Below are 57,365 nucleotides of genomic sequence, written 5' to 3'. Positions count from 1 at the left end.
ACATCGGCGGTCGCTTGGTTTTTGGGCGTGTCTCCAACAGGATAGAGGCGTCGCCGTCGTCATCCGACTTGTTCGACATCATCAATGGATGTAGCAGCATCGCAGGTAGGTTCCGGTTATCACGGCTGGGTTGGTCTGCTGTATATATAACTTTCCAACTCGGATAGGAAAGGTGCCACGGGCAGGGAAATTATGGCCAGCAAAATCTCAACAATTGGTTTCGATGCCGATGACACCCTTTGGCACAACGAACGGTTCTTTAGATTGACGCAGGACCGCTTTGCCGAATTGCTGTCTGATTACACCAATTCCGACCATCTGGCCGACCGTCTGCTGGCCGCAGAAAAGCGCAATATCGGGCGGTATGGGTACGGCATCAAAGGGTTCACCCTGTCGATGATCGAAACCGCCATCGAGGTGACGGAAGAACGGGTTCCGGCGCGGGTCATTCAGGAGCTGATCGCGGCGGGGCAGGATATGCTGGCGCATCCGATCGAACTGTTGCCCCATGCGCAGGCCACCGTCGAGGCGGTGGCCGATACGCACCGGGTTGTGCTGATCACCAAAGGCGATCTGCTGGATCAGGAACGCAAGCTGGCCCAATCGGGACTGGGGGATTTGTTTGACGGGGTCGAAATCGTCTCTGAAAAAACGCCCGAGGTTTATGTCGACATCTTTGCGCGACATGGCGACGGGGCGACGCAGGGCATGATGATCGGAAATTCCATGCGCTCGGACGTGGTGCCGATGATCGAGGCGGGCGGATGGGGCATTTATGTGCCACATGGGCTGGTCTGGGAAATCGAACACGCTGCGGAACCTACCGGCGCGCGGCGATATCGCGAGATCGCCGATCTTGGCGGGGTGGCCGAGCTTTTGGAGCAGATCGAACACGCTTAACGTGTGTGACTGCCAATTTGAGTCGTTTCGGGCCGTGCCATTTTTCTGCCACAATCGCCTGTGTTGGGGGTTGGGGCCGACCTACCGCTAGATGTTGAAATTACGTCAGCGGAAAACCGTTCTGCACCTGTAATCACCGGGTTTATTTCGAGAATCCCCTGTGCTAGCGTGAAGTCAAATAAAAATGGCCAGCTGAAAAATCGGCGGCGTGAGGCAGACAGAGGCATATATCGTGAAGGTTCGGCGCAACAGCGGCCCGTCCCGTTTCGGGCTATTTATATTCACCGCTTTGTGGTTAGGCGTTTTCGCCCCATTGGGAGCTATGGCAGCCCCCTATGCAGCGTTGGTCATCGATGCGCGCACTGGAGAAGTTCTCCATTCGCGCAACGCAGACACCCAGCTTCACCCGGCATCCCTGACAAAAATGATGACGCTTTATATCGCCTTCGAGGCGATCAAGAATGGCGAAATCTCGCTTGATACGAAGGTGCGCATTTCGAAAAATGCCGCCGCCGAGCCGCCATCGGAGCTGGGTCTTCAGACCGGTCATCGCATCGCGTTTCGGTACCTGATCCGGGCCGCCGCCGTGAAATCGGCCAATGATGCGGCCACAGCCATTGGTGAAGCGATCAGCGGCAGCGAAGCCGCCTTTGCCCGCCGCATGACCCGGACAGCGCGGGCGTTGGGCATGACGCGGACGACGTTCAAGAACGCGCATGGCCTGACCGAAACCGGCCATATGTCGACCGCGCGGGACATGACCACCTTGGGGCGGCATCTGATTTACGACTATCCGCAGTATTATAATCTGTTCTCGCGGACATCGACACATGCGGGTCTGAAGACAGTGAGCAACACCAACCGGCGCCTTCTGGCGTCTTATGAAGGTGCCGATGGGATCAAGACCGGATACACCCGCGCGGCAGGGTCCAACCTGGTCGCATCCGCGAAACGCGGCAACGAGCGGATCATCGCGACGGTTTTTGGCGGCAAATCTTCGACTGCGCGCAATGCCAAGGTCGCCGAATTGCTGGATCTTGGGTTCCGACGTGCGCCATCGCGCGCATCGGTCAAGAAGCCATCGATCCCGGCCTATGTCGGAAACATCGACACGCAGCCCGGCCAGGCTGGGAAAACCATTCGCCTGGTGGGCGCGGTAAAGAAAAGCCTGCGCCCCAAGGCACGTCCTGGGGCAAGCCAGGTTGTTCTGGCCAACGCCGTTGCGCAGAATGCAGAAGACGATCAGGCCAAGCTTCAGGCCGGTATAACGGCCGCCTTCGCGCAGATCGACGACACGCAGTCGCCTGACGCCACCTTGCGCCCGGCCCCGCGTCCCGTAGGGGAAGTTGCGGAACAGACGCTCAGCGCAGCCGCCGAAGTCGTCAAACCGGAACCCGAGCAGGAAATCGTGACCCGGCTGTCTACATCCGGCGAACGGCACTGGGGTATCAATGTCGGGCGCTATACGAACCGGTTTCAGGCCGAGAAAGTCCTGCTGAGGACCGCGCTGGCCGAAATGGCGACGCTGGATGGCACTTTGCGGAAAGTGGTTCAGACGTCACGCGGGTTTGATGCCAATTTCATGGGGCTGACCGAAGAAAGCGCAGAACTGGCTTGTCGTCGGCTGAATGCCCGCAACGTGACCTGCAACCCGATCAACCCGTCCTAAGCATTTGGGGCGGGTCGCAGGTGCGCAAGGATGTCTGTGACCACGTCTTGGACCGGGCGATCTGAGCGGATCACGGTCCAGCTGATCGGGCCTGCATCGCGGTGCAGCTGACGTTCCAAAACCTCAACCGTCGCATCTGAAGGCCCGCCAACGCGGGCCTTTACGCGTTTGCGCAGGGTGTCCGGGCTGGCCTGCAGCAAGATACCGTAGACTTGGTGGCCAGCCTGTTGCAGGGTCTGGTCTATCGCGGCGCGGCGATCTGCTTTGTCAAAGACAGCATCGACAATCACAGGCGCGCCGGATGTCAGGATGGCAACCGCCCTGTCCGCCATCCGTTGGTAAACCTGATCGGACACATGCGGCGCATAAGCCGTGTCCGGCAGGCGCGTTTCGCTTGAGACGTTGAACAACGCTTTGCGGGTGCGGTCGCTTTCGACAATGCGCGCGCCGGGGGGCGGTGCGATGCGCGGGGCCAATGCTTCGGAAATCGTGGTCTTGCCGGTGCCGCTGAGCCCGCCGATCACCACGGATGTCGGGTGTTGCCGGGTCAGCAAGGATAGGGCCAGATCGTAATAGGCGCGCGCCTCGGCAATCTGGTCTTGGGAGTTGGTATCTTCAGACAGTGTGGCAGTGACATGGGACCGGACAGCGGCGCGCAGGGCCATCAGGAACGGCAGTAGGACAAAACCGTCATCGGTGCCGATGGCGTCGAAATAGCGGTTCGCTGTCAGGTTCGCGAGGTCGTGCAGGTCGCGGTGCCAGAGGTCCATCAGCAGGAACGCGAGATCATAGAGTACATCAATCGTGGCGATCTGGTCGTTGAATTCGATACAGTCGAACAGGGTCGGCTGGCCGTTGAACAGACAGATATTGCGCAGGTGCAGATCGCCGTGGCAACGGCGGATCGTGCCCTGGCTGGCGCGCTGGTTCAGCAGCATTTCGTGCCGGTCGAGCGCAGTTCGGAAGGCCGTGTCGAGGGTATCGATCTGGGTCTCGGAAAACACGCTGCTGGTGTGAAACCCGGCGCGGTTGATGTCGAGCACGCCTGCGAGGTTGTCGGCGCCGGTTCCGTCCTGCACCACGGGGGCGGCGGTGTGGAAGCGGGCGATTTCCCGGGCGACTGCGGTCATCAGATCGGGGGTCAGCTTGCCATGGGTTGCCAGATCATCAAACAGGCTGTCCTGATCGAAGCGCTGCATCTCGACCACGGCGTCGACCAGCCCCCCTGCCCCGTCGAATTCCAACCCTGATGCTGTGCGGGTGATGCGGCGCACGGCAAGGTACAGGCCCGGCGCGTGGGGGCCGTTCAGCACCAGTTCTTTTTCGCAGGCGGCCAGACGAATTTCAGGGGTCGAGAAATCGGCATAGGGCAGTTTGACGGCGCGTTTCAGTTTGTATACGCGCGTGCCGGCAAGGAATATCCGCGAGATGTGGGTGTCGATTTCTTCGACCGGGGCGTTGAACGTGGTCGGATCCGTCAGGAAGGCCGACACCTCGGTCTGGTCATCGCAGATCATGGGGAAGGCTCCTTTTTATCTGCGCGGTCCGGTCAGGGTTTGGGGTGATCGTCCCATTCGCTGCTGAGGATGCGGCGGGCGTCGCCTTCGGGGTCGTCATACTGATTGCTTTTCACCGTGTAGAGAAACGCCACAAGCCCGATGCCGCCAAGGATCAGTGAGATCGGGATCAGGTATGTCAGGACTTCCATGGGGTCACCTTAGTCGCAATGCGTTCAGAGATACGGTAATCGACGAGCTGGACATGGCCAATGCGGCAATCAGCGGCGTCGCTAAGCCCATGACCGCCAGCGGTACGGCAATGACGTTGTAAACGGTGGCGATGCGGAAGTTTTCGCGGATACGTTTGGTGGCGCGGATGGCGGTATCGCAGGCATCGGCGATGGGCGACAGATCCTGTCCCAGCAACACGATATCCGAGGCGACACGGGCGGCATCCAGCGCCGAGGCCGGAGAGATCGAGACATGGGCGGCGGCCAGCGCGGCGGTGTCGTTCAGGCCATCGCCGACCATCAGCACCTTGTGGCCCTTGTCGGCCAACTGCTGGATGCGGGTGGCTTTGTCTTGCGGCAGGGCCTCGGCGACCCATTTGGTGATTCCGAGGCGATTTGCGAGGGCTTCGACGGCGCCGGTGGTGTCGCCCGAGATCAGCAGGACGTCTTTGCCCGCCTGTTGCAGGTTGCGAACGGCTTCTTCAGCGCCGGGGCGCAGGGCATCGGTATAGAGGAACGCTTGTGGCACCTGGCCTGCGACGACAAGCCACGCGGCGGTTTGCGCGCCCTGATCGGCCCCGACCCATGCGGCGCGCCCCAGCCGGACGCGCAGACCGTTGACGTTTCCTTCGGTGCCGTATCCCGGGACTTCGATGATGTCCTGCACGGCGGCGGGTGTGATCCCGGCGTCGCGGGCGGCTTTTGTGAGGGCTTGCGAGAGCGGGTGCGAAGAGGCTTCGGCAAGCGCCAGCGCGATCTCAAGATCGGCGCGACTGAAATCGCCGAGATTGGTCAGGTCTGGCGTACCGGCGGTGAGCGTGCCGGTTTTGTCGAAGACGACGGTATCGACCTGCGCCAGACGTTCGAGCGCGGTCGCGTGCTTGATCAGCATGCCCTTTTTGAACAGGCGGCCCGAAGCGGCGGTGGTGACGGCGGGCACGGCAAGGCCCAGCGCGCAGGGGCATGTGATGATCAGGACAGCGGCGGCAATGTTAAGCGCGGTGCGCAGGTCGCCGGAATAGATGTACCAGCCAACAAAGCTGAGCGCGGAGAGGATATGCACGCCGGGGGCGTAAAGTTTCGCGGCGGAATCGGCGAGCGAGGTATAGCGCGAGCGCCCGCTTTCAGCGATGGCGACAAGGTCAGCCATGCGGTGCAGCGAGGTGTCTTCGCCCACGGCGGTGGCGCGGATGGTCAGGGGGCCGGTCAGATTGACCTCGCCCGCGCTGACGGTGATGCCGGGTTCGGCGAACACGGGCAGGGTTTCCCCGGTAAGCAAAGACCGGTCGAGTTCGGACTGGCCGGTGACGATTTCACCGTCCACGGGCATGCGGCCACCGGGGCGGACAAGGACCAGATCGCCGACTTGCAGAGTGGCGACGGCGACCTCTTGTTCGCCCGCATCGGTCAACAGGATCGCACGGGGGACTTCCAATGCGGCAAGTTCTTCGGCCGCCGAGCGCGCGACGGCGCGGGTGCGGTAATCAAGGTAACGGCCCGCCAGCAGGAAGAACGTAAGGGCCAGTGCCGCGTCGAAATAGGCGTGTTCGCCGGACAGCGTGGTTTCCCACAGCGAGGTGACCAGTGCCAGCACGATGGCCAGCACGATGGGCACGTCCATGTTCAATCGCCCGACCGACAGGGCCGACCATGCGCTTTTGAAGAAGGGCTGCGCTGAGAACGCGATGGCAGGAAGCGTGATCGCGGCGGAGATCCAGTGGAACATGTCGCGCGTGGCGTCGGTGGCCCCGGACCAGACCGAGACGGACAGCAGCATGACGTTCATCGAGGCAAAGCCCGCGACGGCAAGGCGCATCAGCAGGTCGCGGCCTGCCTTGTCGGTCTGGGTCGCCGAAAGGCTGCCCGCGTCGAGTTCATGCGCCTCGTACCCGGCGCCTTCAAGCACCGGAACAAGATCAGCCGCCGTCACGTCGGGGTCGGCTTCGATCATGGCGCGTTTCAGGGTCAGGTTGACCCGTGCACTGTGCACGCCGGGATGGGCGCTGAGTTCACGCTCGACCGTTGAGATACAGCCCTGACAGTGGATTGTCGGCAATGAGATCGCGATCTTTGCCTCGGTCGGGGTGTCTTCGACCGGGGTGGCCGGGGCAGCGATACAGCCGGGACAGGCCGCAGTCGGGGGGCGCATCTGGGCTGTCAAAGCCGGTTACCTTTTTACGTGCAGCACCACGCGCTGCACAAATTCGGTTCCGTCAAAGGCCTTGGCTTTCATCCGGATATTCCAGTTGCCTTCGCCCAGTTCGGCGGGGGCAACATAGGCGCGCCCGTCGAATTTGAAATCAGGGATGATGTCATCTTTCACATGCGTGGCCCGCCCGACGATGGCGTCAAGTTCGGCAACTTCGACCGGATTGCCGAATTCGCTGGTAATCGCAAGGATCACCAGACCACCGACCGCATCGGCCTGAACCGTCCAGCCCAAGGCCTGCTGAGCCGAGCGGCGTTCGTCGAATTCCTGACTGGCGACATAGCTGTTCTTTGCCTCCAGCCCCGGAAAGGTTTTGACGGCATTATAGGCCAGCGCCAGGTTGACCGTGATGATGATCCCGAAGGCGCCGACAAACAGCATCAGGGCGTGGCGGCCGGTAAATTCGCGTTCAGCCATGGATCAGTTCCCTTTTCCGTTAAAGGTCGAGTCCTTGTGGGCCCGTTCGCCATTGCCCAGATCTTCGACCCAGAACCGGAATGGCGTGGCTTCGGAGTTGGACGGGACCGAGCCCTTGGGTGACACCACGTATACACGCTGAAGTTTGGCCGTGTCAGCAGGGACCGGAACGGATTCGTAAGGTGTGCCTTCCAACTGGACCCGCAGGCTGGGGTCACCGGCAACCGACAGTTTGAACTGTCGCTCTTCACCGTGCTTGTTGCGCAGGCGAATGTCATAGGCGTTGCGGATCGACCCGTCAGACATGGTCACATAGGTCGGGTTGCGGATCGGGGCGACGGTCATGTCGATGTCCGAGCGGATGAACAGCGCAAACACGAGGCCAAAGCCGACAAGTGCCCAGAGCGTGGTATACATGATCGTGCGCGGGCGCAGGATGTGTTTCCAGATGTTCTTGGGCGGCTTACCGGCACGTTCATTCGCCTCGTCCGAGAGCGCCATATAGTCGATCAGACCGCGCGGCTTGCCGACCTTGGCCATCATGTCGTCACAGGCGTCGATACACAGCGCGCAGGTTATGCATTCAAGCTGCTGACCGTCGCGGATGTCGATACCAACCGGGCAGACGTTGACGCAGGCCATGCAGTCGATGCAATCGCCCAGTTCGGTGTCTTTGGTGCGTTTGCCTTTGCCGCGCGGCTCGCCCCGCCAGTCACGATAGCCAACAACCAGCGTGTCTTCGTCCATCATGGCAGCCTGAATACGCGGCCATGGGCAGGCGTAGATACAGATCTGTTCGCGGGCGAACCCGCCGAAAAACACGGTGAAAAACGCCAGAAGACCCATGGTTGTATAGGCAATGGGATGCGCCTGACCGGTGATCAGATCCATGAACAGCGTTGGCGCGTCGGCGAAATAGAACACCCACGCCCCGCCGGTTGCCAGACCGATCAGGAACCATACGACCCATTTGGTGACGCGCAGGCGCGCCTTGCGGAAATCGAGCTTTTTCTGGCGGTGCAGACGCAGGCGGGCGTTGCGGTCGCCTTCGATCCAGCGCTCAACCAGGATAAACAGATCGGTCCAGACGGTTTGCGGGCAGGCATAGCCGCACCAGACCCGACCCAGCGCCGAGGTGAACAGGAACAGGCCAAGACCCGCCATGATCAGAAGACCGGCAACGAAATAGAATTCGTGGGGCCAGATTTCGATCCAGAAGAAATAGAACCGGCGGTTGGCCAGATCCAGAAGCACCGCCTGATCCGGCAGGCTGGGGCCGCGATCCCAGCGAATCCAGGGCACCAGATAATAGATACCCAGCATGATCCCCATCAGGACCCATTTCATGTTGCGGAACTTGCCTGTCACCCGTTTCGGAAAGATAGGTTCCCTGGCGGCGTAGAGGCTGGGGGCGGGGTCGGATTCTGACACGGAATCACTCCGGTTGTTCATGATGCTTTCCGGCGTTGTCACAGATGCAGCCCTGACCCACTTTGATATGGGTCAAAAAGCGTATCGGAAAAGCATGTTTTCGCCGCGACGCGGGACTTTGTTGGAGTCCGCTGCTGTGCTAAAGTTCCGGCATAGTTTCATTTCATAGATTCTCATGCCGCGTGTTTTTTGCGGCACTAAAAGGCATAAAACCATGGAAAATAAAAACCTTGTGTCCGGTCTGGGCGGCCTGTCGGGCTATGGTGAATTCAGTCTTGAGAAGGAAACCCGCTACAATCAGCAATTTGCTCAAATTGACGTATCGTCAATTTTTCCCGACGGCTTCGTGATTGACGGCGAACTATATGATCCGCAGGATTTTTTCGTTTCAACGCATGGCTTTGTGCAGTTCGGCGACGACAACTTTGATTACGAGTACATCTATAGCAACATACTGTTTTTCGGCTTTGCCTATGAGGAAGAAGTGTTCTCGATGCGGCCTGGCGATATGCCCTGGATCGCGCCGTATAACTTCAACACGGAACATTTCGCGTCACGAGACATCCAAAACGCCGGCACAGTTCATGTCGATCTGGATACGGCAAGCGACACGGTGACCGTGACCTGGGACCGGCTTCGCTACGAAGACCGGACGTATTGGCCGACGTTCAGTTTTCAGCTTCAGATGACCGCTGTGAGCGACAGCGAGATGAAAATCACGTTCCGGTATGGCGATATGGAATATGACGATCTGATGACGTGGGCTTTGATCGGTGCAGATTTGGGATCGCAGTCGTTTGATGATCAACTTGAACAATACACGACCCCCGAGGCGCTTGACGAAGAGGTCGGCAACAGCGGGTTGTCAGGCGTGTGGGAATATACGGTTTCGATCCTTCCGGTGCTGGGCACGGGCGCAGATGACGATCTTGTCGGGACAGAGACGGCTGACACGATCTTTGCGTACCAGGGGGATGACACCGTTTTTGGCCTGAGCGGGAACGATACGATTTTCGGCGGGCTTGGTGTCGATTTTCTGGACGGTGATGACGGCAACGACTGGATCTCGGGCGGCGGTGGGGCTGACACGATGATTGGCGGCGATGGCAAGGATGAGATGTTCGGAGACGCTGGCAACGACACCATGCACGGACGCATCGGCGACGACATGATGTATGGAGGTGCCGGGAACGACGTGATGACGGGTGGCGGTGGCTATGACATGATGCAAGGCGGCGATGGCTTTGACACCATTTCAGGCAAAGATGGCAATGACGATATCGAAGGCAATGACGGGGCCGATACGTTGTACGGCGACGCCGGGAACGACACGATTAACGGTGGCCTGAACAACGATATGCTCTTTGGCGGCGATAATGACGACCTGCTGATCGGAAATGCTGGCGATGACAGCCTGTCTGGCGGGGCCCACCGCGATAAACTGTATGGTGGTGATGGAAATGACACCTTGCGAGGCGATGCCGGGGCCGACCTGCTGAATGGCGGATCGGGGGCCGACGTGTTCCTGTTTGACAGCGGCAAAGACCTGATCGTCGATTTTGAGGTTGGGATCGACAGCGTCCAGATCAATCTGGATCTGGTTGGCGGCGCGCCAGTGGGTCTTGGTGCGCTTTGGTTAACGGCTGAGGTTGTCGGAGCTGACACCGTTTTCGACTTCGGCGATGGCAACACATTGACGTTCCAGGGGATTGCAGCACCCGCGCTGCTGGCCGGGCTGATCGAATTCTTCTGATCAGGGGTCGACCAGCCCAGTGTCACGCATTCCGGTGGCGGCCTGTTTGACGACATCGGCCACCTGCATCAGCTGATCGGCCAGCGGGCTGGTGCGGCGCCAGATCATGCCGACGGTGCGCTTTGGTGCGGGGTTGGGAAACCGGGCGACGGACACTTCGGCGGATCGGGTTTCGACCCGGACGGCCATATCCGGGATCAGCGTCACGCCGATCCCGGCACCGACCATCTGCACGAGGGTCGAGAGTGAGCTGGCATCCAAACCGTCGCGCTGCAGCGCGGATTGGAAATTGCAGAACGACAGCGCCTGATCGCGAAAACAGTGCCCCTCTTCCAGCAGCAAGAGACGCATTTCCTGCAGGGCATCCGGGTCGGGTGTGGGGCGGTTCTGATCGGCCTGAGGCCGGACGAGTACAAATTCTTCGTCAAACAGGGCGACTTCGGCAAAGGCCGGTTCCGAAATCGGAAGGGCAACGATTGCCGTGTCCAGACGGCCCTCGGTCAGTTCCTGCAACAGGCGCGAGGTCAGGGTTTCGCGAACGTGGATATCCAGACCCGCATTCATATGGGTCAGGTTGGCGATCACGGTGGGCAATAGATAAGGCGCGATTGTGGGGATCACGCCGATGCGCAACCGTCCGACCAGCCCGCCCTGTGCTGCGCGGGCCAGATCGCCCAGTTCATCCACCGACCGCAGGATGTCGCGCACGCGGGTCAAGAACTGTTCGCCCAGTGCCGTCAGACGGACCTGCCGCGCGCCGCGTTCGAACAGCTTGGCGCCCAGGTCGGCCTCCATCTCTTTGATCTGCACGGACAGGGCCGGTTGCGAGATCGAACAGGCCGAGGCCGCCTGACCAAAGTGGCCGTGCCGGGCCAGTGCTTCGAAATAACGTAGCTGTTTGAATGTGACATTCTTCATAACCTCAAGTTATCGAAGCAATCAGAAAATACAACTTATCTATATCGATTTTGTTTGTTAGAATGATTCCAGAGGAGGAGTCGGGAGTCGCCCCGCGATGCGCCGATTTCAGAATAAAAGGCATGAAAACAGATCATTGGCGCGCATCGACCGAGTCTTTGCCAAGCGCGGGTCTGAAGCAGACGACGATTTTAACACATCCACCCATGACGACATCAGGGAGACTGAAAATGGACGGTAACGATATGGACGGATCGGGCAAGTGCCCGGTCATGCACGGCGCGGTGAACTTTGGCATCCGCTCGAACCGCGATTGGTGGCCTAATCAGCTGAACCTGAAGATTTTGGCCCAGAATTCGACCAAGAGCGATCCGATGGGCGCGGATTTTGACTATGCCGAAGCGTTCAAGTCGCTGGACCTTGAGGCGATCAAGGCAGACCTTTTTGCTCTGATGACCGAAAGCCAGGACTGGTGGCCTGCGGATTATGGTCACTATGGCGGGCTGTTCATCCGGATGGCGTGGCACAGCGCGGGCACCTATCGCATGGGCGACGGGCGTGGTGGCGCGGGCACCGGTCAGCAGCGCTTTGCGCCGCTGAATTCCTGGCCCGACAATGGTAACCTTGATAAAGCGCGCCGCCTGTTGTGGCCGATCAAGCAGAAATACGGCAACAAGATCTCGTGGGCCGACCTGATGATTTTGGCGGGCAATTGCGCCATTGAATCGATGGGTGGTCCGGTCTTTGGCTTTGGCGGCGGTCGTGCCGACGTCTGGGAACCCGAAGAAGACGTGTACTGGGGCGCCGAGGCCGAATGGCTGGCGACCAGCGACAAGGACAACAGCCGCTATTCCGGTGATCGCGATCTGGAAAACCCGCTGGCCGCTGTGCAGATGGGTCTGATCTATGTGAACCCCGAAGGCCCGGATGGCGAACCCGATGCGCTGGCGTCTGGTCGTGACATCCGCGAAACCTTTGCCCGGATGGCGATGAACGACGAAGAAACCGTCGCACTGGTCGCCGGTGGTCACACGTTCGGAAAGGCGCATGGCGCGGGCGATCCGGCGCTGGTCGGGCCTGAGCCGGAAGCGGCCCCTCTGGAAGCGATGGGTCTGGGCTGGATCAACGGTCATGGCACCGGTAAGGGCGATGATACAACCACCAGTGGCATCGAAGGCGCGTGGACGGCCCACCCGACAACATGGGACAACGGCTATTTCGATCTGCTGCTGGGCTATGACTGGAACCTGACCAAGAGCCCCGCTGGCGCGTGGATCTGGGAGCCGGTGAATGTCACCGAAGAGGATATGGCCCCGCAGGCGCATGACCCGTCGAAAAAGGTCAAGACCATGATGACCACCGCCGATATGGCGATGCGCATGGATCCGATTTATGGCCCGATTTCAAAGCGGTTCCATGAAAACCCTGCCGAGTTCGCCGACGCCTTTGCCCGCGCGTGGTTCAAGCTGACGCACCGCGATATGGGACCAAAGCCGCGCTATCTGGGGGCCGACGTTCCGGCCGAAGACCTGATCTGGCAGGATCCGATCCCCGCCGTGAACCATCCGCTGGTCGATGCGGCGGGTGTTGCGGACCTGAAAGCGAAACTGCTGGCCTCGGGTCTGTCGGTTTCGGAACTGGTGCAGACGGCCTGGGCCTCGGCGTCGACCTATCGTGGGTCGGACATGCGGGGCGGTGCCAATGGCGCACGTATCCGTCTGGCGCCTCAGAACGGATGGGAAGCGAACCAGCCCGAGCAACTGGCAAAAGTGCTGGGTGTTCTGGAGGGGATCCAAAGTGCGGCTGCCGACAGTGGGACAACCGTGTCGCTCGCCGACCTGATCGTTCTGGGTGGCTGTGCTGCCATCGAGAAAGCGGCCAAGGACGCCGGTCACGACATCACCGTGCCGTTCACGCCGGGCCGCATGGATGCGTCAGCGGAAGAGACCGATGCCGAGTCGTTCGATGTGCTTGAGCCGATGGCCGACGGGTTCCGCAACTATCAGAAAGCGGAATACACGATCTCGTCCGAGGAACTGCTGATCGACAAGGCGCAGCTTTTGGGTCTGACGGCCCCTGAGATGACCGTTCTTGTTGGCGGCATGCGGGTGTTGGGCGGCAACCATGGCGGATCGACGCATGGTGTGTTCACCGATGCGCCGGGCACGCTGAGCAACGACTTCTTCGCCAACATTCTGGATATGGGCACATCGTGGACCGCATCCGACAGCGAAGCAGGCGTGTACGAAGGCCGTGCCGGTGGCGCCGTCAAGTGGACCGGCACCCGGGTTGATCTGTTGTTCGGATCGAATTCTCAGCTGCGCGCGATTGCCGAGGTCTATGGACAGGAAGATGGCAAGGACAAGTTCGTGTCCGACTTTGTCGCCGCCTGGACCAAGGTCATGGACGCCGACCGGTTCGACGTCGCCTGATGACAACATGGCGCCCGCAGCGATGCGGGCGCCGTTTTTTCACGCAATCAGCCGCTTTCAGGGCTATGATTGCGTGAATTCCTGCGCATAGTGCGGGAATGAAACTTGATAACCCACACCGACAGTCAGGCCCGGTTGATGCCGGATTTCGTATCACCGCAGATCGCCCGATGGCGCTGCTTGCGGCCTGTCCGGCCTATGCAGCGACCCCGTTGGTCGACGCAAGCGCGTTGGCAGAGCGTCTGGGATTGGCCAGACTTTGGATCAAGGACGAAACCAGCCGCATGCGGTTGGGGAGCTTCAAGGCCCTGGGCGGAGCCTTTGCGGTGGCCCAGATCCTGATAGACCGTTCTGGCGAAACGGACCCGACTTCGGCAAAGGCGCAGGCGGTGGCCGGGGATCTGACCATCATCACGGCCAGTGCCGGAAATCATGGGCTGTCTGTTGCTGCCGGGGCCAAGGTATTTGGAACGCAGGCAAAGATTGTTCTGTCTTCGACCGTGCCCGAAAGCTTTGCCGACCGGATCCGCGCGACCGGTGCGGGCGTAGTCAGGGTGGACGGGACCTATGAGGACAGCGTGGCCGAGGCTGCGCGTCTGGCCGACGTCAATGGCTGGATCCATCTGGCTGACGGATCTTGGGAGGGGTACACCGAAGCCCCCGCTTTGGTGATGGAAGGGTATACCGTTCTGGCGGAAGAATGCCGTCAGGCCTTTGCAGCAGACGGTGTCTGGCCGACGCATGTGTATTTGCAGGCTGGTGTTGGCGGTCTGGCTGCCGGGGTGGCGGCGCATATTCGCGCCTTCTGGGATGAGCAACCGCAGATCATCGTGGTTGAACCCGATGCCGCGCCGTGTCTGCTGACCAGCGTTGAGGCCGGTAAACTGACCAACGCGCCGGGACCGGATTCGAACATGGGGCGGTTGGACTGCAAGGATGCGTCTTTGCTGGCTTATGACGTCCTCAGATCTGCGGCTGACCGGTTCGTGACGATTTCGGATGCGCAGGCAACTGCGGCCACGGACAGCATGGCAGACGCCGGGGTTGCGTCGACGCCCAGCGGAACGGCCGGGTTGGCTGCGCTGATTGATGAACCTCCTGCAGAAGGTCGTGTGTTGCTGATTGCATCGGAAATCGCAGAAACCGGATAGCGGGCTATTTCGCGATCTCGGCGGCGGCGCGCATGAGGGATTGCAGGACCGGCGTATAGGGTTCCTGATGCACGGCGATCAGGCCGACGGTTGGCACCAACCCACCTTCGGCAATTGGCACAACGGAAAGATCGTGGCCCACTGACAGGAACCGGGCCAGATCGGTCGGCAGCACGGTGACAAACCCGCCTTCGATAACATTTGAGACCAGAACGATGGTCGAATTGGATTCAATCAGCGTTTTGGGTTCAAGCCCGGCTTCCATCAGGTTTCGGTTGATGATCCGCCGGTTCTGCATGTCCGGGGTCAGCAGGCACAGGCGCAGGCCGCCAAGGTCCTGCCACTGCACGTTTTTGCGTTTTGCGTAAGCGTGATCGGGCGGGCAGAGCAGCGCGTAGTGTTCGGAGTACAGCCCGACGCTGGCCATGCGGCCCAGGGGTTCGTTATCGAGATAGGTGATCCCGGCATCCGCATCGAGGTTTTCCAGCATCGCCAGAAGGTCAACAGACGACCGCGATAGGATCGAAAAGCTGACATTGGGGTGCTTGGCACTGAACCGCGAGGTCAGCCGCGCGGCCCAGGTGAGCGCCGTCGGGATCACTGCAAGACGGACATGGCCGGCAAGACCTTCCTGTGAATACCGCATTTCTTCGCGCAGTTTTCGGGTGTCGCCAACGATCTGTCGCGCCCAGACCAGGGCGCGCTGCCCTTCGGGCGTCAACCCGCCATAGCGCGACCCGCGTTGCACCAGTTTCACGCCCAGTTGCCCCTCAAGCTGGCGGATACCGGTCGACAGGGTTGGTTGGGTGATCCCCATGCTTTCAGCGGCACGGCCAAAATGCTGCTCTTTGGCGAGCGCGAGCAGCATTTCAAGTTTGGCGATCATGGTTTTCTCTGGCTTTGAGTGGTTTCAATAGGCAATCCCTATCAAACCTCGCCCCATTCGCCAACTCAGGCTTTTATCCGTGGAATTTACGCCCGCCGCCCCGCGATGCGCGGCGTTCGCCCAGAACGGTTTCCAGTGGCACAACCTCGCGCCCGTTCAGGCGGCAAGCCAAACCAAAGGCACGCTCCAAAGCATGCGCAATGGTGCCGTCCACCTGCCCGCTTTCGTCTTCGAAATCGTCACGGTTTAGCCCCAGTTTGAGGATCGGCAGCAGGGTCGAAAAGCGGGCAAAGAACATCGTCCCGGCCACGAACTGATCGCGGGCCAACGCGTCTTCGAAATCAACACCAAGCCGCTTGGTCAGCGCCGACAGGTGGGTCTGGTTTTCGACAAGGTGGTCCGTCAGCGGCAGAATGTGGGATTCCGGCCCGGTCATGCCAAAACTCGGCGAGCTGTCAAACGCCGTTACAATCCGGTCAAGGTTCTGACGGTTCAGGAACGGCCCAAACAGTTCCTTGCGCCACATATCTCCGTCGGAGCGGTGCAGGCTTTTCTTGGTGTGCAGCTTGAGCAGGTACTTGTGACCGTCCAGCTGGATCTGCTGAACGTTGTTCAAAAACGGCAGAACATCGCGGCCATGGTTTTCGCTGGGCAGGATCGTCGCATCCAGACCGGCGGCTTCGGTGATCTTGCGCACCCCGTCGACATTTGTCTCGGGGCAGGTGACATACAAAGGATATGACAGGCTTTCATTCACCATCATCTCGATCATCTCTTCGAAGACGTCGAGATAATAGGCGTGGATCAGAATGGCCGCCGATCCGCTGTGCCCGCCCGCCCGGGCGCGCCGTGTTTCGGGTGCCCCTGTAACGGGTGCAAGGCCACGATGTCTGGCGTTTTCAATCGCTTGCAGCCATGATCGCCCGAACGCGTTGTCAGGTTCAAGATGCGCGCCGCAGGACCAGTTGTTCCATGCGTTGACAAAAATCAGCCGTTCATCGCCGATCATACCCAGATCAAGTTCGTCGATCGCGGTTTGCAGCCAGGCTTGAAAGGTTGCCGGGTTTTGTTCCAGCAGAACCCGGTGTGACAGGCGGCGGCGCGGCGTGTCATCCCAACCGGTGCAGACACCGGGGAACTGAACATAGGGCGGGATCGCGGCCCTGAACGCGCCAACGGCGACGTCGCGATAGTCTTCCATCTTGATGTTTGTCGCCCGGAACGCTTTCGTGCCGCGCTTTGAGGCCTGCACGTCAAGCCCTTGTGGGGCATCCTGAATGACGCTGTCGAACCCAAAGTCATTCGGGTCTTTGCCAAAGGCATCAGAGGTGGTGTCCGGGCTGAGCATCGCAAGATGAACGTCGACAAAACCCGCGTCGCGAAAGGCCTGACGCGCGTGTGCCGCAAACGCCGTGGCATCGGGAAGGTGATCAATGCCCGACACGGCAAACAGCGGCAGGCCGCCAACCGTGATGCAGCCGTCAACCGAAGCTGCGGCAATGGCATCCTGCAGAACTGCATCGACGGTTTTTGTGTCAAAGCTTTGCTGGGGCGGCGAAAAGCCTTTTTCGATCGGGTCGACGACCCCGTCAAGGCCCTGTGTATCCCAGCACAAAGCGTGCTGGACGCCCTGAAATTTTCCGGCAATCAGTTGTTCAAAGGTCTGTCCCAGAATCCGCTGGCCATCGATGTTGTAATACCGAAGCAGAAAGCCATCGACACCATACCGCCGGGCCATGGCGGTCTGTTTTTGCAGAACCTCGTCCATGCGGCTGTCATAAAAGCCCAGATCACGCGGGACATGTGGTTGATAGTGCCCGACAAAATCCGGATGCGTCTTGGAGACAAAGAACCAGTCGGTGGTCCCCTGCCCGTTGAACTTCTGAACCACGTCGTCGGGGCTGAAATGCGGGAAGAAATGCGCGATGACGCGCAGGTGCAGATCTTTTTCGATGGTGTCTGAGAAGTCTTCCAGAATACGGTGCGACACTTTGTAATCCCGGAACGGGGCCACCATGCCTGAGCGGTTCTTGACCTGCGCTGCGCCGACAAGCCGGATTTGGCCTCCGCCCTGACGCAAGCGCATCGACAGGTCGACCGGGTGGCCGTCCTGAAGGTCGGTCCAGAGACTTTCGCCGGTCTGATCCAACGCGTCCCGCGCGATCAGAAGCGCCGTCGACGGAGCCCATGGAACCGCCCTGTCGCGCGCCCACGGACAGGCGTCAGGCGACATGCCCTGCCCGACCAGTTTCGCCGTCCCGTTGGCCTGAACCATCCCACCCGCAGTCACAAGCGTGCCTTGCGACGTCACGATCAGCGGTGCTGTGGCAACAGTATCGGGCCGGGCGGTCAGATCAGTGACCAGTGCGGCAATCGCATCGGATGTGATCTCGGCCCCTGCCGATACCAGCAAAACAGCAGGTGCGCCTGTTTTGAGCGGCGTTGAGTCGTTCTGAAACGCCAGTCCGATCCCGCCGACCTTGTCGGCAAGCTTGCGGGCGGTTTCGGCCTCTTCATCGCTTTGGTCGAACAGGACGGTCACGGACACGCCCTTGTGCCCGTTCGTTTCAAGCCCGCTCAGGTCGGGGGCTGCTTTGACCAGCGCGCCCACGGTGCGCATCAGGGGCAAGAGTTTGCCGGTGCCATGCACCAGAATTTCGACAGCCGGGTTTGGATTTACGGTAAAGCCGCCCGACAGAACCCGCCTGTCACGGCTGCCGCGTTCGCCAGCACCCCGACCAATTGCGGGTCCATCCGGGGTTTCGAAGTCGCGCAGGCTTTGTACCCGGCGGGTCAGCGCGACAGACGACATTGTTCGCGCACGTCGATAGGCTTCGCTGTATTTTTCCGGCTCGGGCTCGAAGACGAAATTGACCTTGGCCTGTTCGACCCGCCGGTTGCGGATGCCTTCCGGCGTGTCGACCACCCCATCGAGACGGGGGGCATGTCGTGCGAAACGCCCCCAGCGCAGGAAGTGGTACAACGGGTGATCGATCTGATGTGCGCCGGTTGAATAGTTTTCCTGATACCAGCCTGGATCGAAATCCGGGGTTGGACTGCGCAAATCTGCATCGCCAACCTGAATGAAGTGGATCAGGGCCCCCATCGCATCGCGCGGGACGTCGGGATAGGTTTCGCGATAGTGATCAAGGTCGATCCAGCGCGACGGCGACAGATCTAGAGCAGCGCCACGCAAAACGTAGTCGAAGAATGCAGATTTCAGACGCGACGCGCCGGTCGCGGCCCTGCGGTAGAACGCGAGATCCAGAAAGGGCGTGGTGCTGATCAGATTGCTTTCGAAGATCGAAAAAAAGATCTGCGGCGTCAGAGGGCGTTCGAAGATATCCGGTCGGCTGAAACGCATCCATTCGAAAGACAGCAACGGATGGGGATCGATCTCGAGGTGAATGCCATGCTGAAGAAAATGTTCGAGCAGGTTTTCATCAGGATCGGCCAGATTGGCGCTTGAGCGATAGAATTCGGGTTCGATGATCGGGAACACATCCCGCTGCACCTCGGGAGTGGACATCCCGTAAAGATCCAGAAATTCGACCGGCAAGACGGTCTCAACACCCCAATGCGCGGCAACGCGATTGGTCGGAAACAGATCCGTTCCCAGATAGTGCTCGATGAAGTCCACCGCCGTTTTAGAAAACGGAAGCGCTCCGGTCGTGTGTGTGAGTTTCAATTCCACGGTTACTTGAGTGTCTGATGCCACAGATTAACGTCTTCTGAACTGCCTTCACACGGCGCACGCCATTCGCGCAACCCTGTTTCGACGTAATGCCCCTTTGCATCGGGGTATTCGCCATCGGCAATCGCCAGGCTGACGTCAGGATAGGTAGCCAGATACCAATCTTCCGTGAAGCTTTTCGGCACACCCATACGGCGCTCGAAAAACCCGTAATTCGCAAAGTGGTACGTGGCATTTGGCAGGTCGCCACGCGCCACCGCCTCTTCGATGTCAGGATAGGTTTCGAAATAGGTAAGTTCATCAATGCCGACAGACGTGATGATGCGCTTCATCAAAGCCAGCAGGACTGTATCATAATCACTCTGCTCGCCTTCGCGGGCCTGGTTGGCCAGGTCCAGCGCCGGGAATTTTGCCAAAAATGCTTCTGCGGGTGGGAAATATTTAATCATGGTATGTGTCAGATTCTGGTTAGACCGTTAATAATGAAGGAAGATTACAGCTTTGACTTGGTCATGTTTCCAATCGCCAGTCAACAAGGAGAAGCCCCATCACCCGGTTATCATCCCCTTCGGGTGACCAAGGTTTGAGGGTTCGCAAAGAGATGTCGCACACGCCGGTTTCGAGATAGTTTTCGGGCAAAGGTTGATCGACTTCGATCCACTGTTCGATTGCTGCTTCTTCGGTTCTCAGCAATATATCTGCCCCGATCCGGATGAGCATGCTGTTCTTTTGCCGGGTGCACCCCGGGTTGAAGGCCCGCACGATCAGACGTGACGATTTTTCAGGCGATTGAAAGCGCGCGCGCAAATATGGGGAACACCAGTCGTCTTCCCACCAATCGCCGCAGATGATTTCTGCGCCAGCCTGATCCTGGCTTTCAGAGGGTGTATCAGGTTCTGATTTGTCCTGGGGTGACACGGTTTCAAGCTTCCCAATATTCACACGTTAAGAAGGAATTTCGTTCAACTTTTCCATCAGCCTCAAGCCTACAGCACGGTGCGATACCTCTGTCAACAAACGGCCCCTGGCGACGTCAGCGGCACGGCCATTTGCAGCATCCTCGCTCCAAAAAGCGACAGTTTTACGCACGTATTGTTCCGCAAGCTGGTCCAGATCCACATCCTGGCTGGCGGGACCGCCCAGCGACACTTGAAAGGGCAAATCGCCATCTGCTGATGTGCCCATGGCCAACACCGGCCGCCCCAGCCACTGGGCCCGGCCCAATGACTTGGCAACGCGTAAAAACGTATCAAAGGACACGACGCAATCGGCAGTATTCAGAAGGCTGTCGGCCAGATAGTCGTCTTCGGTCAGGTCGTGATAAGAAATTCTTGGATCGTCCGGAAAGTCGGGCATGTCCGGCTGCATGGCCGGTGAGATGATGGCAATCCGCAGGTCTCCGGAGGTATCGGCCTGCAACAGCGCCTTAACATAGGCTTCGTTGATGCCATCGACGCCGGGACTGAAAAATTCGTCCGCATCAAACGGAAGAACCACAACACGGGCCGAATCTGGCAGGCCAAAATGATGGCGTGGCAAATAGGCCTGTTCTGCGGCTTCAAAACTGCGCCCGATCCACTGGGCCTCGACGCGACCGCGACGAAGCTCTTCGACCACCCACCGGGACAGTCCCCAAACGGCGTCAAAGCGGCGCAGCACTTCCAAGGATTCAACATCTTCCGGGTCAGGGGCCAGATCGACCACGGCAATCGTCTTGTGATCGCTGTTCAAGTATTCTTCGGGATCGACATCGCGCACAAAGACCAGTCTGGTCCCCAGATCAGGCGAAAATGTTTCAGCGTCCCGGGCATGATCGACGTCATCGAGACGGTTCACCATCCGGTTACGGGAGTCGTCGTAGATCAGCGCATTGAACCCGACCTGCGACAATGCTTTCGTCATCGAGCGAACGACGGCAGAGTGGCCCCCTGCGCGAAACGCAGCGCCGACCGAGACGATGGTATGAGAAGGTATGGACGTCACTGCTGAATAATCGGTCTAATCGGTTCTAATCACTTCTATTCTGCATTCTGCCCTGCCGCAACACATTCACAGCTTGGCGGTACACTTACTATGACGATCTACACGATACCGAAACAAGGTCAACTGCGGCATGTTGCGTGAAAGTGACCGAAATTGTGTCACGACCTCGGGGTAATGCTGGTTTTCCGCTTGTAATTCGGGCGCGACTATGGCCTGTGCCCCTAAACAAAAGGGGTGGCGCATGGTGCGGCGCCTGCGTTTCAAACGGCGTTGAGTGACCTTCGATATGCTCAAAACAATGCGCCCTGAAGAACACTTTGCGGAGCGGCGTGCGCGACATCGTTTCTAAGTCTGGCCAGCAAGACATTGGTCAGGCGACACAGCAAAGAGAGCCGGCATTCACGTGACAGCCCCTGAGGGTAGCGGAATTGCCTGAAAAATGACCTGTCTTGCGTGACGAACGCAGTATATTGCGCTAGACGTGGTTGAACGAAAAAAGAAGCGAGTTTGCCGTATGGGCCGCCTAATTCTCCATATCGGAGCCCACAAAACAGCCACCAGCTATATTCAGGATGTCCTTGCACTAAATGAAGAGCTGCTGGCGTCGCGTGACGTAGTCTATCCGAACATCTGGCCAAACAACGCGCATCACGTGCTGACTGCGCCATGGCGCCCGGAAATCACCGAAACCACGGGGTTTACGCCCGAGGATGCAGACCGGTGGTATGCAAAGCTGGTACGTGACCATGGCAAGAGCGACCGTACTGTCATTTTGAGCGCGGAGCCGTATTCGCGCTGCGCCCAGGGCGAAACCGATTTCTCGGAACTGGCGGCACGGGTTGAAGGCTTTGACGAAGTGGTCATCGTCTATGTCCTGCGCCAGCAGTGGGAATTGCTGCAATCACTGTATTTGCAGTTCACCACAGACTGGCGTCGGCCGCCGCGTTTTGAAATGATGTTGGCGAACGCGATGAAAGAGCCGCGTGTCGCAGGTGTCCCGCTGGATCATGAATGGGTCATCGACCATGCGATGAAGGGCTTTGGCCAGGAAAACATCCATTTTGCCAGCTATGAAAAGATCAAGGACACGCCGGCCGGCGTTCTGACGCCTTTCATTGATCTTCTGGGATGGGATGCGTTGCCGGAAGGCTTTGTGCCGCATAAGCGCAGCAATGTTTCGGCCGATCCGCTGGCGACGTTTGTCGCCCACCGATTGAACGTCAACGTTGCGCCGAAAGCTGGCGACATCCAGCGCATTCGCAAGGTCATGGATCTGGCCTTTGGTGCCGGAACGCGCAGCGCTGTGTTCAACAAAGACGAAGCCGAGGCGTTGGATGCGCGGTATCGTGCATCGAACCAGGCGGTCTTTGACCGGCTTGGCGGCCATTCAAAATGGCTGACCAACGTGCCGTTCACCTGGAAAGACGGAACAATCGAGCGCAAGCAAATTGACGACGATTTCCTGTATCTGCTCTGTCGACGCCTTCTTGCGCAAGTGGACCGCAACGCGGCTGCCGCAAAACCTGAAGGCTGATTGGCCGCTGACGGCAAGCTCACTGAAACAAAGAAGGCCCCGGTTGTTGACCGGGGCCCTTTTTTCTTGTGTTAGTCTTTCGAAACCAGCCGGGGGAGCCTTAGGTTCTCGGGCTCTTCCAGATAGGCGGTTTTGACAATGTCGACATAGGAATCGACGGCTGCTTCGGCGAAGGCTTCGGAATCGTCGAAATCCAGCGGATCCGGTTCTTTTTTGACTTCGATCCGGAAGTTTTCGCCATCCCAGTTGGTGCCCAGGCTGTAAAGCGCGGCTTTGCTGTGCCATGTCAGCGTCGTAAAGCCCACGCCGATATCGACTTCGGAGTCGAAAATCGGACGCCGCACCAATTCGCCATTGCGCCCGTCCGGGTGCAATTCGATCATCACCTGACGCTTGCGAATGTCCTTGATCAGCTTCAGGAACGCCGTTGGATCGGCATCCGACGCCTTGAAGACGATATCGTCACCAATGGGTTCCGCCGCACCGCTTTTGGTGATGTGAACCCGCGGGAGCGTGACCAGATCCTTGGCGGCCTTGTTCAGCCAGTGATAGCCCTGATGGATGCCGATAAAGGAAATCGACCGGCCCTGATCAACTTTGTCCAGAACTTCGCTCATGTCCGGCATGATGACCCGTTCTTTGAGCTGCTGCGCGATGGCCAGAACCTGTTCCGCATGCGGCTGGTCCGGGTTTCGGTAAGCCGACGCCGATCCGAAGGTTCGGATAAACCGCACGAAGCGATAGAAGTTATGCCCCCAACGCAGACGGCGCAGGAACATCTCGTGTTCCTCGTCGGTGGTGCCATATCCGGGGTGGAAGTCCAAAAGCTGCTGATACCGTGTTTGGAACGCTTCCAGCGATGGGGCGTAGTCTTTGGCAAAATCCACGTCCATCACTTCGGATAGGTCATTCGGGAGCGGTCCACTTTCCTCTATGAAAGCTTCAAAGCTGCGGGGAAAGGAACTGCCAAAGCGGTTACGGCCGCCCCCAGCGCCTTTCGGTGGCTGCCCCTGACCACGCTGGCGGCGCTCGGGCCGACCAGCCTGGCCTTCTGCACGACGCGCCGGTCCTCGGCCTTCGCCAGCCGCACGTGGGCCTTTGGGTGGCCCTCGGCGTTCGCCAGCGTCACCACCTGCACGCGGGCCTTTGGGCGGGCCACGGCGTTCCCCGTCTGGACCAGCGGCACGTTCCCCTCTGGGCGGACCACGGCGTTCGCCAGCTTCGCCACCGGCACGCTGGCCTCTGGGTGGGCCACGGCGTTCACCGGCTTCGCCACCGGCACGCTCACCTCTGGGCGGGCCGCGACGTTCGCCAGCTTCACCACCGGCACGCTCACCTCTGGGCGGGCCACGGCGTGCACCGGCTTCGCCACCGGCACGCTCACCTCTGGGCGGGCCACGGCGTTCGCCAGCTTCGCCACCGGCACGCTGGCCTCTGGGTGGGCCGCGGCGTTCACCGGCTTCGCCATCGGCACGCTCACCTCTGGGCGGACCACGGCGTTCGCCAGCTTCGCCACCGGCACGCTGGCCTCTGGGTGGGCCGCGGCGTTCACCGGCTTCGCCATCGGCACGCTCACCTCTGGGCGGACCACGGCGTTCGCCAGCTTCGCCACCGGCACGCTGGCCTCTGGGTGGGCCGCGGCGTTCACCGGCTTCGCCATCGGCACGCTCACCTCTGGGCGGACCACGGCGTTCGCCACCTGCACGCTCACCTCTCGGAGGGCCGCGACGTTCGCCGTCTGGACCACCGGCACGAGGGCCTCTGGGCGGGCCACGGCGCTCGCCTTCGCCCCGTGCAGGGCGATCACTTGACGGCTGGTCGCTGCTCTCATCATCAGCGCGCGGACGACGGTCGCCACGTTTGCCCTTCAACAGGTTCTGGCCCAGCTTCGTCTCGGCCAGCCCGGGGGCGGCGTGTGTCAGGACAGCGGTAACTTCTGCCTGTCTTTCCTGGCGCACCAATTGCCGAACCAGACCCATGATATCGGCGCGGTCAAATTCACCGGCTTCATTCAGGGCCAAAGCCCGCAGTTCTGTCATCAATGACTGGCCTTGCTCTTGCGAAATCGAGCTGTCAGCAGTCAACTTGTCTTCGATGGAACGGTAGACGTCGACGGTTTCCATTTTGGGCTTAATACCTTCGTTCATGTTCTCAGTTCTTCGCCCTGGGCCCCGAACATGGCCGGTACCAAAGCTGTTTGGCTTACTAAAACACCGATAAGAAAAATTTTGCGATTCTGTACAACACCGAAGCAACCAGATTTTGCCGCGTTTCGTTCGAAACATCTGCAACAGCCGGTTTTCTGATCACCGGCCCCAAGCGCAGGCACGGCTTGTTGGTATCTCGCACTGCCTCTTTTCAGTTTCCTTTTAGACATCTCCCACGGCGCAATGCCGTTCGGGACCGCCGGAGGCGTAGCAAATCGCTGACGGTCCGGCAACAGTCGGATTGGCGCAGGCGTGCGGATCTGATGGTGAAAGCGCCGTAGCGTCAGGGGCTGTCCGCTGGAAAAGCTGTGCCATAGTTTCCCGACCAGCAAGAAACCGGGGTCTCTCATGTACGACAATGCCATGCCTTCCATCTATTTCTCGGACGAACATGTCGCGTTTCGCCAGACGGTGCGGGCGTTCATCCAGAAAGAGGTGACGCCCAATATTCAGGACTGGGAAGATGCGGGCCGCCTGCCCCGGTCATTGTACAAGAAGGCAGCCGAGATCGGGTTGATTGGCGTGATCTATCCCGAAGAGCTGGGCGGCAGTGCGGGTGATCTGTTCATGCATGTGGTCGCGACCGAGGAAATCTCGCGGGCCGGGTCGGGCGGGGTGTCTGCATCGCTTGGATCGCATACCATCGGCCTGCCGCCGTTGGTGAAACACGGCAGCGATCATCTGCGCCAGACCTATGCCGTGCCTGTGATTGCCGGGGAAAAGATCGCCGCGCTGGCCGTGACGGAACCGGGGGGCGGATCGGATGTGGCCGCGTTGAAGACGCGGGCGGTGCGCGATGGGGGTCATTTCGTGGTGAACGGAGAGAAGACGTTCATCACCTCGGGTATGCAGGCCGATGTCATCACGGTCGCTGTGCGCACTGACCCCGGGGCGCGTGGCAGCGGCGGGATTTCGTTTCTTGCCGTTGCGGGCGACACGCCGGGGCTGGAGCGGACAGAGCTGACCAAGATGGGTTGGTGGGCCTCGGACACGGCGCATCTCTCGTTCAACGATTGCCGGGTGCCGGTCGATAACTTGATCGGGGTCGAGGGCGGCGGGTTTCAGGCCGCGATGCTGAATTTCAACAACGAACGCCTGTCTATGGCGGCGCAGGCCTATACCATGGCCGATGTCTGCTATCGCGAGGCTTTGGCCTGGGCGCAGGAGCGGCAGGCGTTTGGCAAGCCGTTGGCGCAGCAACAGGTGATCCGGCACAAGCTGGTCGATATGGCGGCGCAAATCGATGTCGCGCGGACGCTGACCTATGACATTGTCTGGCGGTACATGAACCAGATGGATCCGCTGCAGATCCATGTGGCGCGTACCAGCATGGCCAAGGTCACGGCCACCAACGCGTTAAAGTTCTGCGCCGATGAGGCGGTTCAGATCCTGGGCGGTATGGGGTTCATGCGCGGCACCGCGTCCGAGCGGATTTATCGCGAGGTCAAGGTGATGACCATCGGTGGGGGAACGGATGAGGTTCTGAAGAACCTGGCGGCCTCTCAGCTCGGGATCTGACGGTCAACTGACCCGCTGGCGCCGAAGCCACGCCACGAAAACCTTGGCGGCAGGGCGCAAGGTGCCGGGGCGGGTCACGATGTGATACCCGGCACCGTCATCGCGCGCGAAAAGTTCGACCAGCCGCCCGGCCTTAAGGTCGGGTTCGATAAAGTGGCGCACGGTTGCGGCCACACCCTGCCCGTCACGCGCGGCGGCCAGCAACAGGTTGCCCGGCATCTGAAGACGCGCGCCGACGATGCCGCGCTCGACCCCTTGGGAGCGCAGCCAGTTGCTGCCTTCGGTGGTGCCCAACTCTTCCAGCCATGGAAATTCGGCCAGGTCTGACGGTTCGGTAATCTTGCATCCTTTCAGCAACGCGGGCGACGCGACCACAACCATCGGAGACGTCAACAAAGGTTCAGAGTGAAGGCCATCCCAGTTTCCGTCGCCATACCGGAGCGCAACGTCCACGCCGCCGGGACGCAGGACGCTCAGGTCGGGGGTCGGATCGACTACAAGGTCGATGTCCGGGTGTCGTGTGCGAAAATCAGCCAGACGCGGCAGCAGCCAGACGGCAGAAAAAGACGGAGTGGCGGTAATATGCAGCGGGCGGGCGGCATCAAGGCCGGTCAGCTCCTGCACGGCGGTTTCAATTGCTCCGAACCCCAGCTCGACCGCCTGCGCCAGCCGCTCACCTTCGTCCGTCAGGGCCAGCGTGCGCCCGGTGCGGTCCAGCAATGCGACCCCCATATGCGCCTCAAGCGCGCGCAATTGCTGGCTGATGGCAGCGTGGCTGACATTCAGGGAATCGCCAGCCTGAACCACATTTCGCCTTTCTGCAAAGGCGGAAAAGGCCCGAAGCGCGGCCAGCGGTGGCATATGGAGCCAGTCCATTTGTAATCTCAACTTACATGATGAAACGCGTAATGAGTCGCATTGATGCGCCGTTTGGTCAAGTGTGAGGGCAAGACAAACACCACACACAGGAGCGCGACATGATCAATATTTACGCCCAGAGCTTTATGACTGCGACGCGGACCGATTGTGTCCGTATGCGCGACGCCCGCAAGCCCGATGCCGCCAAGCCCAAGCGCCGGTGGTTGCCGGAAGGCCATTGGTGGACGCAGAAAACCCACTGCAAATCCCCCGGCGACCTGTAAGGTCTGACACCAGACACGAACGGCCCGTCCTCCTGACTAGGTGGACGGGCCGTTTCGATGTATCAGGGTGGAATAAAACGGCGCCGGCTTTTCAGGAAACGCGCGAACAGATCGAAAAGCCGACGCCGTGCCTTTGGGCCCTTGGGGCCCAAAGGTGTCTCGTTTAGCGATTACTCGCCGCCACCCAACTGGTGGACATATGCTGTCACAGCGCGGATCTGTGCTTCGCTCAGACGCGTGTTCCAGTTCGGCATCACGCCGTAGCGCGAGTTCCAGACAGTCTGTTTCAGCGTGTCGTAGTCACCGCCATAGAGCCAGATTGCGTCCGTCAGGTTTGGTGCGCCCTGATAGATGTCGCCGGTGCCGTCTTCGGCGTGGCAGGCGGAACAGTTGTCTTCAAAGACCACCGCACCGGCATCGACCATGGACGCATCCATCGGGTCGCCGGACAGTGACATGACAAAGTTCACGACCTGCTCGATTTCGGCCTCTTCCAGCAGTTCGTCCCGGCCAAAGGCGGGCATTTCGGAATAGCGCGCATCGTCGTCATCCTCGTTCCGGATCCCGTGGGACACGGTGTAATGGATGTCTTCCATGGTGCCGCCCCAGAGCCAGCTGTCATCCAGCAGGTTGGGATAGCCCTTTGCACCGGCAGCACCCGACCCGTGGCACTGGGCACACCATGTCTTGAACACGGCGGAACCGGCTGACGTGGCATAGCCGTTCAGATCCGGGTCACTCGCGATTTCGGTCAGTTCGACCGAGGCCAGTTTAGCGTTGATGGCCGAGTTGGCTTCATCAACAGCGGCGATGTCGGCGGCCACATTGGCGCGCGTCGACCAGCCCAGCAGACCGGCGGTTGCCGATTTGACGCCCGGCCAGGCCGGATAGGCGATCGAGTAACCGATGGCCCAGACGATGCAGAGGTAGAAGACATAGACCCACCACTTTGGCAGTGGGTTGTTGAATTCTTCGATACCGTCCCAGCTGTGGCCAGTTGTTTCGGGATCACCCTTTTTGACTTCGGGTTTCTTGCTCATGTCCTCGCCTCCTCATCCGTGGCGGGTTTGTCTTCGTGCCGGAACGGGATGTTTGCCGTGTCCTTGTAGACCTTGCTGCTGCCGGGTCGGAGCACCCAGATGATGACCCCGAGAAAGAAGACAAACAGCATGACCAGCATCCAGCTGTCAGCGAATTGCCGAAGGAACGTATATTCTTCCATGATCCGTTCCCTCCTAGCGGCTCGCGTCTGGCGTGAAGGTCGAGAAGTCGACCAACGTGCCCAGCATCTGAAGATAGGCGATCAGCGCATCTGCTTCGGTCAGTTGAGGCTGACCGTCAAAGTTGCGAACATTCACGCCTTCGCCGTACCGTTCCAGCAGACCGTCATAGTCGCTGTCCGGGTCGCCTTGAGCCAAAAAGTCGGCCTGCGCGCTTGCCAGCATCTCTTCGGTATAAGGCACACCAACAAAACTGTGCACGGACAAGAGATCCTTGATGTACTTGCCATCAATCACCTTGCGTTCGAGGAAGCCGTATTTCGGCATCACCGATTCCGGCACCACAGACTGCGGGTCGCGCATGTGATCCACGTGCCATTCGTCCGAATAGCGACCACCAACACGGGCCAGGTCTGGCCCGGTTCGCTTGGAGCCCCACTGGAACGGGTGGTCGTACTTGGACTCTGCCGCCAGTGAATAGTGGCCATAGCGCTCGACCTCGTCCCGCATGGGACGGATCATCTGGCTGTGGCAGACATAGCAGCCTTCCCGCACGTAGATCTCGCGCCCGGCCAATTCCAGCGGGGTGTAGGGGCGCATGCCCTCTACATCCTCGATGGTGTTTTCCAGCCAGAACAGAGGTGCGATCTGCACGATCCCGCCGATGGTGACGACCAGGAAGCTGAAGATCAGCAGAAGGGTCGCGTTGGTCTCGAGGATTTTATGTTTGTCGAGAATTGCCATTGCTCCGGCCCTCCTTATTCAGCCGGGACGGCGACTGTAAGGCTGGCTTCTTTAGCCGGGGCCTTACGGACGGTCATCCACAGGTTGTAACACATGATGACGGCACCGGCGAGGAACATGAGCCCCCCAAGAGCACGCACAACATACATCGGGAACTTGGCGGCAACGGTGTCAGCGAACGAGTTCACCAGGAAACCATTTGCGTCGACTTCGCGCCACATCAGGCCTTCCATGATACCGGTCACCCACATCGATGCGGCGTAGAGCACGATACCGATGGTGGCGAGCCAGAAGTGCCAGCTGACCAGTTGCAGCGAGTACAGGCGTTCGCGTTTCCACAGAACCGGAACCAGGAAGTACAGCGCACCAAAGGTGATCATGCCGTTCCAGCCGAGCGCACCCGAGTGCACGTGGCCAATGGTCCAGTCGGTGTAGTGAGACAGCGAGTTCACCGCGCGGATCGACATCATCGGACCCTCGAAGGTCGACATGCCGTAGAACCCGACCGAGATGACCATCATGCGGATGATCGGATCGGTGCGCAGCTTGTCCCATGCGCCAGACAGCGTCATCAGGCCGTTGATCATGCCACCCCAGGACGGCATCCACAGCACGATCGAGAACACCATGCCCAGCGTCGAGGCCCAGTCAGGCAACGCGGTATAGTGCAGGTGGTGCGGGCCAGCCCAGATATAGATGAAGATCAGCGCCCAGAAGTGGATGATCGACAGCTTATACGAGAACACCGGACGTTCGGCCTGTTTCGGGATGAAGTAGTACATCATGCCAAGGAAACCGGCGGTCAGGAAAAAGCCCACCGCGTTGTGGCCGTACCACCATTGTGTCATCGCGTCCTGCACACCCGACATCACCTGAACCGAGCGCGAGCCCCAGATCGAAACCGGGATCGACAGGTTGTTGACCAGGTGAAGCATGGCAACGGTGACGATGAACGACAGGTAGAACCAGTTGGCGACGTAGATATGCGGCTCTTTCCGCTTGATCAGCGTGCCGAGGAACACGGCCAGATACGATACCCAGACCACGGTCAGCCACAGGTCAACATGCCATTCCGGTTCAGCGTATTCTTTCGACTGGGTCGAGCCGAACAGATAGCCGGTTGCGGCCAGAACGATGAACAGCTGATAGCCCCAGAACACGAACCAAGCCAGATTGCCGCCCCAGAGGCGTGCAGCGCTGGTGCGCTGGACCACATAGAACGACGTGGCGATCAGGGCGTTGCCCCCAAACGCAAAAATCACCGCCGAGGTGTGCAGCGGGCGCAGGCGTCCAAAGTTGGCATACCCTTGGGCCCATTCAAAGTTGAGCCCCGGAAAGGCCAACTGGAAGGCGATGAACACACCGGCGAGAAATCCGACAACGCCCCAAAAGGCGGTCGCGATGACACCGGCGCGCACGACGCCATCCATGTATTCGTTTTGTGGTGCGACGGTCGGGTTCGGATCCCCGGTGCCACGCAACGTGACAAGAAACAACCCACCGGACACAAGCAAGACAATGATTGCGTGTACCATGTAAGCCGTATCGCGCGCATAGTTGATGGCCATCGCGGAGAAGAGGATGACCAAACCAAGCGCAATAAGCTTGATATAATTCGACATTTTGCGTCCCTTTGCCGTGTCTCACGCGATTCTTTTGCCGCGCCAGACGAGTTCAGACTGAATGTTAAATGAACAACAGTACCCATAGTTGCTTTGATCTGTGTCAAGACATAGCGCGCGTTTCTGTGAGAGGCATCATTTCAGAGACACTCCTACGACTTTCTGCCACACTCGCAGAAGAACTCATGAGGACCAAATGGCTTATAAATCCTTGCTGACCGTTCTGACCGACACTCGGTCTGCTGCAGCACCGCTAACCGAGATGATTACCTTGGCCCAATCGCTGGACGCCCATGCCGAGGCCTTGTGTCTTGGCGTCGATCGGACTCAGACCGGGTATTATTACGCTGGTGCCAATGCGATGATCCTTCAGGAAACGCTGGCGCGTGCCAGCACCGAAGCCGCCGAAGTTCTGGCCCATGCCAATGAGGTGCTCGGAAAATCCGGTGTGCGCTGGTCGGCAGAAGACGGCGTGGCGCAGATTTCCGATCTTGGGCGGCACGTGGCACATCGCGCCCGGTTTTCCGATCTGGTGATCCTGCCGCGCCCATACGGCGAAGATCGCGGTGCCGAGGCCGAACCGATTGTCGAGGCTGCCCTGTTTGAAGGCCACGCCCCGGTTCTGGTGGTTCCGGATCAGTTGGAACCGATGTCGCAGCCCAAATCGATTGTCGTTGCCTGGAACGAAAGCGTTGAAGCGATGACCGCGATCCGCAAGGCGCTGCCTTTCCTGATGGCGGCGGATATGGTGCGCATCGTTGTGATCGACCCGCCGCAGCATGGCCCCGAACGGTCTGATCCCGGTGGATTGCTGAGCCAGATGCTGGCGCGTCATGGGGTGAATTGCGAGATTGATGTGCTGTCCAAAACGATGACCCGCGTGTCGGACATCCTGAACCGCCACGCCACCGATACGGAATCGGAAATGATCGTGATGGGGGCCTATGGCCACTCGCGGTTCCGCGAAGCCATTCTGGGCGGCGCCACCCGCAACATGCTGGAACAGGCGCAAGTGCCGGTGTTCATGGCGCACTAGTCAGGATCTGCGAATGAACGGTCGCACAGCAGCCTGTGCGGTCGTTCGGTGCAAAAGTTCGGACAGAGACCGAATAACCAAAGGCGTGACGCGTCCAGTGTTGGACAAACTCGCGTCTTTCGGTTCCGGGATTGGCGCGATTCACCCGCCTAATAGAGGCGCGCACCCTCATCCGCGCTGTGATCATCCTGCACTTCATCCAGAGTTTGCTCTCGGTCGACCGTTGCAATCACCCACTCAGCCAGCGTCGGGGCCGCCTTGCGTACCGGCCAATGGTCAGGGTGCCACAAACGGGAGCGGATGAGCGATTTCGAGCAGTGCATGAACGCCTCTTCGACATCGATCACAAGCGCGAGCAAAGGCTCTTTTCCTTTGAAAGCGTGGCGCTTGCTAATGGCCGCATCCCGAACGACACGGGCCTTGCCGGCAATGCGCAGAGTGTCGCCATGGCCGGGCACAATGAACAAGAGCGCTATGTTCGGGTCTTCCAGAAGGTTCTGAAAGCCATCAACCCGATGATTGCCAAGCCTGTCAGGGATGATCAGCGTCTTGTCATCATAGACCTCGACAAACCCTGCCGGATCCCCTTTGGGAGAAACATCAATCAAGCCCTCTGACGCTTTGGTCGCGACGATCACAAACGGCGCATGCGCAATGAATTTCCGCGCGACGTCATTCAAACGGTCGCTCACCTTGAGGAAAGTGTTTGTGAACCCTTCGGTTGGCAGGAGCTCTCTCAGGCGTTCGGTGGTCTGGATCTGCTCATCGATTTCAAGCATGGCACTCTCCTGATGGCAATTGAGAGAGAGCTTAAGCCAAGTGCGGTATTCGTCAAAGCTGCCTTTGGTGGCGCGACGGCGTATTTACGCTTTGTCCTGCCGTCCCGACCTTGGCCAATCGCCCTGCTCACATAGTTAGGCGGACCTCGTGGCTCTCGTCAGATCACGGTCTATCGTCGGATCAGACCGATCACGAACAGCAGGATCACCGAGCCGATTGTCGAATGGATGATTGCCGAAAGAAATCCGCCGCCGACAGAAAAGCCCAACGCTGGAAAGATCATTCCGGCCAGAAACGCCCCCAGTATGCCGACGATCATGTTGCCGAACAGGCCAAAGCCACGGCCTTCCATGATCTTGCCCGACAACCAGCCGGCGACGGCACCGATGACGAGCATGGCAAATACGCTTGTGAATTCCATTCGGGTTTCTCCCTGACGTGTGTTCGGGGCCATGCTGACAGCCGACCCCGGTTCTCACAAGCCCGGATTGATCAGCTTCGGATGAAATGCATCCCCTGAAACTGTGCCCGCATCGCTGCTGTGCGTGGCGCGACCGCTGCCGGATCGTTGCCGCGCAGACCATCGGCGATCAAAGCGGCCAGCGCGGGCGCATGGTCGGGCGTCACACCCCGGCGGACCAGTTCCGGGGTTCCGATCCGCAGACCGTTCATGTCGCCGTCCACCGGATCGATGGGCAATCCGATCCCGCAGGCCAAAAACCCGGCCTTGCGCAGAGTCTTGGACGCGGCTTGGCCGCCGCCAAACCCGGCGGCCTTGATCGCAAACTGGTGGGATTGTGTCGCGCCATGCGTCCCTTCGAACACCGGAAAGCCGAGGTCTTTCAAAGACGCGGCCAGCGCCTGCGACAGATCCACCATCGCCTGCGCATAGGCCGCCCCATGATCGACCCAATCGAGCAGGGAAATCGCCAAAGCCGCCGATTTCGCCGCATCGAAGTTCGCCGTCATGCCGGGAAAGGCGATGGCGTCCAGTCGTTGGGCGATGTCCGCCTCGTTGGTGACGATCAACCCGCCCGCCGGTCCACCGAGGCTTTTGTAGGTGCTCATCGTCATCAGGTGTGCGCCTTCGTCCAGCGGGTTGGCCCAGACGCCCCCCGCGATGATGCCGCACTGGTGCGCCGCATCGAACAGAATGTGCGCGCCGACCTCATCCGCGATGGTCCGGATATCGCGCACCGGGTGGGGGAACAGGTTGAGGCTGCCGCCGATGGTGATCAGGCGCGGCTTGAGGTCATGCGCCATGGCGCGCAGCCCGTCCAGATCGACGGTATACCCGTCCGCATGCACAGGGGCCGTATGGATGTTCAGCCCGTACAATCCGGCGCAACCATCCGCATGGTGGGTCACATGCCCGCCGACAGTTGCGGGCGGCACGATGATCGTATCGCCGGATTTCGTCAGCGCCATGAAGGCGTACATGTTGGCCAGCGCGCCCGAGGCGACGCGGATTTCGGCATAGCGCGCGCCAAAGACCTTGGCCGCCAATTCAGCGGCGATGACTTCGATCTCTTCGATGGCTTCCAGCCCCATCTCGTACTTGTCGCCGGGATAACCCAGCGACGGACGGCTGCCCAGACCGGCGGCCAAGGCGGCCTCGGCGCGGGGGTTCATCACGTTGGTGGCCGGGTTGAGGTTGAAACACTCCTCGTCATGAATTTGCCGGTTTCGGTCGATCAGCGCATCGATGCGGTTGGCAATCTGGGCCGGGCTTTCCGTCGCCACGCGGTCCGCGATGGACTGGACATAGGTTTCGCAAGTCTCGGGGACCCAGGGGCGGGCGGCAAGGCTGGTCATGGCTGTCTCCTGTCGTTTGAGGGCAGGAAACCAGTCCGGGGGCTTGCACGCAAACCAGTTTTTCGAAAAACTAGGGTTAGAAATTCTGAGGGTAATCACATGTCTGTCGCCCCACCCCGCCCCAGGTCCTTGCCTTTGACCGCCCTGCGCGCGTTCGAGGCCGCCGCCCGCCTTGGCGGATTCTCGGCTGCTGCAGACGAACTGGGTGTCAGCGCCGGGGCAATCTCGGCCCATATCAAGGCCATCGAGGCCGAGATCGGCGCGCCGCTGTTCAAACGATCACCGCAAGGGGTGCGGCTGACACCACTGGGTGCCCGTGTTCAACCTGACTTTACCGATGCCTTCGATGCGCTGGGACAGGCCGTGCAGACCCTGCGCGCCGAAGCTGGCCCAAAAGTGGTGCATATCGCGGCCCTGCCTGCGGTCGCCCAGTTCTGGTTGTCACCGCGCCTGCCCCAGTTGCGGGCGACGGCCCCCGAGATTTCGATCTCGATCACCGCGCTGGAAACGCCGCCGAACCTGAAACGCACGCCGTATGATCTGTGCCTGTTCTATGACACCGATCAGGGCGAGGTTCTGGCCGAAGATCGTGTGTTTCCGGTCTGTGCGCCATCGGTTGCCGCCCGCCTGCAAAGCCCTGAAGATCTGCGGTCGGTGCCGTGTCTGACGGATTCCGGATGGCCGGACGACTGGGCGCTCTGGTCACGCCAGGGGTTTCCCGGCGGCCATTTCGCGCCGCGCGGCCCGGTCTTTTCGCTGTATTCTCTGGCGGTAGAGGAAACCATCAATGGGGCGGGCGTTCTGATCGGGCACGAAGCCTTGATCGCGCCCCATCTGGCGGACGGGTCATTGGTGGCGCCCTTCGCCACCAAGGTTCATCTGGATCGAAATCTGCGGATCTGGAGCCCCCGGCCCCTAAACAGCAAGGGGCCAGCGGCCATGGTCGCGACCTGGTTGAAAAACCAGGCCTAACCGGGGCTTACCCCAGCATCCCACCATCGCTATCATCGCCAGCTTCTTCCATCAGGCGACCCATGTCGGGCACGGTCACGTGACGCTTGCCTGCCAGTTCGATGACGCCGTCCTTGCGCAAGGCCGACATCTGGCGGCTGACCGTTTCCAGCGTCAGACCAAGGTAATCGGCCATCGCCTCGCGGGTGAGCGGCAGGTCGAATACCATCTGATCGGTCGGTCCCCTCTTGCCCGGAGTCGCATCGCGGCGGGCAATGATCGACAGCAGGCTGGCGATCTTTTCGCGGGCGGTCTTGCGCCCCAGAACCAGCATCCATTCGCGGGCGGCGTCCAATTCATCAAGCGTCATCTCAAGCAGCCGCTGGGCCACATGCGGGGTCCGCACCATCATGTCTTCGAACGGTTTTTTGCGGAAACAGCACATCACAAGATCGGTATTTGCCACAACGTTATAGGCTGCGCCTTCGCGCCCCGGACGACCAACGAAATCGGACGGCAACAGCAACCCGACCATCTGTGTGCGGCCATCTTCCATGGCTTGGGTCAGCGTCGCGATCCCGGACACGACCGAACCGACAAACGCCATCTTGTCGCCTGACCAGATGATGGTTTGCCCCGCTTCGAAGGTGCGGTAAAACTTGATCTGTTCCAGTTCATCCAGTTCATCCGGCTCGCACCGCGCACAGACCGCGCGGTGTCGGATCGGACACTCTGAACAGTTTTGAGAAATCGTATCAAGAAGAACGGTCATTGTGGGGGTCCCATTTGATCTGGGTCAAGGAGATCGTTTCGTAACAGATTCTAATCTAGCTATATGAACACGAAATCTCAATTGGCGAATCTGGGCTTATTTGACGCGAGGGTTCCGCGTTATACCAGCTATCCCACAGCGCCCCACTTCAGCAATGACGTGGGGCCTGATCTTTTTGGCGACTGGATTGCCGAAATTGCGCCGGGAAGCGCGGTTTCGCTGTATATTCACGTGCCGTTTTGCAGGCGGCTGTGCTGGTTCTGCGCCTGCCGCACGCAGGGTACGCAGAAGGACGCGCCAGTCGAAGCCTATGTCGACGTTCTGAAGGCAGAATTGAAGCTTCTAAGTAAAAAACTGCCAAAAGGTGTCACGCTTTCGCGTCTGCATTGGGGCGGCGGAACGCCCACATTGCTGTCACCGAAGCTGATGGAAGAGTTGTCGCAGGCCGTGTTTGATGTGGCCCCGATGGGCGAGGCGTCGGAATTTTCGGTTGAGATCGATCCGAACGAAATTGACGAAGACAGACTGGACGTTCTGGCCGCCGTTGGCATGAACCGCGCTTCCATTGGAGTGCAGGATTTTGATGCTGAAATCCAGAAAACCATCGGTCGGATCCAAAGTTATGACGTAACCCGCAAAGCGGCCGACATGATTCGGGTGCGCGGAATCGAAAGCCTGAATGCCGATATTCTGTTCGGACTGCCGCATCAGTCTCAGGCGCGCATGACCGAAAGTGTCCAGAAACTGCTGTCTCTGAATCCAGACCGGGTTGCTTTGTACGGCTATGCGCATGTGCCGTGGATGGCCAAACGACAGCAGCTTATCCCGTCGGACGCGCTGCCCACGCCGCAGCAGCGTCTGGAGTTGTTCGAAACGGCCCGCAAACTGTTTCAGTGGGATGGCTATGCCGAAATCGGCATCGACCATTTCGCCACCCAGGACGATGGCCTGACCCGCGCCCAGCGCGCCGGGACACTGCGCCGGAACTTTCAGGGGTATACCGATGACCCGTGCGATGTGCTGATCGGTGTCGGCGCGTCGTCAATCTCGAAATTCCCGCAAGGCTTTGCCCAGAACGCTCCGGCGACCTCGACGCATACGGCAGCAATCCGCGAGGGGCGGTTTTCGACGTCACGCGGGCACCGGTTCAAAGGTGAAGATCAGTTCCGGTCGCGCCTGATTGAAGCTCTGATGTGTGACTTCCGCATAGACGCTGACGAAATCCGCCGGGATTACGGGATCAGCCAGTCGGCACTGGACGAGATGTTCAACCGGGCCAATCACGACTTTGACGGTCTGTTGCAGATCACGCCCGACGGACTTTACATTCCCGAGGCCGCACGCCCCCTGACCCGGATGATTGCACGCAGCTTTGACGCCTATGATCTGAGCAAGGCCGGGCACAGTTCGGCAATCTGAACCGCACGGTTCCCAACAGGATACCCCTTGACGTAGGGGCATTCGGTTTCCAAGACTGGTAACCCTGCACTCGCGGACCCCGGCGCGCAGTTTCGGCTGTGTGCAACACGCGGGATATCAGGGGCAAATCAGACAGGCAGGGCCGGATGCACCGCATTCGATGGGTCACCGATCGGGCAGCGCAGTTTGCTGCGTGACACCTCGAAGGGAGCGTTATCCATGCGTGTATTTACCGTCCTCGGCCCCACTCAGTCCGGGAAATCCACTCTGATCCAGGCGTTGAGCCGACTTGATGGTCGCCCTGTCACCTTTGCTGTCGGAGGCGTCGCGACGCTGCATTCGTTTTCCTATCTCGACGAACCCTGGATGGGGATCGACGTGGATGGCGGGGCCGATGCGATGGCATATGCCGGGCCTGCCCTTGCGATCAGTGACGCCGTGGTGCTGTGTGTTCCGCCCGACCCTGACGCGGCAGTTCTGGCCGCCCCCTATCTGCGCCTGATCGAAGAGGCCGGGATTCCCTGTTTCATATTCGTGAACCGGATGGATGCGCCAAATGGGCGGATCCGCGATATCATCGCGGCCCTGCAAAGCTATGGACGGCATCACATCACACTGCGGCAAGTCCCGATCCGCAAGGATGGTGAAATCGTTGGCGCGGTTGACCTGATCTCGGAACGGGCGTGGAAATATCGCGAAGGTGAGCCTTCGGTGCTGATCGAAATCCCGAACTCTGAAATCAGTCGCGAACAAGAGGCCCGTGCCGACCTGCTGGAAGAGCTGTCGGATTATGACGATCATATGCTGGAACAGCTGATCGAAGACCGCCAACCCCCAAACGACGAAATCTATGATCTTGCGGCGCAGGTTCTGCAAAGCCATGCGTTGATCCCAGCCTATCTGGGGGCGGCCAGCCATGGCAACGGCCTGCGTCGGTTGATGAAAGCCCTGCGCCACGAAGCCCCGGGCATTGAGGTTGCGGCTGAACGTGCGCGGGCCGGTGCAGATGCACGGGCCCTGGCCGGGTTCGCCGATGTGAAGAAACACATCGGCAAACTGGTCGTTGTGCGCGGGCTGGGGGACGGCATCAAGGCGCATGACACGTTGGGCGGCGGCACCATCGGCAGCCTGACTGCCATGGACGCGAAAACGCAGATCGCATCGTTGGCCGCAGGCGAGGTTGGGCTGGCGGTCAAGTCGGACCATCTGGCCCCGGGCGGGGTCTATGACGCCGCAAGTCAAACCGGCTTGCCGGAGTGGGCCAACAGCCGCCCGGCGCATCACCGCGAGGTCGTTGCCCCGGTACATGATCGCGACGATGTGCGTCTGTCGAACGCGCTGACCCGACTGGTCGAGATCGACCCGGGTTTGACGCTGCAGACAGACGAGGCGTCTGGCCACGCGCTGCTGGGCACGCAAGGGCCGATCCACATGCGGCGCCTGACAGACAAGCTGGCCAATGATTTCTCGGTCGAGATCGAAACCCTGCCAGCCAAGGCTCAGTTTCGCGAAACCATCACCAAACCGGTCGAGCACCAGTATCGCCACCGCAAACAGTCCGGCGGCGCCGGGCAATTTGCCGACGTGACGCTCAAGATCGAACCGCAGGCGTGTGGCGAAGGGTCTTTGTTTGACAGCGAGGTCAAGGGCGGCACAGTCCCGCGCAACCACATCCCATCGGTTGCCAATGGTGCCGAAGACGCGCTGCGCGAAGGTCCGAACGGGTTCCCGGTTGTCGACGTGAAGGTGACGCTTTTGGACGGCAAACATCATTCGGTAGACAGTTCGGACTTTGCATTCCGCACCGCAGGCAAAGCCGCCGTACGTGAAGCATTAGCTCAGGCAAGGCCGGTGGTCTTGCAGCCGATCCTGAAGGCCGAAATCCACCTGCCGTCGACCTTTGTCGGCGATCTGGTTCCCACGATCAGCAGCCTGCAGGGGCAAATTCAGGGCTTTGAAGCCAACCAGGATGCCGCCGGGTGGGAGGTGTTTAACGCGCTGATCCCCGCCGTAGCGCAGGATGACCTGCATCGTGCTCTTGCCAGTGCCACGCGCGGCACCGGTTGGGTGAACCTGTCATTCGATCACTATGAAGAAACGCGCGGCACCTCGGCCGCTGCCGCGCAATAGATCGATCAGAGGGCCGCCGCGATCAGGGCGCGGGTGTATTCGGTCTGGGGGGCATCGAACAATTGCTGGGCGGTGCCGGTTTCGACCACGTCGCCCTGCTTCATCACCATGACCTGATGTGACATGGCGCGCACGACCTTGAGGTCATGGCTGATGAACAGATAGGCCAGCCCGTGCTTGCGCTGAAGATCGCGCAAAAGATCAACGATCTGCACCTGAACGGTCATGTCCAGCGCCGAGGTCGGTTCATCCAGCACCAGCAGTTTGGGCCGCAGCACCATGGCCCGCGCAATGGCGATGCGTTGGCGTTGCCCGCCTGAAAATTCGTGCGGATACCGGTCCATCGCCGTTGGATCCAGCCCGGTTTCGGCCATCACCTCGGCCACCAGATCGCGTGTGTCGCGGCCGGGATCGACGCTGTGCACACCCAGCCCCTCGGCGATGATCTGGGCGCAGGTCATGCGCGGCGACAACGATCCGAACGGATCCTGAAACACGATCTGCATGTCCTTGCGCAGCCTGCGCAGTTCACGTGTGGACCATTGGCGCACATTATCGCCACGGAAGGTGATCCCGCCTTCAGAGGCGATCAGGCGCATGATCGCCAACGCCAGAGTCGTCTTGCCGGACCCGCTTTCCCCGACAATGCCCAGCGTTTCCCCTGCCCGCACCGAAATGGTCGCGTCGTTTACCGCCTTCACATAACCGACAGTCTTGCGCAGGAATCCCTTCTGGATCGGAAACCAGACCTTGAGGTGATCCGTGCGCGCGATTTCTTCGGCGCCGGGGGTGACTGGATCGGGTTCACCGGTCGGTTCGGCCTCGAGCAGCGTCCGGGTATAGGTGTGTTTTGGATTTGAAAAAATCTCTTCCGTGGGGCCGGTCTCGACGATCTCTCCGCCTTTCATCACGCAAACCCGGTCGGCGATCTTGCGCACGATGCCAAGGTCATGAGTGATGAACAGAAGCGCCATGTTTTCCGATTTTTTCAGGTCGGCCAGCAGGTCAAGGATCTGGGCCTGAATGGTCACATCCAGCGCTGTGGTCGGTTCATCGGCGATCAGCACGTCCGGCTTGTTGGCCAGCGCCATGGCGATCATCACCCGCTGTCGCTGCCCGCCCGACAGTTGGTGCGGATAAGCGTTCAGGCGGGTTTCCGGGTCGCGGATACCGACTTTGGTCATCAGCTCAAGAATACGTTCGCGCGCCGGGTCGCCCGTGAGCCCCTGATGCAAGGCCAGCGATTCACCCAGCTGCTTTTCCAGGGTATGCAACGGGTTGAGCGAGGTCATCGGCTCCTGAAAGATAAAGCTGATGTCGTTGCCGCGCACCTGCATCAGGTCCTTCTGCGACACCCCGATCATCTCGCGCCCGTCATAAGTGACCGACCCTTCGATCACAGCGTTGTCCCCTAGCAAGGACACTGTCGACAGGGCGGTGACCGATTTACCAGACCCGCTTTCGCCCACCAGCGCCACGGTTTCCCCGCGATTGACGTTGAAAGACACGCCGCGCACAGCTGGCGTCAGCTTACCGTCCTGCCGGAAAGACACCCGCAGATCATTCACCTGTAGCAATGCTGTCATTGGAAGGTCTTTCTGGGGTCGAACGCATCCCGCACGCCTTCAAAGATGAAGACCAGCAACGACAGCATGATCGCGAAGGTGAAGAAGGCGGTGAAGGCCAGCCACGGGGCTTGCAGGTTCTGTTTTGCCTGCAGCGTCAGTTCACCCAGGGACGGGGACGACGATGGTAACCCGAAGCCGAGGAAGTCGAGCGACGCCAGTGAGGAAATTGTTGCCGTGACGATAAACGGCAGCATGGTCAGCGTCGCCACCATCGCGTTGGGCAGCATGTGGCGGAACATGATGGTCATATTGCCCACGCCCAGCGCCTTGGCCGCGCGGACGTATTCGAGGTTACGGGCGCGCAGGAATTCGGCCCGCACCACGCCGACCAGAGACATCCAGCCGAAGGCAATCATCAACCCGACCAGCAGCCAGAAACTGCGCCCCAGAATCGCGAACATGATGATGATGATGTAGAGCGACGGGGTGCCGGACCAGATCTCGATGATGCGCTGGAAAATCAGGTCCACCCAGCCACCGAAAAAGCCCTGAACCGCGCCCGCTGCGACGCCGATCAGGCTGGAGACGGTAGCGACAATCAGGGTGAAAATGATCGACAGGCGGAAGCCATAGATCACACGGGCCAGCACGTCGCGCTTGGTGTCATCTGTCCCCAGCCAGTTTTGTGCATTGGGTGGCAGTGGAGCCGCGCCGGGGCGATCCACAGGTGTGTTGAAAGAATAGGGCAGCGGCGGCCAGATCGCCCAGCCTTTCTGGAACCCGTCTGCCTGAAAGGTGCCTGCCTTGATCTCGTCGATGATGGTGTCAGGATCGTCGAAACAATCCTCGACCCCACCCGATGCAATCAGGCACTTGACCTCGGGGTCGCGATAGATGGCTTCGGTCTGGAAATCGCCACCGAATGCGGTTTCGGGATAGAAATTGAAAATCGGCGTGAACAACTCCCCCCGGTAACTGACCAGGATCGGTTTGTCGTTGGCGATGAATTCAGCGAACAGCGACAGGCCAAAGATCACGCTGAAAAGGATCAGCGACCAGAAGGCGCGGCCATTACGGCGAAAATTACGCCAGCGGCGCTGGTTGAGTGGAGAGAGCGCCATTTATCCCTCCCGGCTTTCGAAATCGATCCGGGGATCGACGATCACATACATCAGGTCCGACAGGATGCCGGTGACCAGCCCGATCAGGCCAAACATGAACAGCGTGCCGAACACGATCGGATAATCGCGCGCCACGGCGGCCTCATACCCAAGCCGGCCCAGCCCGTCGAGCGAGAAGATGGTTTCAATGATCACCGACCCGCCAAAGAACACGCCGATGAACACGGCAGGAAAGCCCGCGATGACGATCAGCATGGCGTTGCGGAAGACGTGGCCGTAGAGCACCTGCTTTTCGCTCAGCCCCTTGGCCCGCGCGGTGATCACGTACTGTTTCTTGATCTCATCCAGAAAGCTGTTCTTGGTCAGCAACGTCAGCGTCGCAAAGGCCGAGATGGTCGAGGCCAGCACCGGCAGCGTGATGTGCCAGAAATAGTCGCCGACCTTGCCCAGCAGGCTAAGTTCTTCCCAATTGTCCGAATAGAGGCCCCGCAGCGGGAAGATCTGCCAATAGGACCCACCCGCGAACAGCACCAAAAGCAGAATCGCGAACAGGAAACCGGGGATCGCATAGGCCACGATGATCGTCGCACTGGTCCAGGTGTCAAAGCGGGATCCGTCCTTGACGGCCTTGCGGATGCCCAGCGGGATCGAGATCAGATAGGCGATCAGCGTCGACCAAAGCCCCAGCGTGATCGACACCGGAAGCTTTTCCAAAATCAGGTCAATCACCGAGATCTTGCGGAAATAGCTTTCGCCAAAATCGAACCGCATATAGTTCCAGAGCATAGTAAAAAAGCGTTCCAGCGGCGGCTTGTCGAGGCCGAATTGCTGTTCAAGCTCGGCGATGAACTCGGGTGGCAACCCGCGAGAGCCAATATACTGGTCATTGCCAGACGTGGCTTGCGTTTCAACGTCGGCGCCGCCTCCTGCAAAGCTTTCAAACACGTCGCCGCCACCCTGCATCTGGGCGATGGCCTGTTCAACCGGACCGCCTGGCACGAATTGCACCAGAACGAAATTGATCACCATGATGCCCAGCAATGTTGGGATCACCAGCAGCAAGCGACGAAGGATATATGCTCCCATGGGGCGGTTTACCTAAGCGCGCCATCGGCTTTCAAGGCTGCGGCCTTGTCAGCGTTGATCCACCACAGATCCTCGGTTCCCAATGCATAGGGCGGCAGAACCTCAGGATGTTCATACATGTCCCAATACGCGACCCAGAATTTGCCCAGATACCAGATTGGCACCAGGAACCGTTTCGAGCGCAACACACGATCCAGCGCACGCACATTGGCGGTCATTTCCTCGGCATCCGTCGCGGCAATGATGTTGTCCAGCAAGGGTTCGATATCCGGGCCGGAAATGCCGGACGCGTTGAACACGCTATAGGCGGCGGCCTCGGCCCCGTACAGCTGGCGCAGTTCGGTCGATGGCATCAGCGAGGTCAAATACCCGCTGTAGATCATGTCAAAGTCACGCTCGCGCCGACGCAGGGTGAATTGCGACGAATCGATCCGATTGTATGTCGCGTCCAACCCCATGCGTTTCAGATTGTCGACAAAGGGCAGCAAGATCCGGTCCAGCGTCGGAGAATCCGACAGAAACTCGATCTTGAGCGTTTCGCCCTGATCATTGCGTCGCATGCCATCATCGCCGACAAGCCACCCTGCCTCATCCAGCAGCTTCATCGCGCGGCGCAGATTGCGCCGATCCGTTACACGGTCGGGTTTGCTGGAATGCGCGCGGATCGGTTCCGAGGTCAAAATGCTGGGATCCAGCACATCGCCCAGCGATTCCAGAACCTCGCGTTCGCGACCTTCGGGCAGGCCTTTGGCCTCAAGATGGGTCCCTTCCCAGAACGAATGGCGCTGTTGGAATAGCCCGTATTGCAGGCTGTCATTGGTCCATTCGAAATTGAATGCCAACTGCACCGCCTCGCGGACGCGGATGTCCTGAAACTGTGGTCGGGTCATGTTCATGACGAACCCGGTGGCAGAGGGAACATTCCCGTCAATCAGCTCTTCCTGAATGATCCAGCCTTTGTCGATGGCCGGAAAATTATATGCGGTCGCCCAGTTCTTTGAATTATTCTCAGCCCGGAACGTGAACTCACCTGCCTTGAAGGCCTCCATCGCAGCGACGGAATCAGAGAAATATTCGATCCGGATCGTCTCATAATTATTGCGGCCGACATTTACGTTCACGTGATCGCCCCAATAGTCGGGATTGCGTCGATAGACGACGCGGCGGTTGATGTCATAGCTGTCCAGCACATAAGGGCCCGAGCCGATTCCCGGATCCAGACGCGGTTCATCCAGACGACGGTTTTTGGGGTCTTCCATGAACCAGGCCTTGGACATGACCGGAACGGACGCCACTTGAGTGATCAGCGACCGGCGCGACACATCTTCGGCAAAATAGAACTTCACCCGGAGCGGGCCCAACACTTCGGCCTTGGGAATGCGTTTGCGGACTGCTTCGGCATAAGATCGCAAACCCTGATCCAGAAGCAGCTCGTGCGAAAACACGACATCCTCGGCCGTGACCTGCGTTCCATCGGAAAACCGGGCCTCGGGCCGGATGTTGAAAATGACCCACTCCTGACTTTCGGGGTACTCAAGGCTTTCGGCCAGCAGACCATACAGCGTTTCGGGTTCGTCGTAAGACGGGGTCATCAACGCTTCGAAATGTTCCGAGCTTCGCGCGGCGGCCCGCCCTTGTTTGGCATAGGGATTGAAGCTGTCAAAGGTGCCTTGCGCCGAATAAGACAGCTCTCCGCCCCGTGGCGCATCCGGGTTCACATAGTCGAAATGGGCAAAATCTGGCCCGTATTTCACAAGCCCCAGTTCAGAAAACGCATGTGACCGGATTATCTTTTCCTCGGCCCTCAGCAGGGTGGCGAACGCAAAGACCAATAGCGCGGACAAGGCCAGGACCGGAACGGTGCCTGCAACGGCAACTGAGCGCGCGCGGGCGCTGGAGCGGTTCTTCAAAGGGTAGCCTCCATGGTATTGGTATTCTGCCGGTTTTCTTGCTTGCATAAAGCTAATGGCCCCTGCCCCCAAGGTTCAAGTTGAGATTCCCTCAACTATACGTGTTTCGTCGTGTAGTCCCGTCATCCGCGCCAGAAAAACGAAAAAGGCCGCTGCACGTGGTGCAGCGGCCTTTGATTTGTCTGGTGATCCGGTCGGGATCAGTCGTCAAGACTGTCCAGATAGGCGATCAGGTTGACCCGGTCGCTTTCTTTTTTCAGGCCAGAAAAGCTCATCGAGGTGCCGGAAACGACTGCGCTTGGCTTCAGCAGGAAGTCATACAACGCTTCGGGGGTCCAGTCGCCGCCATGTGCGACCATCGCGCTGGAATATCCGAACCCGTCTTCGGACGCGACCGGACGGCCAACAACGTCATACAGCGACGGGCCAGTCGCATTCACGCCGTCTTCGATTTTGTGGCAAGCCGCGCATTTCTTGAATACCTTGGCGCCCTTTGCGGTATCGGCACCGGCCATCAACTCTTCAAAGCTGACTTCTTCAGCGGCTTCTTCGGCTTCGGCAGGCTCTGCTTCGACCACGTAGGAAGCTTCTCCATGACCACTGGTGTCATAGGTGATCTCTGCTGCCCATTTCAGCAGAAGAAGTGCCAGAAAGGCGCCCAGAAAACCGGCTGCTGCCTTGGTTACTGTCATCGTGTCAAACATGATCGCGAGTCCATAGTAGCTGTCTGCCGGGGTGTCTAAGGGTTCCCCTTGCCCGTGGCAAGGTATAGACACCGCGACCAATCGACCAAACAGAATTTGTTGCACGGAATCTAATCATGACCAATCGCATCGCCTTTCAGGGAGAGCCGGGCGCCTATAGCCACGAGGCTTGCCGCAATGCCCGCCCCGATATGGAGCCGCTGCCCTGTCGTACTTTCGAAGAGGTGATCGACGCGGTCAAATCCGGTGCGGCAGATCTGGCGATGCTGCCGGTCGAAAATTCGACCTATGGCCGTGTCGCCGATATTCACCGGATGCTGCCGGAAAGTGGCCTGCAAATTCTGGAAGAGGCCTTTGTGCGTGTGCATATCAGCCTGATGGCGATGCCGGGCGTCGAGATCGAGCAGATCGAAAAGGTCCGCGCGCATCTGGTGTTGTTGCCACAATGCGAATCCTTTCTGCGCCGCTATGGCATTAAGGGCGAAGCCGCCGCAGACAGCGCCGGGGCGGCTGCGGAACTGGCGGACAGCAAAAGCATGATCGAAGGCGTGCTGGCGTCAGATCTGGCGGCTGACATTCACGGGTTGCATATTCTGGCGCGCCATATCGAAGACCACGCCCATAACACCACACGATTCCTGCTGATGTCGCGCGAAGGCGATCACAGCCGGCGCGGCAAGCACAAGATGATGACCACCTTCGTGTTTCAGGTCAGAAACATCCCGGCCGCGCTGTACAAGGCGTTGGGTGGGTTCGCCACGAATGGTATCAACATGACCAAGCTGGAAAGCTATATGGTCGATGGATCGTTCACCGCGACGCAATTTTATGCGGATATCGAAGGCCATCCGGAAGACGCGCACGTGAAACGCGCCCTTGAAGAGATCGGGTATTTCACAACCAATGTCGAAATTCTGGGCGTGTATCCATCTGCGCCGGAACGCGAATGGTAACGTATTGGCCGATCAGGCCATACGCGCCCGGTTTGAGCGATCTTCCATAGCCCGGGCAAAATCCGAAACTTTAGACGAGAACCGCTTGGTCAGGTTCGTCCGTGCCAGTTTCAGGGATTGAACCAAAAGTCGCGCTGGCAATGTTTTTGGCGTCAGTTCCATCTCGATCGACATGCGGGTCTGACGGGCCGACAGGGCCATCAGATCAATCGTCAGAACCGCGTCCAGACCTTGGCTGTCTGCGTCAAACCGCATGGAGTTCGGGCGGTCGAATTCGGTCAGTTCCAGTGTGATTTCGCGTTCGGCCCCGCGCAGAGAGAACGTGGCATCCCACTTCATCCCGACACCGACGGCCATGTCTTCGCTGCCGCGCCGCACATCGATGCCCCGTCGCAAAGCGGCCCGTTCGTAAGCATCGAATTCGGCCAGCATGGCAAAAACTTCTTCGATTGGTGCTTCGATATCTTCTTGGCTGGAAAACTGCATATTGGGCCTGTCACCTTAGATTTTGTCTATTTTCATATCATTCGAGCGTATCCGCAAGCCAGTTCTCTAGCAGAAAATGCGCGATAGCGCCTTTTCGTGCCGGTTTCAGAACCGGATGCTCGCCCGCGAATGCGGTCATCATTTCGGATCGTGTGACCCACATCGCGTCTTCGATCTCGGTGGGATCTATGTTGATTTCGCGTGTCAGCGCCTCGCCAGCGCATCCAAACATCAGCGATGCGGGGAACGGCCAGGGCTGGCTGGCGAGATAGCTGACCTGACCAATTGTCACACCGGATTCTTCGAAAACTTCACGCCGAACCGCGGCTTCCAGCGTCTCACCGGGTTCAACAAAACCGGCCAAAAGCGAATACATGCCTTCGGGCCAGCCCGGCGAGCGGCCCATGAGCACCGAATCACCATGCGTGACCAGCATGATCACAACCGGGTCGGTGCGCGGGAAATGGTGCCCGCCACAAGCAGCGCAATCGCGTTGCCATCCGGCCTGCGCCATCTCGCTTTCAGCGCCGCAGCAGGCGCAGAACTTGTGGGTTGAATGCCAGCTAATCACGGCTTTGGCGGTCGCGGCAAGTTCCGCATCGCGTGGTGAGAGATGGGTCATCACCTGGCGCAGTTCAACAAACCTCCACTCAGAGGGCAGAGCCGGGTGTTTGTGTTCGGTCGGGTCAAAAAGCCTGCCCAATGCCGCCGTATCCAGTCCTTCCGGCTCCCATCCGGAAATATCCTGCGCAAACCGCGGGCGACCATCTTCCTGCAGCCCAAGGAAAACCGGTTTTCTCGCGTCACGTTCGTAGCCTGAGGTGAAAATCGGATTGTCGGGCGCAAGGAAAACCAGCTGGTCGCGGTCTTCCCCCTGCACCAGCGGTTTACCACGCCACATCGGCAGGAAACCCGCCATCGGATGGGCCTGCGCCTGTTCCAGCGCGGCTGCATCACCACGGATTTGGGCCGCACGGTCCAGTCCGGACCCACCGAAGGTGACTGTTTCCGCATGTTTCACTGACCGACCCTCCTCAAAAATAGCGAGGTGTGCCCGCCTTGGATATTCGGTTGCCACGCCCAGAGACACAAAACAACCGTTTCTTGTCGCTGCTGCCGATAAGTAACACGCTCACCTTCACGCAACCGCATGTGAGTTTTCCGCTTCCCTCCGATTCGCGCGAGTGGTTTTTATGGGCTGATAAAACGACACCCCGGCTTAACCGGGACCAAGCGCAGGGCAGGACCAAACCGGCATGACACCAACGAACGCCCGCCGTCCCGCCATGTCATCAAAACTCAGAATTCTGGCAACCACCGATCTGCACATGCAATTGGCCGGTTTCGATTATTCGGCTGATCGCAAGTCCGATCGCGCGGGCCTGACACATCTGGCGCGCCTGATTGAAGAGGCGCGGGCCGAGGCCGAAGCGGCTGGCGCATCCGTTCTGCTGCTGGACAATGGCGACGGGCTTCAAGGGTCTCCGCTGGGCGATTTTGTTGCCGAAGATCGGCGGCGGCCGCATCCGCTGATGCAGGCCTTTGCACTGCTGCGCTATGATGCCATTGGGTTGGGCAACCACGATCTGGATTTCGGGATCGAAACGCTGGCCAGTGTTTTGTCAGACTCGCCCTGCCCGGTGATCTGTTCAAACCTGCACCTGAACGATCCGGCCACTTTGCCGATTGTCGACAGGCACATCATCACCCTGCCCCCCCATGGGCTTAAGGTCGGGCTGTTTTCCTGTCTTCCGCCGCAAACCGCCATGTGGAACGCTCAGCGTCTGCGTGGGCGCGCCACCATTTCCGATATTTTGAGCACCGCCCGCAAAAGCATCGACGACCTTCAGGCAGACGGCTGCGATCTGGTGATCGCGCTGGCCCATACCGGCGTCGGGTCGAACATCCCGCAGGCCGGCATGGAAAACGCCGCCGCAATTCTTCAGGGTCTTCCCGGTCTGGACGCTGTCATTGCAGGCCACACCCACGATATTCTGCCAGCTGCGCCGGGCGCGGGCGCATTGGTTTTACCCGGCGCGATGGGATCGCACCTTGGTATCATCGACCTTGACCTGGAGCGCAGCGCTGACAGCCGCTGGAAGGTGTCAAACGCAGTGAGCGAGGCCCGCGCAGCACCCGAAGATCAGAGCAAAGACCTGTTGGAGCTGATTCGCGACGATCACGATCAGACCCGCAAACGGCTGGATCACCACATCGGCCACTCGGATAACCCGTTACACAGCTATTTTGCCAGTTTCGCGCCCGACAAGGGTCTGGCCGTTTTGGCCCATGCGCAGGCTGCGGCGCTGAAACCGTATCTGGCAAATTCCGAATTGGTGCGCTTTCCGATACTCAGCGCCGTGGCGCCGTCTCGTTTTGGCGGACGGGCCGGGCCAAGGAACTATACCGACATACCCGCAGGCCCGATTTCAGAACGTCATGTTTTTGATCTTTGTCCGTTCGACAACTTACTCTGCGCAGGGCTGCTGACCGGGGCAGACGTGCTGGACTGGCTGGAAATGTCCGCCGGGCTGTTCGCACAAATCGAACCGGGCGAAACCAGACCGTTGCTCGACCCGGCCTTTCCGGGACATAATTGCGATGTGATATTCGGGCTGGAGTACGAGATCGATATCAGCGTTCCGCCCCGATTCGACCAGAATGGCGACCTGATCAATCCCGATACACAGCGAATCCGAAACGCCTGCTGGAACGACCGCCCCCTTGACCCAAAGCAACGGTTTATCGTGGCCATGACAAGCTATCGCGCTGCTGGAGGCGGTAATATCCCAGCCCTGCGAAACCTGGTTTCGGTCGCGTTGCCGGACATTCGGTTGCGTGCCATCCTGCGCGACCACTTCGCTGGGGCCCTTCCACCAAGCCCGCTGCACAATGCACCCGTCCCATGGCGCTTCACCCCGGTCCCGCAGGCCGTGGCGATCACACTGACCGGTCCCGAGGCCCGCGCGCATCTGGATGAATTGTGCGGGCGGGAGGTCACCGAAGCGGGCATGGATACGGGCGGATTTCTTCGGCTTTCGGTTCCATTGGATCCGGTTTCAACCCGTCTTGCCATTTCCCGGAACGCTGACTATATCCCTAGTCGAGAGGTTGGCGCGGGCAGGCGCCTCGCCAACCCGGTCAGATCCGGAAGGAAGCAGCCGTAACGAGCCCCGCTTGGGTCGTTGTCCAGCCTCTCACCTTACTCCCCCCAGGAAAATTGCGCCCGCCGCCCGGTCAGTCGCCTGACGGGTCATTCCCGGTTTGAACCTGCCCGGCGTGGGCCCAGGCCAGCTGCCCGTCGGTCTCTATCGCGCAGGGTCGCACGGTCCGCAGCCGGGTCAGCGCCAGATCCGGATCTTCGCCACTTTCAATCAACAGCCGCAAAGCCGCCATCCCGGATCGGCCACATCCGCCCCGGCAATGCACCAAAACGCGCCCGCCACCGCGAAGTGCGGCCAGGGCCGACCGGCTGACCGGTGCCCATTCTGCGATAAACTGCTCTGTTGGTGTGCCAAAATCGGCCACCGGCATATGCACCCAGCGGCACCCCATGGCTCGCAGATCGGCCCCCAGATCGGCAGCCCCGGTGGTTTCCATTTCATCATCAGATGTCAGACTGATCACCAGCCCGGGCTGCCAGTCGCGAATATGGTCCAGATCATCCGCATAGGACCCGCCGGTTCCGGGAAGTCCCGAAAGCGCAAGGATCCCGTCGCCGACACCCAATGCGAATATGACCAGATCCGACATGGCTTACAGCCGCTCTGCGCTGAACGTGTCGCAGGATCGCAGGTTGCCGGATTTGAACCCGGTCGCAAACCAGCGTGAACGCTGGTCTGATGTGCCATGTGTAAACGTATGCGGCTGCGGTGCACGCCCTGCCCTGCGCTGCAACGTATCGTCCCCAATCTGTCGGGCCGCGTTCAAAGCCTCGTCGATATCGCCGGGCTCTAACAGACCGTCCACAGCCCGCGCCCAAATGCCGGACAAGCAATCGGCCTGCAATTCAAGCCGAACGGTGATGGCGTTTGCCTGAACCTCAGACGCTTGCTGGCGGTAGGTGTTGACCTCGCCCAGAATCCCCAGTTCGTTCTGAACGTGATGTGCGACCTCATGCGCCACAACATAGGCGGCGGCAAAATCCCCACTTGCGCCCAGCTGGCGCGACAAGGTCACAAAGAAACCTGTGTCCAGATACGCTTTCTGATCGGCCGGACAGTAAAATGGCCCGGTCGCGCCCGAGGCATTGCCACAAGGGCTTTGCGTCACGCCGGAAAACAACACCAGAACCGGCGGGGTATATGGCTGGCCAAGCTGATCGCGAAAGATGCCGTCCCAGACCTGTTCGGTCGTCGCCAGAACCTGCGAGACAAACACGCCCGCCGCTTCATCCTCGGGCGATACTGGTCGTGACTGCTGTTGCGGTGCCGCGCCTGTGTCATTCAACAATGGCGACACGTCCAAACCGGTAAAATACCCCAGCGCCAGAACAACCAAAACTCCGACGATACCAATTCCACCGACGGAACCGCCCGACATCGACCGGCCCCGGCGATCTTCCACATTCCGGCTTCCCCGGACTCCGCGCAGACGCATATTTCCCCCAAACGTGATCCCGCCTGCTATGGATAGCTTATCACAGGCATTTGACAAATGTTTTCAAAGGCCGAGGTTTCCCCCTACCCGATCCGTACCGACCACAACGCTGGCCTCGCGGCGCGCGAGTGACCGTTATCCTGGGCTACCCGGTGGACGCGCCGCGTCGCTGCGCTTAACGTATCGCGGTGACACGTGCCAAAGGTCTTCCATGAACGAATCCACTCCGTCCGGCTATCAGGTTCTCGCCCGAAAATACCGTCCCGAAACCTTCGCCGACCTTGTCGGGCAGGATGCGATGGTCCGCACGCTGAAGAACGCCTTTGCGGCGGACCGCATTGCGCAAGCCTTTATCATGACCGGAATCCGGGGCACCGGGAAGACGACCACCGCCCGGATCATCGCCAAAGGCATGAACTGCATAGGCCCCGACGGGCAAGGCACCCCCACGACCGAACCCTGCGGGCAATGTGAACACTGCGTCGCGATCATGGAAGGGCGCCATGTCGACGTGATGGAGATGGACGCCGCCTCGCGCACCGGTGTGAACGACATCCGCGAAATCATCGACAGTGTCCGCTATCGCGCCGCCAGCGCACGCTACAAGATCTATATCATCGACGAAGTCCACATGCTGTCGACCAGCGCATTCAACGCGCTGCTCAAAACGCTGGAAGAACCGCCAGCCCACGTCAAATTCATTTTTGCCACCACGGAGATCCGCAAGGTTCCGGTCACCGTGCTGTCACGCTGCCAGAGGTTTGACCTGCGCCGGATCGAACCCGAAGACATGATCGCCATGTTGCGCCGGATCGCCGATTCGGAAGACGCGCAGATTGCCGAAGACGCCCTGGCCCTGATCACACGCGCTGCCGAAGGCTCGGCCCGGGATGCGACCTCGCTGCTGGATCAGGCGATCTCGCACGGCGCGGGCCAAACCACGGCCGATCAGGTGCGTGCAATGCTGGGTCTGGCTGACCGTGGACGGGTTCTGGATCTGATTGACATGATCCTGCGCGGCGATGCTGCCGCCGCCCTCACGGAGCTGAGCGGTCAGTATGCCGAAGGCGCCGATCCGTTGGCCGTGTTGCGCGATCTGGCCGAAATCACCCATTGGGTGTCGGTGGTCAAAATCACCCCCGATGCCGCCGACGACCCGACAATTTCACCCGATGAACGCGCCCGTGGCCAGCAGATGGCGCAAACGCTGCCGATGCGGGTCCTGACGCGCATGTGGCAAATGCTGCTGAAAGCGCTGGACGAGGTCGCGTCGGCCCCGAACGCCATGATGGCTGCCGAGATGGCCGTAATCCGCCTGACCCATGTCGCTGATCTGCCCAGCCCCGAAGAACTGATCCGCAAGCTTAAAGACACGCCGCCGCCTCCGCCAGATCCGGGTGGGGGGAGACCCGTGCAAAGCACGGGCACGCCTGCGGCGGGCGGGGGGGGCCTCGGCTTCGCCTCGGCCCCGGCCGGCTCTGCCGGCAATGCCCCGACAGCTGCCCTTGCACAGGAAGTCGAAGGCGCCTTGGCCCGCTATCCGACCTTCGATCACGTGGTCGAACTGATCCGGGCCAATCGCGACGTGAAACTGCTGGTCGAAATCGAAACCGGAGTTCGTCTGGTTGCCTATCAGCCCGGTCGGATCGAATTCTGCCCGGCCCCCAATGCCGCACCCGATCTGGCCCAGCGGCTGGGAGGCCGATTGCAGGGCTGGACCGGCAATCGATGGGCGATCAGTGTCGTGTCGGATGGTGGTACGCCGACCATCGCGGAAGAGCGCGATGCGGCTGAAACAGCATTGCGCGACCAAGCCACCGAACACCCGTTGATCCAGGCGGTCTTGGACCGGTTTCCCAAAGCCAGCATAATGGCGATCCGCACCCCCGAGGCGATCGCCGCAGAAGTCGAGATCGAAGCCCTACCCGAAGTTGAGGATGAGTGGGATCCGTTTGAGGATGATTGAGCCAAACGGTGACCCCGGGGAGGGGGACGCATCGATGCTTTGGGATTAGCCGCCAGGCGTATCCAACGACATAATAAAATCGGCCGCGGACACAAGAGCATTGGCCTCAGATCAGTTCTGTCGCAAAAATCGGTTGAAGGCCGTGCTTCCTCTTTCCCCGAACGGGCTTATCCTACGGGCTCTGTGACGGGTGTTCCAAGAGCGGTGTAGCGGCTCAGCACCGCGACGCGTGCCTGGATTTCTGCGACCCGTCTGTCAAATTCGCGTACGATGAGCGACTGCCCAAGAAGTTTCACGCGATTTATCTTGCTGTCGACACGGCTCTTGCGGTGATATCCGCTCCATCGCCGCCACGGGGCGCAGCCCAGGTATCGCAATGCGCTAATCGCATCGTTCCCGGCGATGGCCGCGGCGCTGGTGGGTTTGCACGGCTTGGCGTTCTTGCGTGGCGCGCTGACGGCATGGGCACCACGGGCAGCAATCGCGTCGTGGTATTTGCGCGTGTCATAAGCCCCGTCCACTGCCCGGCAGGCGATTGCGAAGCACTCTGCCGAGAGGGGGTGATCACTGGTCCGATGCGCTGATGAGACGAGATTTGGGCGAACAATTCCGGCAACATCGGCGCATCACCGACGTTGCTGGCGGTGACCTCGACCGCTCGAACGTCCAGCGTGTCTTCATCGATCCCTGTGTGTATCTTGCGCCCAAAGGGGGCTGACATCCGGCACCACCCAGTCCAACCCGACCAACCGCACCAGGTTCTCGACAAAACCGGTGGTTTGCCGCAGCGGCAAACCAAACAGGACTTTCAGGGTCAGGCAGGTCTGGATCGCCGCATCGCTGAATTCCTGTCGCCGACCAAGCTTACCAGTCGGCGGCGGGGTCCAGACCATGTCGGGATCAAACCACACTGTCAGCGAACCGCGCCGCCTCAGTGCCTCATTGAAAGCCGACCAGGTCGGTGTCTCGTAATTCGTAGGGGTCCAACTGCTCATGCTTTCAAGCTATCATGCAGGATTCATAGGATGAATCTCAAAACCGATTTGTGCAACAAGGCCCCCTAAAACCAAGCATTGAATACTCATCGCTCGGCCGGCTCCCCGCACCCGCTCAATGGTAACCGTCCTCGCGCACCGCTTGTTAGAGCGGTTTTCGGCGCGGTGACAGGCTGACTTGTACAAACCTGCCCCGTTCCGTATCTACGGAACGAACTGAACAGCAAAGGATAACGAGGATGCTCAAAGGACTTGGCGGCCTTGGCGACATGGCCAAAATGATGAAATCCGCTCAGGATCTGCAAACCAAGATGGCGCAGATGCAGGAAGACATGGGCAACATGACCGTCACCGGCGAATCCGGAGCCGGGCTGGTCAAAGCCACGGCAACCGCCAAGGGCGAACTGACGGCTTTGGATATCGACCCGTCGATCTTCAATGGGGACGACAAGGAAGTTGTCGAAGACCTGATCCTGGCAGCCGTTAAAGATGCGCAGACCAAGGCCGCTGAGCGGGCGCAGGACGAAATGGCCAAGCTGACCGAAAGCATGGGCCTGCCAAAGGATATCAAGCTGCCGTTCTGATCCGGTTTCACCTGCACATCCGGCCCCGTTTGCCGGACCACCGCAGGCGCACCGGCAGCAGCACATCTTGCATTATGCGCAACGCATCGCCCATCGACATTCTGATCGAACTGATGGCCAAGCTGCCCGGGCTTGGCCCCCGTTCAGCACGCCGGGCGGTTCTGCATCTGATCCGCAAACGGGCGCTGCTTTTGATCCCTCTGGCTGACGCGATCCGCGAGGTCGCCGAAACCGCCCGGGAATGTCTGAACTGCGGCAATGTCGGAACCTCCGAAATCTGTGAGATCTGCGACGACGAAAAACGCGCGATTGGTGAAATCTGCGTGGTCGAAGACGTCGCCGACCTCTGGGCGATGGAGCGCGCAAACGTGTTCAAAGGCCGCTACCATGTGTTGGGTGGCACGTTGTCCGCCCTCGATTCAGTTGGCCCGGAAGAGTTGCGTATCCCCCGTCTTGTTGACCGGGTTGCGACCGAAAACATCACCGAAGTCATTCTGGCCCTGAACGCCACGATCGATGGCCAGACCACAGCCCACTACATTGCCGATCAGTTGCACGGAGGTGTCCGGCTGACTTCGCTGGCACAAGGCGTGCCAATCGGCGGAGAGCTGGATTACCTTGACGACGGCACCATTTCGGCGGCTCTGCGCGCCCGGAAAGAGGTCTGACGGGGACGCCGACATATCGCAGCGTCCCTGCCATCCGATCAGGTGGCCTCTATTTTCTGGTCATGTTCGCAATTGGCTTCGCTTTGGGCACATTTCGCACTGTGGTGATTGCCCCGGCCATTGGCGAAACGCTGGCGGTTCTGGCAGAACTGCCTGTGATGCTAACCTTGTCCTGGGTGGTCGCGAAACGGTTGACCGCAAATCGCGCCGATCTGAACACCGCCTACACCCGGCTGATCATGGGGGGATCTGCCTTCGCACTGCTGATCGCCGCCGAGTTCATACTTGCCCGATTTGGGTTCGGACGGTCTCTCACGGCACAGCTGGCCACATACCTGACGCTCTCCGGTGCTATGGGTTTGGCCGCCCAGATCGCCTTCGGGCTGTTCCCCCGAATTCAGCTGGCCCTGTACGACACGTAATCGCACAGCCCCTGTCTCTTCTCTTTGATAAATACTCAAAAGGGGTGAATTGGCCAAAAGGCCAAGAGGGGGACAACGTCCCCCAACCGCATCCGATCCGGAGACCCCATTGCGGCAATCTGAAAATGCTGAAAACCCGGCGTCATTCACATGATGCCGGGCTCCGCTTCACAGATCAAAAGCGAGGGTCGTGTTCCGTGTCTTCTTCTTCATCGTCATCGCTGCCTGCTGGCAGGTTGAA

General features: G+C 59.8%; 50 protein-coding genes, 1 other RNA gene and 2 pseudogenes (2 of these 53 cut by a window edge). 19 read left to right on the top strand and 34 right to left on the bottom strand.

Annotated elements, in window-relative coordinates:
* On the bottom strand, positions 1 to 100 hold the 5' end (the start) of the coding sequence (gene clpS / locus FOY56_RS10610; RefSeq protein WP_146345818.1) for an ATP-dependent Clp protease adapter ClpS. The gene continues 242 nt to the left of window position 1, outside the view; only the first 100 of its 342 coding nucleotides appear in the window; its start codon is at positions 98 to 100; its stop codon lies beyond the left edge, outside the window.
* Between the two features lie 92 nt (positions 101 to 192).
* On the opposite strand from clpS, the gene FOY56_RS10605 reads away from it, so the two are divergent.
* Entirely contained in the window at positions 193 to 900 is a 708-nt protein-coding gene (locus tag FOY56_RS10605) for an HAD family hydrolase (RefSeq protein WP_146345817.1), read from the top strand.
* Positions 901 to 1,132: 232 nt separating this feature from the next.
* Positions 1,133 to 2,569 (top strand): D-alanyl-D-alanine carboxypeptidase family protein, encoded by a 1,437-nt coding sequence (locus FOY56_RS10600; protein WP_342779792.1) that lies wholly within the window; start codon positions 1,133 to 1,135, stop codon positions 2,567 to 2,569.
* On the opposite strand, the gene FOY56_RS10595 is transcribed toward FOY56_RS10600, so the two are convergent.
* The 5 genes from FOY56_RS10595 to ccoG are packed head-to-tail and all read right to left on the bottom strand — an operon-like array spanning position 2,566 to position 8,355.
* Positions 2,566 to 4,086: a bifunctional aminoglycoside phosphotransferase/ATP-binding protein gene (locus FOY56_RS10595; RefSeq protein WP_146345815.1), complete on the bottom strand. Its 1,521-nt coding sequence runs from the start codon at positions 4,084 to 4,086 to the stop codon at positions 2,566 to 2,568. The two genes, FOY56_RS10600 and FOY56_RS10595, sit on opposite strands and share 4 nt — an antisense overlap.
* A gap of 32 nt (positions 4,087 to 4,118) precedes the next feature.
* Positions 4,119 to 4,277 carry a cbb3-type cytochrome oxidase assembly protein CcoS gene (gene ccoS, locus FOY56_RS10590; protein ID WP_146345814.1) on the bottom strand — a complete coding sequence of 53 codons (159 nt, stop codon included), beginning with the start codon at positions 4,275 to 4,277 and terminating at the stop codon, positions 4,119 to 4,121.
* A 4-nt stretch (positions 4,278 to 4,281) separates the two neighbouring features.
* Positions 4,282 to 6,459, bottom strand: coding sequence for a heavy metal translocating P-type ATPase (locus FOY56_RS10585; RefSeq protein WP_146345813.1), 2,178 nt, complete (start codon positions 6,457 to 6,459; stop codon positions 4,282 to 4,284).
* Positions 6,460 to 6,465: 6 nt separating this feature from the next.
* Positions 6,466 to 6,924 (bottom strand): FixH family protein, encoded by a 459-nt coding sequence (locus FOY56_RS10580; protein WP_146345812.1) that lies wholly within the window; start codon positions 6,922 to 6,924, stop codon positions 6,466 to 6,468.
* 3 nt (positions 6,925 to 6,927) lie between these two features.
* A complete protein-coding gene (gene ccoG, locus FOY56_RS10575) occupies positions 6,928 to 8,355 on the bottom strand; it encodes a cytochrome c oxidase accessory protein CcoG (RefSeq protein WP_146346025.1) in 1,428 nt (475 codons plus the stop codon).
* A gap of 214 nt (positions 8,356 to 8,569) precedes the next feature.
* Between ccoG and FOY56_RS10570 the strand changes: the two genes are divergently transcribed.
* Entirely contained in the window at positions 8,570 to 10,108 is a 1,539-nt protein-coding gene (locus tag FOY56_RS10570; protein ID WP_186766306.1) for a calcium-binding protein, read from the top strand.
* On the opposite strand, the gene FOY56_RS10565 is transcribed toward FOY56_RS10570, so the two are convergent.
* A complete protein-coding gene (locus FOY56_RS10565) occupies positions 10,109 to 11,026 on the bottom strand; it encodes a hydrogen peroxide-inducible genes activator (protein ID WP_146345810.1) in 918 nt (305 codons plus the stop codon).
* 230 nt (positions 11,027 to 11,256) lie between these two features.
* Between FOY56_RS10565 and katG the strand changes: the two genes are divergently transcribed.
* Both katG and FOY56_RS10555 read left to right on the top strand, forming a co-directional pair.
* Positions 11,257 to 13,458: a catalase/peroxidase HPI gene (gene katG, locus FOY56_RS10560; protein WP_146345809.1), complete on the top strand. Its 2,202-nt coding sequence runs from the start codon at positions 11,257 to 11,259 to the stop codon at positions 13,456 to 13,458.
* Between the two features lie 98 nt (positions 13,459 to 13,556).
* Positions 13,557 to 14,609, top strand: coding sequence for a diaminopropionate ammonia-lyase (locus FOY56_RS10555; protein ID WP_146345808.1), 1,053 nt, complete (start codon positions 13,557 to 13,559; stop codon positions 14,607 to 14,609).
* Between the two features lie 4 nt (positions 14,610 to 14,613).
* On the opposite strand, the gene FOY56_RS10550 is transcribed toward FOY56_RS10555, so the two are convergent.
* The 5 genes from FOY56_RS10550 to FOY56_RS10530 form a co-directional block, all read right to left on the bottom strand.
* Positions 14,614 to 15,495, bottom strand: a complete 882-nt coding sequence (locus tag FOY56_RS10550; protein WP_146345807.1) for a LysR family transcriptional regulator — start codon at positions 15,493 to 15,495, stop codon at positions 14,614 to 14,616.
* A 73-nt stretch (positions 15,496 to 15,568) separates the two neighbouring features.
* A complete protein-coding gene (locus FOY56_RS10545) occupies positions 15,569 to 19,213 on the bottom strand; it encodes a glycoside hydrolase family 99-like domain-containing protein (RefSeq protein ID WP_146345806.1) in 3,645 nt (1,214 codons plus the stop codon).
* The gene (locus tag FOY56_RS10540) at positions 19,192 to 19,638 is read right to left on the bottom strand and encodes a hypothetical protein (RefSeq protein WP_146345805.1); all 447 of its coding nucleotides are present in this window, start codon (positions 19,636 to 19,638) and stop codon (positions 19,192 to 19,194) included. The genes FOY56_RS10545 and FOY56_RS10540 overlap by 22 nt, the downstream gene beginning before the upstream one ends.
* Positions 19,639 to 19,699: 61 nt before the next feature.
* Positions 19,700 to 20,107, bottom strand: a complete 408-nt coding sequence (locus FOY56_RS10535) for a hypothetical protein (RefSeq protein WP_146345804.1) — start codon at positions 20,105 to 20,107, stop codon at positions 19,700 to 19,702.
* Positions 20,108 to 20,134: 27 nt separating this feature from the next.
* Complete coding sequence (locus FOY56_RS10530; RefSeq protein WP_146345803.1) at positions 20,135 to 21,091, bottom strand: hypothetical protein; 957 nt, start codon at positions 21,089 to 21,091, stop codon at positions 20,135 to 20,137.
* A 595-nt stretch (positions 21,092 to 21,686) separates the two neighbouring features.
* Here FOY56_RS10530 and FOY56_RS10525 point away from each other — a divergent pair.
* Positions 21,687 to 22,706, top strand: coding sequence for a hypothetical protein (locus FOY56_RS10525; protein WP_146345802.1), 1,020 nt, complete (start codon positions 21,687 to 21,689; stop codon positions 22,704 to 22,706).
* A 71-nt stretch (positions 22,707 to 22,777) separates the two neighbouring features.
* Here the strand turns inward: FOY56_RS10525 and FOY56_RS10520 are convergent, their stop codons facing one another.
* Together FOY56_RS10520 and FOY56_RS10515 are read right to left on the bottom strand one after the other, a co-directional pair.
* Positions 22,778 to 23,593, bottom strand: a complete 816-nt coding sequence (locus FOY56_RS10520; protein ID WP_146345801.1) for a hypothetical protein — start codon at positions 23,591 to 23,593, stop codon at positions 22,778 to 22,780.
* A 44-nt stretch (positions 23,594 to 23,637) separates the two neighbouring features.
* The gene (locus FOY56_RS10515) at positions 23,638 to 24,564 is read right to left on the bottom strand and encodes a hypothetical protein (RefSeq protein WP_146345800.1); all 927 of its coding nucleotides are present in this window, start codon (positions 24,562 to 24,564) and stop codon (positions 23,638 to 23,640) included.
* A gap of 697 nt (positions 24,565 to 25,261) precedes the next feature.
* Between FOY56_RS10515 and FOY56_RS10510 the strand changes: the two genes are divergently transcribed.
* On the top strand, positions 25,262 to 26,431 hold the full coding sequence (locus tag FOY56_RS10510) for an acyl-CoA dehydrogenase family protein (RefSeq protein ID WP_222434977.1): 1,170 nt from the start codon (positions 25,262 to 25,264) through the stop codon (positions 26,429 to 26,431).
* Positions 26,432 to 26,434: 3 nt separating this feature from the next.
* On the opposite strand, the gene FOY56_RS10505 is transcribed toward FOY56_RS10510, so the two are convergent.
* Entirely contained in the window at positions 26,435 to 27,307 is an 873-nt protein-coding gene (locus FOY56_RS10505) for a LysR family transcriptional regulator (RefSeq protein WP_146345799.1), read from the bottom strand.
* A gap of 101 nt (positions 27,308 to 27,408) precedes the next feature.
* Here FOY56_RS10505 and FOY56_RS23570 point away from each other — a divergent pair, with 101 nt between their 5' ends.
* Positions 27,409 to 27,573, top strand: a complete 165-nt coding sequence (locus FOY56_RS23570) for a hypothetical protein (RefSeq protein WP_186766305.1) — start codon at positions 27,409 to 27,411, stop codon at positions 27,571 to 27,573.
* Between the two features lie 170 nt (positions 27,574 to 27,743).
* Here the strand turns inward: FOY56_RS23570 and ccoP are convergent, their stop codons facing one another.
* Genes ccoP through ccoN form a run of 4 tightly spaced genes read right to left on the bottom strand, consistent with a single transcriptional unit; the run spans position 27,744 to position 31,159 of the window.
* On the bottom strand, positions 27,744 to 28,613 hold the full coding sequence (ccoP, locus tag FOY56_RS10500) for a cytochrome-c oxidase, cbb3-type subunit III (protein WP_146345798.1): 870 nt from the start codon (positions 28,611 to 28,613) through the stop codon (positions 27,744 to 27,746).
* Entirely contained in the window at positions 28,610 to 28,795 is a 186-nt protein-coding gene (locus FOY56_RS10495; RefSeq protein WP_146345797.1) for a cbb3-type cytochrome oxidase subunit 3, read from the bottom strand. The genes ccoP and FOY56_RS10495 overlap by 4 nt, the downstream gene beginning before the upstream one ends.
* Before the next feature lie 13 nt (positions 28,796 to 28,808).
* A complete protein-coding gene (ccoO, locus tag FOY56_RS10490; protein ID WP_146345796.1) occupies positions 28,809 to 29,537 on the bottom strand; it encodes a cytochrome-c oxidase, cbb3-type subunit II in 729 nt (242 codons plus the stop codon).
* Between the two features lie 14 nt (positions 29,538 to 29,551).
* Positions 29,552 to 31,159, bottom strand: a complete 1,608-nt coding sequence (gene ccoN / locus FOY56_RS10485; RefSeq protein WP_146345795.1) for a cytochrome-c oxidase, cbb3-type subunit I — start codon at positions 31,157 to 31,159, stop codon at positions 29,552 to 29,554.
* A 196-nt stretch (positions 31,160 to 31,355) separates the two neighbouring features.
* Here ccoN and FOY56_RS10480 point away from each other — a divergent pair, with 196 nt between their 5' ends.
* Positions 31,356 to 32,195, top strand: coding sequence for a universal stress protein (locus FOY56_RS10480; protein ID WP_146345794.1), 840 nt, complete (start codon positions 31,356 to 31,358; stop codon positions 32,193 to 32,195).
* Between the two features lie 149 nt (positions 32,196 to 32,344).
* On the opposite strand, the gene FOY56_RS10475 is transcribed toward FOY56_RS10480, so the two are convergent.
* The 3 genes from FOY56_RS10475 to glyA all read right to left on the bottom strand — a co-directional run bounded on the left by FOY56_RS10475 (position 32,345) and on the right by glyA (position 34,790).
* Positions 32,345 to 32,974 carry an MSMEG_1061 family FMN-dependent PPOX-type flavoprotein gene (locus FOY56_RS10475; RefSeq protein ID WP_146345793.1) on the bottom strand — a complete coding sequence of 210 codons (630 nt, stop codon included), beginning with the start codon at positions 32,972 to 32,974 and terminating at the stop codon, positions 32,345 to 32,347.
* 170 nt (positions 32,975 to 33,144) lie between these two features.
* Entirely contained in the window at positions 33,145 to 33,396 is a 252-nt protein-coding gene (locus FOY56_RS10470; protein ID WP_146345792.1) for a GlsB/YeaQ/YmgE family stress response membrane protein, read from the bottom strand.
* 71 nt (positions 33,397 to 33,467) lie between these two features.
* Positions 33,468 to 34,790, bottom strand: a complete 1,323-nt coding sequence (glyA, locus tag FOY56_RS10465; protein ID WP_146345791.1) for a serine hydroxymethyltransferase — start codon at positions 34,788 to 34,790, stop codon at positions 33,468 to 33,470.
* 99 nt (positions 34,791 to 34,889) lie between these two features.
* On the opposite strand from glyA, the gene FOY56_RS10460 reads away from it, so the two are divergent.
* Positions 34,890 to 35,762, top strand: a complete 873-nt coding sequence (locus FOY56_RS10460; protein ID WP_146345790.1) for a LysR family transcriptional regulator — start codon at positions 34,890 to 34,892, stop codon at positions 35,760 to 35,762.
* A gap of 7 nt (positions 35,763 to 35,769) precedes the next feature.
* Here FOY56_RS10460 and fnrL read toward each other — a convergent pair whose 3' ends face one another.
* On the bottom strand, positions 35,770 to 36,513 hold the full coding sequence (fnrL, locus tag FOY56_RS10455) for a transcriptional regulator FnrL (RefSeq protein WP_146345789.1): 744 nt from the start codon (positions 36,511 to 36,513) through the stop codon (positions 35,770 to 35,772).
* Between the two features lie 63 nt (positions 36,514 to 36,576).
* Between fnrL and hemN the strand changes: the two genes are divergently transcribed.
* Together hemN and FOY56_RS10445 are read left to right on the top strand one after the other, a co-directional pair.
* Positions 36,577 to 37,932, top strand: a complete 1,356-nt coding sequence (gene hemN, locus FOY56_RS10450) for an oxygen-independent coproporphyrinogen III oxidase (RefSeq protein WP_146345788.1) — start codon at positions 36,577 to 36,579, stop codon at positions 37,930 to 37,932.
* 219 nt (positions 37,933 to 38,151) lie between these two features.
* Entirely contained in the window at positions 38,152 to 40,062 is a 1,911-nt protein-coding gene (locus tag FOY56_RS10445) for an elongation factor G (protein WP_146345787.1), read from the top strand.
* A gap of 5 nt (positions 40,063 to 40,067) precedes the next feature.
* Here the strand turns inward: FOY56_RS10445 and FOY56_RS10440 are convergent, their stop codons facing one another.
* From FOY56_RS10440 to FOY56_RS10420, 5 genes are all read right to left on the bottom strand, one after another.
* Positions 40,068 to 41,648, bottom strand: coding sequence for an ABC transporter ATP-binding protein (locus tag FOY56_RS10440; protein WP_146345786.1), 1,581 nt, complete (start codon positions 41,646 to 41,648; stop codon positions 40,068 to 40,070).
* Entirely contained in the window at positions 41,645 to 42,751 is a 1,107-nt protein-coding gene (locus FOY56_RS10435; protein WP_146345785.1) for an ABC transporter permease, read from the bottom strand. The genes FOY56_RS10440 and FOY56_RS10435 overlap by 4 nt, the downstream gene beginning before the upstream one ends.
* Positions 42,752 to 43,837 (bottom strand): microcin C ABC transporter permease YejB, encoded by a 1,086-nt coding sequence (locus tag FOY56_RS10430; protein WP_146345784.1) that lies wholly within the window; start codon positions 43,835 to 43,837, stop codon positions 42,752 to 42,754.
* An 8-nt stretch (positions 43,838 to 43,845) separates the two neighbouring features.
* Positions 43,846 to 45,795, bottom strand: coding sequence for an extracellular solute-binding protein (locus FOY56_RS10425; RefSeq protein WP_146345783.1), 1,950 nt, complete (start codon positions 45,793 to 45,795; stop codon positions 43,846 to 43,848).
* A gap of 152 nt (positions 45,796 to 45,947) precedes the next feature.
* Positions 45,948 to 46,451 (bottom strand): c-type cytochrome, encoded by a 504-nt coding sequence (locus FOY56_RS10420; protein WP_146345782.1) that lies wholly within the window; start codon positions 46,449 to 46,451, stop codon positions 45,948 to 45,950.
* A 116-nt stretch (positions 46,452 to 46,567) separates the two neighbouring features.
* Between FOY56_RS10420 and FOY56_RS10415 the strand changes: the two genes are divergently transcribed.
* Positions 46,568 to 47,404, top strand: coding sequence for a prephenate dehydratase (locus FOY56_RS10415; RefSeq protein WP_146345781.1), 837 nt, complete (start codon positions 46,568 to 46,570; stop codon positions 47,402 to 47,404).
* 12 nt (positions 47,405 to 47,416) lie between these two features.
* On the opposite strand, the gene FOY56_RS10410 is transcribed toward FOY56_RS10415, so the two are convergent.
* On the bottom strand, positions 47,417 to 47,890 hold the full coding sequence (locus tag FOY56_RS10410; RefSeq protein ID WP_146345780.1) for an SRPBCC family protein: 474 nt from the start codon (positions 47,888 to 47,890) through the stop codon (positions 47,417 to 47,419).
* 37 nt (positions 47,891 to 47,927) lie between these two features.
* The gene (gene nudC / locus FOY56_RS10405; RefSeq protein ID WP_146345779.1) at positions 47,928 to 48,911 is read right to left on the bottom strand and encodes an NAD(+) diphosphatase; all 984 of its coding nucleotides are present in this window, start codon (positions 48,909 to 48,911) and stop codon (positions 47,928 to 47,930) included.
* Between the two features lie 235 nt (positions 48,912 to 49,146).
* On the opposite strand from nudC, the pseudogene FOY56_RS24130 reads away from it, so the two are divergent.
* Both FOY56_RS24130 and ffs read left to right on the top strand, forming a co-directional pair.
* Positions 49,147 to 50,628 (top strand): annotated as a pseudogene (locus tag FOY56_RS24130) (5'-nucleotidase C-terminal domain-containing protein); the annotation flags it as partial.
* Positions 50,629 to 50,995: 367 nt separating this feature from the next.
* Positions 50,996 to 51,092: signal recognition particle sRNA small type (ffs, locus tag FOY56_RS10385), an RNA gene on the top strand.
* Between the two features lie 35 nt (positions 51,093 to 51,127).
* Here the strand turns inward: ffs and FOY56_RS10380 are convergent.
* Positions 51,128 to 51,643: a protein-tyrosine phosphatase family protein gene (locus tag FOY56_RS10380; RefSeq protein WP_146345776.1), complete on the bottom strand. Its 516-nt coding sequence runs from the start codon at positions 51,641 to 51,643 to the stop codon at positions 51,128 to 51,130.
* Positions 51,644 to 51,646: 3 nt separating this feature from the next.
* Complete coding sequence (gene ypfJ, locus FOY56_RS10375; RefSeq protein ID WP_146345775.1) at positions 51,647 to 52,489, bottom strand: KPN_02809 family neutral zinc metallopeptidase; 843 nt, start codon at positions 52,487 to 52,489, stop codon at positions 51,647 to 51,649.
* A 28-nt stretch (positions 52,490 to 52,517) separates the two neighbouring features.
* Between ypfJ and FOY56_RS10370 the strand changes: the two genes are divergently transcribed.
* Positions 52,518 to 54,455, top strand: coding sequence for a DNA polymerase III subunit gamma/tau (locus tag FOY56_RS10370; RefSeq protein ID WP_281288818.1), 1,938 nt, complete (start codon positions 52,518 to 52,520; stop codon positions 54,453 to 54,455).
* A gap of 167 nt (positions 54,456 to 54,622) precedes the next feature.
* Here the strand turns inward: FOY56_RS10370 and FOY56_RS10365 are convergent.
* Positions 54,623 to 55,450, bottom strand: a pseudogene (locus FOY56_RS10365) (transposase).
* Between the two features lie 239 nt (positions 55,451 to 55,689).
* On the opposite strand from FOY56_RS10365, the gene FOY56_RS10360 reads away from it, so the two are divergent.
* From FOY56_RS10360 to FOY56_RS10350, 3 genes are all read left to right on the top strand, one after another.
* On the top strand, positions 55,690 to 56,034 hold the full coding sequence (locus tag FOY56_RS10360) for a YbaB/EbfC family nucleoid-associated protein (protein WP_146345773.1): 345 nt from the start codon (positions 55,690 to 55,692) through the stop codon (positions 56,032 to 56,034).
* 74 nt (positions 56,035 to 56,108) lie between these two features.
* Positions 56,109 to 56,702, top strand: a complete 594-nt coding sequence (recR, locus tag FOY56_RS10355; protein WP_146345772.1) for a recombination mediator RecR — start codon at positions 56,109 to 56,111, stop codon at positions 56,700 to 56,702.
* Positions 56,703 to 56,764: 62 nt separating this feature from the next.
* On the top strand, positions 56,765 to 57,124 hold the full coding sequence (locus tag FOY56_RS10350) for a hypothetical protein (RefSeq protein ID WP_146345771.1): 360 nt from the start codon (positions 56,765 to 56,767) through the stop codon (positions 57,122 to 57,124).
* 175 nt (positions 57,125 to 57,299) lie between these two features.
* Here FOY56_RS10350 and FOY56_RS10345 read toward each other — a convergent pair whose 3' ends face one another.
* On the bottom strand, positions 57,300 to 57,365 hold the end of the coding sequence (locus FOY56_RS10345; RefSeq protein ID WP_146345770.1) for a DUF1013 domain-containing protein. The gene runs 708 nt beyond the window's last position; only the last 66 of its 774 coding nucleotides appear in the window; the start codon falls outside the window, past its right edge; it ends in the stop codon at positions 57,300 to 57,302.

Source organism: Falsiphaeobacter marinintestinus (assembly GCF_007923355.1).
GTDB lineage: Bacteria > Pseudomonadota > Alphaproteobacteria > Rhodobacterales > Rhodobacteraceae > Phaeobacter_A > Phaeobacter_A marinintestinus.
This window is presented reverse-complemented; position numbering and strand designations above follow the sequence as displayed.

What these genes read in the sequence shown, in the direction of transcription:
- FOY56_RS10555 (WP_146345808.1), top strand. Translation starts at nt 13,557, where the DNA reads ATGAAACTTGATAACCCACACCGACAGTCAGGCCCGGTTGATGCCGGA.
- hemN (WP_146345788.1), top strand. Translation starts at nt 36,577, where the DNA reads ATGAACACGAAATCTCAATTGGCGAATCTGGGCTTATTTGACGCGAGG.
- ccoO (WP_146345796.1), bottom strand. Translation starts at nt 29,537, where the DNA reads ATGGCAATTCTCGACAAACATAAAATCCTCGAGACCAACGCGACCCTT.
- FOY56_RS10460 (WP_146345790.1), top strand. Translation starts at nt 34,890, where the DNA reads ATGTCTGTCGCCCCACCCCGCCCCAGGTCCTTGCCTTTGACCGCCCTG.
- FOY56_RS10565 (WP_146345810.1), bottom strand. Translation starts at nt 11,026, where the DNA reads ATGAAGAATGTCACATTCAAACAGCTACGTTATTTCGAAGCACTGGCC.
- FOY56_RS10550 (WP_146345807.1), bottom strand. Translation starts at nt 15,495, where the DNA reads ATGATCGCCAAACTTGAAATGCTGCTCGCGCTCGCCAAAGAGCAGCAT.
- FOY56_RS10350 (WP_146345771.1), top strand. Translation starts at nt 56,765, where the DNA reads ATGTTCGCAATTGGCTTCGCTTTGGGCACATTTCGCACTGTGGTGATT.
- FOY56_RS10540 (WP_146345805.1), bottom strand. Translation starts at nt 19,638, where the DNA reads ATGATTAAATATTTCCCACCCGCAGAAGCATTTTTGGCAAAATTCCCG.
- FOY56_RS10380 (WP_146345776.1), bottom strand. Translation starts at nt 51,643, where the DNA reads ATGTCGGATCTGGTCATATTCGCATTGGGTGTCGGCGACGGGATCCTT.
- FOY56_RS10525 (WP_146345802.1), top strand. Translation starts at nt 21,687, where the DNA reads ATGGGCCGCCTAATTCTCCATATCGGAGCCCACAAAACAGCCACCAGC.
- FOY56_RS10440 (WP_146345786.1), bottom strand. Translation starts at nt 41,648, where the DNA reads ATGACAGCATTGCTACAGGTGAATGATCTGCGGGTGTCTTTCCGGCAG.
- ccoS (WP_146345814.1), bottom strand. Translation starts at nt 4,277, where the DNA reads ATGGAAGTCCTGACATACCTGATCCCGATCTCACTGATCCTTGGCGGC.
- FOY56_RS10530 (WP_146345803.1), bottom strand. Translation starts at nt 21,091, where the DNA reads ATGACGAAAGCATTGTCGCAGGTCGGGTTCAATGCGCTGATCTACGAC.
- FOY56_RS10435 (WP_146345785.1), bottom strand. Translation starts at nt 42,751, where the DNA reads ATGGCGCTCTCTCCACTCAACCAGCGCCGCTGGCGTAATTTTCGCCGT.
- ccoN (WP_146345795.1), bottom strand. Translation starts at nt 31,159, where the DNA reads ATGTCGAATTATATCAAGCTTATTGCGCTTGGTTTGGTCATCCTCTTC.
- FOY56_RS10470 (WP_146345792.1), bottom strand. Translation starts at nt 33,396, where the DNA reads ATGGAATTCACAAGCGTATTTGCCATGCTCGTCATCGGTGCCGTCGCC.
- FOY56_RS10580 (WP_146345812.1), bottom strand. Translation starts at nt 6,924, where the DNA reads ATGGCTGAACGCGAATTTACCGGCCGCCACGCCCTGATGCTGTTTGTC.
- FOY56_RS10505 (WP_146345799.1), bottom strand. Translation starts at nt 27,307, where the DNA reads ATGGACTGGCTCCATATGCCACCGCTGGCCGCGCTTCGGGCCTTTTCC.
- FOY56_RS10360 (WP_146345773.1), top strand. Translation starts at nt 55,690, where the DNA reads ATGCTCAAAGGACTTGGCGGCCTTGGCGACATGGCCAAAATGATGAAA.
- FOY56_RS23570 (WP_186766305.1), top strand. Translation starts at nt 27,409, where the DNA reads ATGATCAATATTTACGCCCAGAGCTTTATGACTGCGACGCGGACCGAT.
- FOY56_RS10480 (WP_146345794.1), top strand. Translation starts at nt 31,356, where the DNA reads ATGGCTTATAAATCCTTGCTGACCGTTCTGACCGACACTCGGTCTGCT.
- FOY56_RS10425 (WP_146345783.1), bottom strand. Translation starts at nt 45,795, where the DNA reads ATGCAAGCAAGAAAACCGGCAGAATACCAATACCATGGAGGCTACCCT.
- glyA (WP_146345791.1), bottom strand. Translation starts at nt 34,790, where the DNA reads ATGACCAGCCTTGCCGCCCGCCCCTGGGTCCCCGAGACTTGCGAAACC.
- fnrL (WP_146345789.1), bottom strand. Translation starts at nt 36,513, where the DNA reads ATGACCGTTCTTCTTGATACGATTTCTCAAAACTGTTCAGAGTGTCCG.
- FOY56_RS10495 (WP_146345797.1), bottom strand. Translation starts at nt 28,795, where the DNA reads ATGGAAGAATATACGTTCCTTCGGCAATTCGCTGACAGCTGGATGCTG.
- FOY56_RS10410 (WP_146345780.1), bottom strand. Translation starts at nt 47,890, where the DNA reads ATGCAGTTTTCCAGCCAAGAAGATATCGAAGCACCAATCGAAGAAGTT.
- FOY56_RS10445 (WP_146345787.1), top strand. Translation starts at nt 38,152, where the DNA reads ATGCGTGTATTTACCGTCCTCGGCCCCACTCAGTCCGGGAAATCCACT.
- ypfJ (WP_146345775.1), bottom strand. Translation starts at nt 52,489, where the DNA reads ATGCGTCTGCGCGGAGTCCGGGGAAGCCGGAATGTGGAAGATCGCCGG.
- FOY56_RS10570 (WP_186766306.1), top strand. Translation starts at nt 8,570, where the DNA reads ATGGAAAATAAAAACCTTGTGTCCGGTCTGGGCGGCCTGTCGGGCTAT.
- FOY56_RS10510 (WP_222434977.1), top strand. Translation starts at nt 25,262, where the DNA reads ATGTACGACAATGCCATGCCTTCCATCTATTTCTCGGACGAACATGTC.
- ccoP (WP_146345798.1), bottom strand. Translation starts at nt 28,613, where the DNA reads ATGAGCAAGAAACCCGAAGTCAAAAAGGGTGATCCCGAAACAACTGGC.
- recR (WP_146345772.1), top strand. Translation starts at nt 56,109, where the DNA reads ATGCGCAACGCATCGCCCATCGACATTCTGATCGAACTGATGGCCAAG.
- FOY56_RS10595 (WP_146345815.1), bottom strand. Translation starts at nt 4,086, where the DNA reads ATGATCTGCGATGACCAGACCGAGGTGTCGGCCTTCCTGACGGATCCG.
- FOY56_RS10605 (WP_146345817.1), top strand. Translation starts at nt 193, where the DNA reads ATGGCCAGCAAAATCTCAACAATTGGTTTCGATGCCGATGACACCCTT.
- FOY56_RS10370 (WP_281288818.1), top strand. Translation starts at nt 52,518, where the DNA reads ATGGATAGCTTATCACAGGCATTTGACAAATGTTTTCAAAGGCCGAGG.
- FOY56_RS10475 (WP_146345793.1), bottom strand. Translation starts at nt 32,974, where the DNA reads ATGCTTGAAATCGATGAGCAGATCCAGACCACCGAACGCCTGAGAGAG.
- katG (WP_146345809.1), top strand. Translation starts at nt 11,257, where the DNA reads ATGGACGGTAACGATATGGACGGATCGGGCAAGTGCCCGGTCATGCAC.
- FOY56_RS10420 (WP_146345782.1), bottom strand. Translation starts at nt 46,451, where the DNA reads ATGTTTGACACGATGACAGTAACCAAGGCAGCAGCCGGTTTTCTGGGC.
- FOY56_RS10415 (WP_146345781.1), top strand. Translation starts at nt 46,568, where the DNA reads ATGACCAATCGCATCGCCTTTCAGGGAGAGCCGGGCGCCTATAGCCAC.
- FOY56_RS10430 (WP_146345784.1), bottom strand. Translation starts at nt 43,837, where the DNA reads ATGGGAGCATATATCCTTCGTCGCTTGCTGCTGGTGATCCCAACATTG.